The organism is Flavobacterium sp. RHBU_3 (genome assembly GCF_046613565.1).
Classification (GTDB): Bacteria; Bacteroidota; Bacteroidia; order Flavobacteriales; family Flavobacteriaceae; genus Flavobacterium.
This window is the reverse complement of sequence record NZ_JBKJHC010000016.1, coordinates 1-55,344: the sequence shown is the minus strand read 5'-3', so window position 1 is coordinate 55,344 and position 55,344 is coordinate 1. Positions and strand designations below refer to the sequence as shown.

General features: G+C 42.9%; 61 protein-coding genes and 2 tRNA genes (1 of these 63 only partly in view). 36 read left to right on the top strand and 27 right to left on the bottom strand.

What is annotated here, in order from left to right:
• A protein-coding gene (locus tag ACLI1A_RS18195) for an exosortase F system-associated membrane protein (RefSeq protein WP_411410121.1) crosses the window boundary here: on the bottom strand, positions 1–52 show its beginning. The gene continues 389 nt to the left of window position 1, outside the view; only the first 52 of its 441 coding nucleotides appear in the window; it begins with the start codon at positions 50–52; its stop codon lies off the left edge, out of view.
• Positions 30–575, bottom strand: coding sequence for an exosortase family protein XrtF (gene xrtF / locus ACLI1A_RS18190; RefSeq protein WP_411410120.1), 546 nt, complete (start codon positions 573–575; stop codon positions 30–32). The genes ACLI1A_RS18195 and xrtF overlap by 23 nt, the downstream gene beginning before the upstream one ends.
• An 80-nt stretch (positions 576–655) precedes the next feature.
• Here xrtF and ACLI1A_RS18185 point away from each other — a divergent pair, with 80 nt between their 5' ends.
• The 3 genes from ACLI1A_RS18185 to ACLI1A_RS18175 all read left to right on the top strand — a co-directional run bounded on the left by ACLI1A_RS18185 (position 656) and on the right by ACLI1A_RS18175 (position 3,993).
• Positions 656–1,111, top strand: a complete 456-nt coding sequence (locus tag ACLI1A_RS18185; protein ID WP_411410119.1) for a GAF domain-containing protein — start codon at positions 656–658, stop codon at positions 1,109–1,111.
• Between the two features lie 161 nt (positions 1,112–1,272).
• Positions 1,273–1,542, top strand: coding sequence for a 30S ribosomal protein S15 (rpsO, locus tag ACLI1A_RS18180; protein ID WP_322624144.1), 270 nt, complete (start codon positions 1,273–1,275; stop codon positions 1,540–1,542).
• Between the two features lie 141 nt (positions 1,543–1,683).
• Positions 1,684–3,993, top strand: coding sequence for a polyribonucleotide nucleotidyltransferase (locus ACLI1A_RS18175; RefSeq protein WP_411410139.1), 2,310 nt, complete (start codon positions 1,684–1,686; stop codon positions 3,991–3,993).
• A gap of 124 nt (positions 3,994–4,117) precedes the next feature.
• Here ACLI1A_RS18175 and ACLI1A_RS18170 read toward each other — a convergent pair whose 3' ends face one another.
• A complete protein-coding gene (locus ACLI1A_RS18170) occupies positions 4,118–4,720 on the bottom strand; it encodes a CDP-alcohol phosphatidyltransferase family protein (RefSeq protein WP_411410118.1) in 603 nt (200 codons plus the stop codon).
• 21 nt (positions 4,721–4,741) lie between these two features.
• On the bottom strand, positions 4,742–5,590 hold the full coding sequence (locus ACLI1A_RS18165) for an LA_2272 family surface repeat-containing protein (protein ID WP_411410117.1): 849 nt from the start codon (positions 5,588–5,590) through the stop codon (positions 4,742–4,744).
• 101 nt (positions 5,591–5,691) lie between these two features.
• Between ACLI1A_RS18165 and ACLI1A_RS18160 the strand changes: the two genes are divergently transcribed.
• From ACLI1A_RS18160 to ACLI1A_RS18135, 6 genes are all read left to right on the top strand, one after another.
• Entirely contained in the window at positions 5,692–6,654 is a 963-nt protein-coding gene (locus ACLI1A_RS18160) for a hypothetical protein (RefSeq protein ID WP_411410116.1), read from the top strand.
• Between the two features lie 220 nt (positions 6,655–6,874).
• Positions 6,875–7,396 (top strand): RNA polymerase sigma factor, encoded by a 522-nt coding sequence (locus tag ACLI1A_RS18155; RefSeq protein WP_411410115.1) that lies wholly within the window; start codon positions 6,875–6,877, stop codon positions 7,394–7,396.
• Positions 7,386–9,065: a hypothetical protein gene (locus tag ACLI1A_RS18150; RefSeq protein ID WP_411410114.1), complete on the top strand. Its 1,680-nt coding sequence runs from the start codon at positions 7,386–7,388 to the stop codon at positions 9,063–9,065. Before ACLI1A_RS18155 ends, ACLI1A_RS18150 begins: the two co-directional genes overlap by 11 nt.
• 213 nt (positions 9,066–9,278) lie before the next feature.
• Positions 9,279–10,142: an RNA polymerase sigma factor RpoD/SigA gene (locus tag ACLI1A_RS18145; protein WP_020212501.1), complete on the top strand. Its 864-nt coding sequence runs from the start codon at positions 9,279–9,281 to the stop codon at positions 10,140–10,142.
• 233 nt (positions 10,143–10,375) lie between these two features.
• The gene (locus ACLI1A_RS18140; protein ID WP_411410113.1) at positions 10,376–10,882 is read left to right on the top strand and encodes a Panacea domain-containing protein; all 507 of its coding nucleotides are present in this window, start codon (positions 10,376–10,378) and stop codon (positions 10,880–10,882) included.
• On the top strand, positions 10,860–11,207 hold the full coding sequence (locus tag ACLI1A_RS18135) for a hypothetical protein (protein WP_411410112.1): 348 nt from the start codon (positions 10,860–10,862) through the stop codon (positions 11,205–11,207). Before ACLI1A_RS18140 ends, ACLI1A_RS18135 begins: the two co-directional genes overlap by 23 nt.
• A gap of 41 nt (positions 11,208–11,248) precedes the next feature.
• On the opposite strand, the gene ACLI1A_RS18130 is transcribed toward ACLI1A_RS18135, so the two are convergent.
• Complete coding sequence (locus tag ACLI1A_RS18130) at positions 11,249–12,325, bottom strand: DUF2891 domain-containing protein (protein ID WP_411410111.1); 1,077 nt, start codon at positions 12,323–12,325, stop codon at positions 11,249–11,251.
• A 222-nt stretch (positions 12,326–12,547) separates the two neighbouring features.
• On the opposite strand from ACLI1A_RS18130, the gene ACLI1A_RS18125 reads away from it, so the two are divergent.
• Positions 12,548–13,495: a hypothetical protein gene (locus ACLI1A_RS18125; protein ID WP_411410110.1), complete on the top strand. Its 948-nt coding sequence runs from the start codon at positions 12,548–12,550 to the stop codon at positions 13,493–13,495.
• 72 nt (positions 13,496–13,567) lie between these two features.
• Positions 13,568–13,807, top strand: coding sequence for a hypothetical protein (locus tag ACLI1A_RS18120; RefSeq protein WP_411410109.1), 240 nt, complete (start codon positions 13,568–13,570; stop codon positions 13,805–13,807).
• A 203-nt stretch (positions 13,808–14,010) separates the two neighbouring features.
• On the opposite strand, the gene recQ is transcribed toward ACLI1A_RS18120, so the two are convergent.
• The gene (gene recQ, locus ACLI1A_RS18115) at positions 14,011–16,206 is read right to left on the bottom strand and encodes a DNA helicase RecQ (RefSeq protein WP_411410108.1); all 2,196 of its coding nucleotides are present in this window, start codon (positions 16,204–16,206) and stop codon (positions 14,011–14,013) included.
• Between the two features lie 90 nt (positions 16,207–16,296).
• Between recQ and ACLI1A_RS18110 the strand changes: the two genes are divergently transcribed.
• The 6 genes from ACLI1A_RS18110 (at position 16,297) to ACLI1A_RS18085 (ending at position 20,852) form a co-directional block, all read left to right on the top strand.
• Positions 16,297–17,262: an SIS domain-containing protein gene (locus ACLI1A_RS18110; RefSeq protein ID WP_411410107.1), complete on the top strand. Its 966-nt coding sequence runs from the start codon at positions 16,297–16,299 to the stop codon at positions 17,260–17,262.
• Positions 17,263–17,271: 9 nt separating this feature from the next.
• Positions 17,272–18,090 carry a twin-arginine translocase subunit TatC gene (tatC, locus tag ACLI1A_RS18105; protein WP_411410106.1) on the top strand — a complete coding sequence of 273 codons (819 nt, stop codon included), beginning with the start codon at positions 17,272–17,274 and terminating at the stop codon, positions 18,088–18,090.
• Positions 18,090–18,443, top strand: a complete 354-nt coding sequence (locus tag ACLI1A_RS18100) for a carboxymuconolactone decarboxylase family protein (protein ID WP_411410105.1) — start codon at positions 18,090–18,092, stop codon at positions 18,441–18,443. Before tatC ends, ACLI1A_RS18100 begins: the two co-directional genes overlap by 1 nt.
• Positions 18,444–18,768: 325 nt before the next feature.
• Complete coding sequence (gene lptB / locus ACLI1A_RS18095) at positions 18,769–19,581, top strand: LPS export ABC transporter ATP-binding protein (protein ID WP_411410104.1); 813 nt, start codon at positions 18,769–18,771, stop codon at positions 19,579–19,581.
• Between the two features lie 381 nt (positions 19,582–19,962).
• Positions 19,963–20,235 (top strand): DUF6966 domain-containing protein, encoded by a 273-nt coding sequence (locus ACLI1A_RS18090; RefSeq protein ID WP_411410103.1) that lies wholly within the window; start codon positions 19,963–19,965, stop codon positions 20,233–20,235.
• Positions 20,236–20,267: 32 nt separating this feature from the next.
• Positions 20,268–20,852, top strand: a complete 585-nt coding sequence (locus ACLI1A_RS18085) for a hypothetical protein (RefSeq protein WP_411410102.1) — start codon at positions 20,268–20,270, stop codon at positions 20,850–20,852.
• 53 nt (positions 20,853–20,905) lie between these two features.
• Here the strand turns inward: ACLI1A_RS18085 and ACLI1A_RS18080 are convergent, their stop codons facing one another.
• The 6 genes from ACLI1A_RS18080 to ACLI1A_RS18055 all read right to left on the bottom strand — a co-directional run bounded on the left by ACLI1A_RS18080 (position 20,906) and on the right by ACLI1A_RS18055 (position 26,756).
• The gene (locus tag ACLI1A_RS18080) at positions 20,906–21,580 is read right to left on the bottom strand and encodes a barstar family protein (RefSeq protein ID WP_411410101.1); all 675 of its coding nucleotides are present in this window, start codon (positions 21,578–21,580) and stop codon (positions 20,906–20,908) included.
• Positions 21,581–21,780: 200 nt separating this feature from the next.
• A complete protein-coding gene (locus tag ACLI1A_RS18075; protein WP_411410100.1) occupies positions 21,781–23,289 on the bottom strand; it encodes a T9SS type A sorting domain-containing protein in 1,509 nt (502 codons plus the stop codon).
• A 150-nt stretch (positions 23,290–23,439) separates the two neighbouring features.
• Complete coding sequence (locus ACLI1A_RS18070; RefSeq protein ID WP_411410099.1) at positions 23,440–23,763, bottom strand: hypothetical protein; 324 nt, start codon at positions 23,761–23,763, stop codon at positions 23,440–23,442.
• Between the two features lie 91 nt (positions 23,764–23,854).
• Positions 23,855–24,358 carry a L,D-transpeptidase family protein gene (locus tag ACLI1A_RS18065; protein ID WP_411410098.1) on the bottom strand — a complete coding sequence of 168 codons (504 nt, stop codon included), beginning with the start codon at positions 24,356–24,358 and terminating at the stop codon, positions 23,855–23,857.
• A 331-nt stretch (positions 24,359–24,689) separates the two neighbouring features.
• A complete protein-coding gene (locus ACLI1A_RS18060) occupies positions 24,690–25,703 on the bottom strand; it encodes a 3-oxoacyl-ACP synthase III family protein (RefSeq protein ID WP_411410097.1) in 1,014 nt (337 codons plus the stop codon).
• Between the two features lie 90 nt (positions 25,704–25,793).
• Positions 25,794–26,756: an ABC transporter ATP-binding protein gene (locus ACLI1A_RS18055; protein ID WP_411410096.1), complete on the bottom strand. Its 963-nt coding sequence runs from the start codon at positions 26,754–26,756 to the stop codon at positions 25,794–25,796.
• A 247-nt stretch (positions 26,757–27,003) separates the two neighbouring features.
• Between ACLI1A_RS18055 and ACLI1A_RS18050 the strand changes: the two genes are divergently transcribed.
• Together ACLI1A_RS18050 and ACLI1A_RS18045 are read left to right on the top strand one after the other, a co-directional pair.
• Complete coding sequence (locus ACLI1A_RS18050) at positions 27,004–27,636, top strand: outer membrane beta-barrel protein (protein WP_411410095.1); 633 nt, start codon at positions 27,004–27,006, stop codon at positions 27,634–27,636.
• Between the two features lie 186 nt (positions 27,637–27,822).
• On the top strand, positions 27,823–28,422 hold the full coding sequence (locus ACLI1A_RS18045; RefSeq protein WP_411410094.1) for an outer membrane beta-barrel protein: 600 nt from the start codon (positions 27,823–27,825) through the stop codon (positions 28,420–28,422).
• Between the two features lie 79 nt (positions 28,423–28,501).
• Here ACLI1A_RS18045 and ACLI1A_RS18040 read toward each other — a convergent pair whose 3' ends face one another.
• A complete protein-coding gene (locus tag ACLI1A_RS18040; RefSeq protein ID WP_411410093.1) occupies positions 28,502–29,200 on the bottom strand; it encodes an OmpA family protein in 699 nt (232 codons plus the stop codon).
• A gap of 25 nt (positions 29,201–29,225) precedes the next feature.
• Positions 29,226–29,675 carry a lipocalin family protein gene (locus ACLI1A_RS18035; protein ID WP_411410092.1) on the bottom strand — a complete coding sequence of 150 codons (450 nt, stop codon included), beginning with the start codon at positions 29,673–29,675 and terminating at the stop codon, positions 29,226–29,228.
• A gap of 352 nt (positions 29,676–30,027) precedes the next feature.
• On the opposite strand from ACLI1A_RS18035, the gene htpG reads away from it, so the two are divergent.
• On the top strand, positions 30,028–31,914 hold the full coding sequence (gene htpG, locus ACLI1A_RS18030; RefSeq protein WP_411410091.1) for a molecular chaperone HtpG: 1,887 nt from the start codon (positions 30,028–30,030) through the stop codon (positions 31,912–31,914).
• Positions 31,915–32,073: 159 nt separating this feature from the next.
• A complete protein-coding gene (locus ACLI1A_RS18025; protein ID WP_411410090.1) occupies positions 32,074–32,289 on the top strand; it encodes a hypothetical protein in 216 nt (71 codons plus the stop codon).
• A 6-nt stretch (positions 32,290–32,295) separates the two neighbouring features.
• On the opposite strand, the gene ACLI1A_RS18020 is transcribed toward ACLI1A_RS18025, so the two are convergent.
• Entirely contained in the window at positions 32,296–33,384 is a 1,089-nt protein-coding gene (locus tag ACLI1A_RS18020; RefSeq protein ID WP_411410089.1) for a DUF6688 family protein, read from the bottom strand.
• 109 nt (positions 33,385–33,493) lie between these two features.
• Here ACLI1A_RS18020 and idi point away from each other — a divergent pair, with 109 nt between their 5' ends.
• The 10 genes from idi (at position 33,494) to ACLI1A_RS17970 (ending at position 41,816) form a co-directional block, all read left to right on the top strand.
• Positions 33,494–34,021 (top strand): isopentenyl-diphosphate Delta-isomerase, encoded by a 528-nt coding sequence (idi, locus tag ACLI1A_RS18015; RefSeq protein WP_411410138.1) that lies wholly within the window; start codon positions 33,494–33,496, stop codon positions 34,019–34,021.
• Positions 34,022–34,111: 90 nt separating this feature from the next.
• On the top strand, positions 34,112–34,522 hold the full coding sequence (locus ACLI1A_RS18010; RefSeq protein ID WP_411410088.1) for a 6-pyruvoyl trahydropterin synthase family protein: 411 nt from the start codon (positions 34,112–34,114) through the stop codon (positions 34,520–34,522).
• 12 nt (positions 34,523–34,534) lie between these two features.
• Positions 34,535–35,500 (top strand): type I phosphomannose isomerase catalytic subunit, encoded by a 966-nt coding sequence (locus ACLI1A_RS18005; RefSeq protein WP_411410087.1) that lies wholly within the window; start codon positions 34,535–34,537, stop codon positions 35,498–35,500.
• Between the two features lie 56 nt (positions 35,501–35,556).
• Positions 35,557–35,823 carry a hypothetical protein gene (locus tag ACLI1A_RS18000; RefSeq protein ID WP_411410086.1) on the top strand — a complete coding sequence of 89 codons (267 nt, stop codon included), beginning with the start codon at positions 35,557–35,559 and terminating at the stop codon, positions 35,821–35,823.
• 80 nt (positions 35,824–35,903) lie between these two features.
• Positions 35,904–35,977: transfer RNA gene (locus tag ACLI1A_RS17995), tRNA-Thr, on the top strand.
• A gap of 312 nt (positions 35,978–36,289) precedes the next feature.
• Entirely contained in the window at positions 36,290–36,817 is a 528-nt protein-coding gene (locus tag ACLI1A_RS17990) for a hypothetical protein (RefSeq protein ID WP_411410085.1), read from the top strand.
• 133 nt (positions 36,818–36,950) lie between these two features.
• On the top strand, positions 36,951–37,319 hold the full coding sequence (locus ACLI1A_RS17985; protein ID WP_411410084.1) for a BlaI/MecI/CopY family transcriptional regulator: 369 nt from the start codon (positions 36,951–36,953) through the stop codon (positions 37,317–37,319).
• On the top strand, positions 37,319–38,971 hold the full coding sequence (locus tag ACLI1A_RS17980) for a M56 family metallopeptidase (RefSeq protein WP_411410083.1): 1,653 nt from the start codon (positions 37,319–37,321) through the stop codon (positions 38,969–38,971). The genes ACLI1A_RS17985 and ACLI1A_RS17980 overlap by 1 nt, the downstream gene beginning before the upstream one ends.
• A 39-nt stretch (positions 38,972–39,010) precedes the next feature.
• On the top strand, positions 39,011–40,942 hold the full coding sequence (locus ACLI1A_RS17975) for a M56 family metallopeptidase (protein WP_411410082.1): 1,932 nt from the start codon (positions 39,011–39,013) through the stop codon (positions 40,940–40,942).
• A 322-nt stretch (positions 40,943–41,264) separates the two neighbouring features.
• Complete coding sequence (locus ACLI1A_RS17970; protein WP_411410081.1) at positions 41,265–41,816, top strand: hypothetical protein; 552 nt, start codon at positions 41,265–41,267, stop codon at positions 41,814–41,816.
• Positions 41,817–41,973: 157 nt separating this feature from the next.
• Here ACLI1A_RS17970 and ACLI1A_RS17965 read toward each other — a convergent pair whose 3' ends face one another.
• Complete coding sequence (locus ACLI1A_RS17965) at positions 41,974–42,546, bottom strand: hypothetical protein (protein WP_411410080.1); 573 nt, start codon at positions 42,544–42,546, stop codon at positions 41,974–41,976.
• Positions 42,547–42,701: 155 nt separating this feature from the next.
• On the opposite strand from ACLI1A_RS17965, the gene ACLI1A_RS17960 reads away from it, so the two are divergent.
• Complete coding sequence (locus ACLI1A_RS17960; protein ID WP_411410079.1) at positions 42,702–43,802, top strand: DUF4407 domain-containing protein; 1,101 nt, start codon at positions 42,702–42,704, stop codon at positions 43,800–43,802.
• 188 nt (positions 43,803–43,990) lie between these two features.
• Here the strand turns inward: ACLI1A_RS17960 and ACLI1A_RS17955 are convergent, their stop codons facing one another.
• The 4 genes from ACLI1A_RS17955 to ACLI1A_RS17940 are packed head-to-tail and all read right to left on the bottom strand — an operon-like array spanning position 43,991 to position 46,395.
• Complete coding sequence (locus tag ACLI1A_RS17955; protein ID WP_411410078.1) at positions 43,991–44,758, bottom strand: enoyl-CoA hydratase/isomerase family protein; 768 nt, start codon at positions 44,756–44,758, stop codon at positions 43,991–43,993.
• A 42-nt stretch (positions 44,759–44,800) separates the two neighbouring features.
• Complete coding sequence (locus tag ACLI1A_RS17950) at positions 44,801–45,166, bottom strand: MmcQ/YjbR family DNA-binding protein (protein WP_411410077.1); 366 nt, start codon at positions 45,164–45,166, stop codon at positions 44,801–44,803.
• A 44-nt stretch (positions 45,167–45,210) separates the two neighbouring features.
• Positions 45,211–45,564 carry a DUF4260 domain-containing protein gene (locus ACLI1A_RS17945; protein WP_411410076.1) on the bottom strand — a complete coding sequence of 118 codons (354 nt, stop codon included), beginning with the start codon at positions 45,562–45,564 and terminating at the stop codon, positions 45,211–45,213.
• A gap of 3 nt (positions 45,565–45,567) precedes the next feature.
• The gene (locus ACLI1A_RS17940; protein ID WP_411410075.1) at positions 45,568–46,395 is read right to left on the bottom strand and encodes a cyclase family protein; all 828 of its coding nucleotides are present in this window, start codon (positions 46,393–46,395) and stop codon (positions 45,568–45,570) included.
• Positions 46,396–46,478: 83 nt separating this feature from the next.
• On the opposite strand from ACLI1A_RS17940, the gene ACLI1A_RS17935 reads away from it, so the two are divergent.
• On the top strand, positions 46,479–47,375 hold the full coding sequence (locus ACLI1A_RS17935) for an acyltransferase family protein (protein ID WP_411410074.1): 897 nt from the start codon (positions 46,479–46,481) through the stop codon (positions 47,373–47,375).
• Here the strand turns inward: ACLI1A_RS17935 and hemW are convergent.
• The 3 genes from hemW to ruvC are packed head-to-tail and all read right to left on the bottom strand — an operon-like array spanning position 47,372 to position 49,436.
• Positions 47,372–48,499: a radical SAM family heme chaperone HemW gene (gene hemW / locus ACLI1A_RS17930; protein WP_411410073.1), complete on the bottom strand. Its 1,128-nt coding sequence runs from the start codon at positions 48,497–48,499 to the stop codon at positions 47,372–47,374. The two genes, ACLI1A_RS17935 and hemW, sit on opposite strands and share 4 nt — an antisense overlap.
• Before the next feature lie 41 nt (positions 48,500–48,540).
• Positions 48,541–48,867: a cupin domain-containing protein gene (locus ACLI1A_RS17925; RefSeq protein ID WP_411410072.1), complete on the bottom strand. Its 327-nt coding sequence runs from the start codon at positions 48,865–48,867 to the stop codon at positions 48,541–48,543.
• Positions 48,868–48,881: 14 nt separating this feature from the next.
• Positions 48,882–49,436, bottom strand: a complete 555-nt coding sequence (gene ruvC, locus ACLI1A_RS17920) for a crossover junction endodeoxyribonuclease RuvC (RefSeq protein ID WP_411410071.1) — start codon at positions 49,434–49,436, stop codon at positions 48,882–48,884.
• A gap of 23 nt (positions 49,437–49,459) precedes the next feature.
• Between ruvC and ACLI1A_RS17915 the strand changes: the two genes are divergently transcribed.
• On the top strand, positions 49,460–50,398 hold the full coding sequence (locus ACLI1A_RS17915; RefSeq protein WP_411410070.1) for a hypothetical protein: 939 nt from the start codon (positions 49,460–49,462) through the stop codon (positions 50,396–50,398).
• Positions 50,399–50,454: 56 nt separating this feature from the next.
• On the opposite strand, the gene ACLI1A_RS17910 is transcribed toward ACLI1A_RS17915, so the two are convergent.
• Positions 50,455–50,937, bottom strand: a complete 483-nt coding sequence (locus ACLI1A_RS17910) for a hypothetical protein (protein ID WP_411410069.1) — start codon at positions 50,935–50,937, stop codon at positions 50,455–50,457.
• 125 nt (positions 50,938–51,062) lie between these two features.
• Between ACLI1A_RS17910 and ACLI1A_RS17905 the strand changes: the two genes are divergently transcribed.
• The gene (locus ACLI1A_RS17905; protein WP_411410068.1) at positions 51,063–51,839 is read left to right on the top strand and encodes a hypothetical protein; all 777 of its coding nucleotides are present in this window, start codon (positions 51,063–51,065) and stop codon (positions 51,837–51,839) included.
• Between the two features lie 119 nt (positions 51,840–51,958).
• Here the strand turns inward: ACLI1A_RS17905 and ACLI1A_RS17900 are convergent, their stop codons facing one another.
• Positions 51,959–53,347 (bottom strand): dipeptidase, encoded by a 1,389-nt coding sequence (locus tag ACLI1A_RS17900; RefSeq protein ID WP_411410067.1) that lies wholly within the window; start codon positions 53,345–53,347, stop codon positions 51,959–51,961.
• Between the two features lie 144 nt (positions 53,348–53,491).
• On the opposite strand from ACLI1A_RS17900, the gene ACLI1A_RS17895 reads away from it, so the two are divergent.
• A tRNA-Leu gene (locus ACLI1A_RS17895) sits at positions 53,492–53,573 on the top strand.
• Between the two features lie 17 nt (positions 53,574–53,590).
• Here the strand turns inward: ACLI1A_RS17895 and ACLI1A_RS17890 are convergent.
• The gene (locus tag ACLI1A_RS17890) at positions 53,591–54,682 is read right to left on the bottom strand and encodes a hypothetical protein (protein ID WP_411410066.1); all 1,092 of its coding nucleotides are present in this window, start codon (positions 54,680–54,682) and stop codon (positions 53,591–53,593) included.
• Between the two features lie 224 nt (positions 54,683–54,906).
• Entirely contained in the window at positions 54,907–55,029 is a 123-nt protein-coding gene (locus ACLI1A_RS17885) for a hypothetical protein (RefSeq protein ID WP_411410065.1), read from the bottom strand.
• Positions 55,030–55,344: the final 315 nt, after the last annotated feature.

Sequence of the window (55,344 nt, the reverse complement as noted above, 5' to 3'; positions counted from 1 at the left end):
GTAAGGCTATACCTGCCCAGTTGAGCGGGCTAAGGGTTAGTTTTTTTTGCATTAGAATAAAATTTTGTTACCCATATTACCCATAAAAAAAACACTACTCCGTAGATAAACAGCGGAAAGACTATATCATGCAAGAAGTGCCAGTATTGGTGGTAGTGGTAGCCCGCCACACCCAGTAGGGTTATGCGTACTATGTTTAATATGTGTATAATAGCAATTCCGGCAACTGTAAAAAGCATTACCTGCTTAAAACGGGTATAAAATGCTACTACAAACGCTGCAAAAAGTATCATTACGCTTACGGCGTTGCAGCCTTCTATTATTTGCATTATTCGCTCGTTGTTTATATAAAATATCCAAGAGGGATTGGTAAGGTGGGGTGTCATGTATGTCTGTTCTCCCAGAAATTGTATGCCCCACAGGGTTTGGTGGGCTACGGCTGTGGTAATGCCGTCTGGAGTAGGGGTGGTGTACTGGCTTAAGTACAGCCAGTAAATGCCGGCCAGTGCCAGATAGCATCCTGCAAAACGCAGCAGGAACATAAAGAAGGCTTTGTTGTCTGAAATAAATTTCATCAGGTCAATTTTTAACAAAAATATACAAATCATCAGTGGTTTACTAAGTACCTTTGCATAAATTTTATGACACTGATACTATGACATTTGAAGAACTTCAGCCTAAGGTTAAAGATATACTACACCACGAAAACACGCTACGCGAAGATAAACTACTACAATTATGCCACTTACTGCGCGATAATATAGATTATTATGACTGGGTAGGCTTTTATTTCCGTAACGGCGATAAAGAAGAGCTTATACTGGGGCCTTATGCGGGCGAACCTACAGACCATACCGTAATTCCGTTTGGCAAGGGTATTTGCGGGCAGGTAGCCGTAAGCAACAAAAACTTTGTAGTGCCCGATGTTACTGCACAGGATAATTATATAGCCTGTAGCATTACCGTAAAAAGCGAAGTGGTAATTCCGCTGTTTGTAAACGGTGCTAACATAGGCCAGATAGATATAGACAGCCATGTACTGGATGCCTTTACGGAGGCAGACGAGCGCTTCCTGGAATTTGTAAACGAAGAGGTAGCGAAGCTGTTTTGATTTTGTTTCAGGTTTAAAGTTTCATGTTTGTCTTAATGTTCTGAACTTGAAACTTTAAACCTGAAACAAAATTAAACTTGTAGATATAGTTTTTTTATTTACCTTTGCACCCAAAATCGGGATAATCCCGGATACATAATAATCATTTTAATAATATTAGCATGTACTTAACTAAAGAAGTTAAAGCGGAAATTTTCGCTAAACATGGCCAAAGCGCTACTAACACCGGTAGCACTGAAGGGCAGATTGCTCTTTTTACATTCAGGATTAACCACCTTACAGGTCACCTTAAGAAGAACCGTCATGACTACAACACTGAGCGTTCTCTTGTGAAACTTGTAGGTAAAAGAAGGAGCCTTCTTGACTACCTGAAGAAGAAAGACATCAACAAATATCGTGAGATTCTGAAAGAACTTAACATCAGGAAATAATCGAATGAGAAGAGGTGCCGGCGCGCCTCTTTTTGTTTTATAGAAATTTTAGAAAAAGTTTTGGTTTTTCATTGGGTACTAAACAACTACGCAACAACAACACAACAACAACCCATTGTTTAATCAAAAGAAATGAAACGTATGATTCCAAACGTTATTAAGGAAACTATTGATTTAGGAGACGGTCGTACCATCTCTATCGAAACGGGTAAACTTGCAAAACAAGCAGATGGTTCTGTTGTTATACGCATGGGCGACGCTATGCTACTAGGTACAGTAGTAGCAGCTAAAACCGCTAATCCCGGAGTAGACTTTTTACCGCTTACGGTAGATTACCGCGAAAAGTTTGCAGCTGCAGGTCGTTTTCCGGGAGGTTTCTTCAAGCGCGAGGCCAGGCCAAGCGATGCTGAAGTACTTACCATGCGCCTTGTAGACAGGGTACTGCGCCCGCTTTTCCCGGACGACTACCACTGCGAAACACAGGTAATGATACAGCTGATGAGCCACGATGAAAATGTGATGCCTGATGCTCTTGCCGGTCTTGCCGCTTCGGCTGCCCTTGCTGTATCTGATATACCTTTCTACACACTTATTTCTGAAGTACGTGTAGGTCGTGTAAACGGCGAGTTTATCATTAACCCAAGTAAAGCCCAGCTTGCAGAGAGCGACATCGATATGATGATTGGTGCCAGCGCCGACTCTGTAGCCATGGTAGAGGGTGAAATGAAAGAAATATCTGAAGCCGAGATGGTGGAAGCTATTAAATTTGCCCACGAAGCCATTAAAGTTCAGATTGCCGTACAGGAAAAACTAAGGGCTGCTGTAGCCAAAGGTTTCCGTGAGTACGAGCCTGAAGCTAATGACGACGAGGTGAAAGCCAAAGTATACGAACTGAGCTATGACAAATATTTTGCTATAGCACAGGAAAGTTCTGCCAAGAGCGAGCGTTCTGAGAAATTCAGCGTAGTGAAGGAAGAAGTACTGGCTGCCTTTACAGAAGAAGAACTTGCCGAAAAAGGTGAGCTTGTCAGTAAATACCTTTACAAAGCACAAAAAGAAGCTGTGCGTAACGTAATCCTTGACCTGGGTATACGTCTTGACGGCCGTAAGACTACCGAAATACGCCCTATATGGTGTGAGGTAGATTACCTGCCATCTACACACGGTTCATCGGTATTTACCCGTGGCGAAACTCAGGCACTTGCTACTGTAACCCTGGGCACATCGCGTGAGGCAAATATCATCGACCTTCCGTCTGAACAAGGCGAAGAGCGTTTTTACCTGCACTATAACTTCCCTCCGTTCTCTACAGGTGAGGCTAAACCACTAAGGGGAACATCAAGGCGCGAAGTAGGCCATGGTAACCTTGCACAACGTGCACTTAAAAACATGATCTCTGAAGAGAACCCGTATACTGTACGTGTGGTATCTGAAGTACTTGAATCTAACGGTTCATCTTCTATGGCTACCGTATGTGCCGGTACACTTGCCCTTATGGATGCCGGTGTGAAGCTTAAAAAGCCGGTTTCGGGTATCGCTATGGGTCTTATCTCAGACGATGCTACAGGCCGTTGGGCTGTACTTAGCGACATCCTTGGTGACGAAGACCACCTGGGTGATATGGACTTTAAAGTAACCGGTACGGCTGATGGTATTACCGCTTGCCAGATGGATATTAAAATTGAAGGCCTTCGCTACGATATTATGGAGAAAGCCCTTGAACAGGCTAAAGAAGGACGCCTTCACATCCTTGGTAAACTGACTGAAGTTATTGCCGAGCCTCGTGAAACGGTTAAGCGTCATGCTCCTAAGATCATTATGACTACCATTCCGGGTGCATTTATTGGTGCGCTTATTGGTCCTGGTGGTAAGGTTATCCAGGAACTTCAAAAGGCTTCGGGTACAACCATCGTTATTAACGAGGTTAACGAGCAGGGTGAAGTGGAAATCCTTGGTACAAGCCCAGAAGGAATTGAAATGGTACTTAAGAAAATCGACTCTATCGTATTTAAGCCTGCTGTGGGCGAAACATACGAAGTGAAGGTTATAAAACTTCTTGATTTTGGTGCAGTGGTAGAATACACTGCTGCTCCGGGCAATGAAGTACTGCTACACGTAAGCGAGCTAGACTGGAAACGTACTGAAAACGTAACCGACATAGTAAACATGGGCGATGTATTTAATGTAAAATACATTGGTATCGATCCTAAGACCAAGAAGGAGAAAGTATCGCGCAAGGCGCTGCTTCCTAAACCTGAAGGGTACCAGGAGCGTCCTCCACGCGAAGACCGCGGACCACGCGATAACCGTGGCGACCGTAACGACCGTGGCCCACGCGATAACCGTGGCGGCAGGGATGACCGTAACTCTCGCGACCGTGGCCCACGCCAGGATCGCAGAGACGACCGTGCCCCTCGTGAAGACAAGGGCGACGCACCACAAGAATCTTAATCGTACTGAAATAGGTTAATTCTAATAGAAAACCTGCTACTGTAAAGTGGCAGGTTTTTTTATACCTGCGCCACAACGTTTTTTGTATTTAAAGTGAGCTGAAAGACTAGGTTATCCTTTTAGTTTACCCATTAAACAATTTATTTCGTTTAATATCCCTGCCCTGGCGCAGTTGCCACGCATGCCATGCGCTGGGTACATCGTGTGTCCATTTGGGTAGCAGGAAAATGATGAGGTATACATCGATATGCGAAATAATGCCAAATATCACCGCAAGCGCAAAAGGAATGCCTGCGTAGCCAAAACCTAAAATGGAAGTAAAGGCAGCAAACAGTGTTATGCCCCACAGCTTGCTGAGCAGTGCATGCGTACAGGTTTCCTTGCCGAACTTGGCAAAGCTGAACGCGTAGGTAAGGCCTTCCATTACAAAAAGGGTGATGATGGCGTAGCGGTTTTCGATGATAATTTCCGGGTTTAATAGCCATCCGCACCACCCGGCGCACAGCCAAAAAACTACATCAATCTGGCTGTCCAGGCGGCGTATAAATGTTGTAGAAGTGCCTTGTTTTCGGGCTATAATGCCGTCAAAAATATCAGAGAGTATACCCAGGAGCAATAGCCCTGCAAGTAGCTGTCGCAGCGATGCGCCAAAACTGTAGGTTAAATATATCATGAACGGCCCCAGCAGCAGCCGAAACAGTATTAAGAGGTACGGTATTTTTTTCATTTCGATTAAAATTAGGGTTGGTTAATTGTGGTGTGTTTGTTGGTTCATATTTCTTTTCGCTGATTGGTTTATCCATGTTGTTCTTTTCTTTTTGGGTTTAGGGGGCTTGTTGTTGAAATTCCAGTTTACAATGGGTAGAGAGCGTTTCTCGTTTATGTTCCAAAGGCCAATTTGTATGCCTTTAAGTTTTTTTGTGCGGTTTACAACACCTAACTGAAGCCCGCGGAACTCTTCGGGTTTTGACAAACAGCCATTGGCAACGGAAATCATAAAGCCGTCAAAATATTTGTATTCGTTGTACCAGAATGCGGCATGCACCCTTCTCCCTTTATATACCCCGGTCTGGAAACCGCCCACAAGCAATCCTTTACTGTAATATGAGCCGGTATTAAAAAATGACATCTGTATGCCGTTATTTTTATAAGAACTGTTTGAAATTCCTGCAAGAGATATGCCATTTGTATTTTTTAATGACTGCACCGTGGCAGAAACAGTAATGCCGTTAAGGTTTGCAAAGGCATTGGTACCGCAGCTCAGGTTAATGCCGTTAATAACCTCGTTGGGTACTTTTTTATTAAAATCAGCAAATGCAGTTTCTTGGTTGGGATAATTTACATGTTTAATTGGAAAAATGAGGGTGAAAAACAACAGTGACTGCGATATGGGTTCTATGCGCAGCCCGTTAGAGTGTACGCTTACAGTATCGCTGTCCATATAAGTGTCAGATCCTATGCCGGTAGATATTCCGTATATATCGCTGTTGCCGGTAGTGTAAAGCCCAAAGGGAATGCGCAGTTTATGTTTTTGTGCTAAAGCGGTTGCCGGTGCTAACACAAGTAGCAGTAGTACTAAAATTCGTTTTGTTTTCATAATAATAAGGTTTTTGATATACCCAAACTTATTGCTATTAATACAAGTGGTTCTGTGTAAAACAATTATATTTACAGTGCATTTTGCGAAAATCACAAATCATGACCAACCAAGAGTTATTGCTGAAACAAATACGCAAGCGGCAGGCACCCGATGCATCGCTTATAGATGCCATAGCTACCGTACTACAGGTGTCGTATGATGCGGCGCACCGCAGGGTATCGCTAAAAAGCCGTTTTAGTATAGATGAAACCATTACCCTGTGTACGCACTTCGGTATTAGTATGGACAGCCTTTTCAGGAATGATGAGGTGGTGCTAACCCGTAAAACCGCCGAAATACGTACACCCGACGACATGGCGCGTTACCTTAAAGAGTCGGCGCAAAACATAGGTATGTTTGCTACTATGAATGGTGCCAGGATGTTTTATTCGGCTAAGGACATACCGCTGTTCCATATGGTAGGCGGTACATTGCTTAGTAAGTTTAAAATATATGTGTGGCTAAACCTGCTTTCGGGCGAGGGGCTGCACAGCCGCTTTGAAGATTTTACCGTATCAGTGCCGTTACTGGAGCACGGCGAAGCCCTGCGCAAAGTATACAACAGCCTTGAAGTACACGAAATATGGAACGATACCACTATAAACAGTACGTTGCAGCAGCTGTATTATTTTTATAAGTCGGGTTTGCTAAGCCTTAACAGTGCTGCGTTATTGTGTGCTGATTTGGCACAAGTACTTACCGATGCCGAAACCCGTTGCTGTAAAGAGGGTAGTAGGTACCACTTGTATTATAACGAGTTGCTGATACTAAATAACAATGTGCTGATAACCGCTCCGCAAAAACAGTCGTTGTTTGTGCCTTATACCTTACTGGGATATTTTATTACAGACGATGCTGCTACGTGCAGTAATACCGAGCGGTTTTTTGGACAGCAGATAAAGAACTCCATGCTGCTGAACAGTAGTGGCGCACGCGACAGGAAGGTGTTTTTTAACCGGGGGCACCAAAAGATAGAAAGCTATCTGCAACGCATGCGTACGGAGAGCGAAACGGGGTTTTAAGAAAAAAAGAAAAATATTTTCTGCTTTTTAACGCAACCTTTTTACAACTGTGCATACTAAAGGATATAAACGCAGGCAAACAAGCTAAATCAAAACCACACACTTTGTTTTAGTAAAAAAAATGCTATGAAAAAGAATTGCTGGTTGTGTAGAACTTAAATTAATTTTATGATTTAAAAAGTTACCGGATTTGAACCTCGATAAAATAATTAAGGGTTGTATGAAAGGAAAGGTTGCTGCACAACAAGAGTTGTATGTGGCCTACCGGGCTACGCTTTTTTCGCTGAGCCTTAAGTACTGCCGCAATATTGAGGAAGCCGAGGATAACTTACACAATGCGTTTATAGAAATTTTTACGGGCATAAACCGCTACCAGGGTAGTGGTTCTTTTGAAGGCTGGATGAAGCGTATAACCATAAATAAGGCTATAGAAAGTTATAAAAAGATGATTACCCTGGTGCCTGTAAAAGACAACCTGCCGCAGGAAATTACGGTAACGGATGAAGAAATGAATGTTCCTGCCGAATACATACTGCAACTGGTGCAGGCGCTGCCCGATCAGTATCGTTTGGCATTTTGCCTGTACGAGCTGGATGATTATTCGCATAAGGAAATTGCAGCCATGCTGGGCATTAGCGAAGGTACCAGTAAGAGCAACCTGCACAGGGCAAAGGCGTTGCTAAAACAGAAGTTAGAAAAAAAAAATAGTGTATATCCAACCTACGTAAGCAATGGAGGGTAATAGTAAAGACATTGGGCGTGCTATAAGGGCTAAGTTGGAAGGGTATGAAAAAACACCTTCTGATGCCACGTGGGATAAAATCAGGGCTGATCTTGCCCTGAGCCGCAGCCAACAAAAACGCTATTTTGCGTATTGGCTAAAACGTACTGCGCCTATAGTGCTTATAGTGCTGCTTGCTGGCGGGGTATGGTTGTACAATGCTTACAGCGAAAACAAAAAACCAAAATCTTCGGGTAGCCCTGCCGTAGCCGGAGAGGTGATAAATGGTAGCACTACCCGTGAAAATAATACGGAAACCGCGGTAGAAGATAATGGCCTTGCTAAGGATGAGCAAAGTGTTGTGGGGTCGGGAGACGGCCTTACAAACAATAAAAACGACGATGCCATAAGCGGTAAGGAAACCGTTACTTCAGTTAATAAAAAAGCAAACAGTCTTTTGGGTAAAGCTGATAAAAAAACAGCTTCGGGCGGTACAGGTGGCTATGCTAAAAGCAGTGTGGCAACAGCTTCGGGAAGTGTAAATAAAGCAACCGGCAAAACATTGCGCACAAGCAGTGCAAAAGAAAAATACGGCATAACCGGCACCTATGTTACCGGTTATGCTGCAAGAAACGGCGTTACTGCCAAGCCTGTATTTAGTAACGGTGATAGTAATGATGCTGTAGCCAATGCCCGTACTGCGGGTAAAAAATCGGGTAAGAAAAAGGCGCAGGGCAAAACAGCAGGTTCAAAATCTAAAATTGTAAAAGCTACCGAAGAAACCGGTGAAGGTATAACCGAAGAAGTTGAAAACAGTGCTGCAACCCGTAAGGAGATAGCTGCACAAAACAGCCAGTACAATTACCGTAATAACAGGGCTAACCCCATTGTGGCATATATATGCGATACTGATAGTGCCTGTGTGGTAAAAACACATAAAGACAGCATACCGAAACAAAATAAAAGCAAGAGTAAAGATAACCAGAACGGTACGGCGGTAAACCTTGACTACAAAGAGTTTTATGCCTTTGCATACGCGGCACCGGCTGAGTTTATGTTTAAGGATGGACAAAGCCTGATAGATGCAAGGTTTAACAGTAATGCGGCAGATACTAAACTATCTCTAGGGTATGGTGCTTATATAGGATACCGTTTTTCGGCAAAAGCCAGCCTGCGTGCCGGGGTGCTGTTTGCTAAAATTGAACAGGAAACCAAAAACGCAACGGCAACAAGCGGAGGCGGGGTGGCAGATGACTTTACCGGAGTAGACTATAACAATGGGGTGTCTAACCAAACGTTAGCAGATGCTTTTGGCGACAGTAGTTTTAATCTTACACAAAAAACATCATTGCTGGAAATACCGTTGGAGTTTGAATACCGCCTTACGTCGGGCAGGTTTGGGCTTAGTGCCCTTGTGGGTACCAGTGCTATAAGTGTGGGTACTAATACGCTAACGGCACAAGGCAGTACACTTAGCATGAATGTAGGCAGTGTAAGGATGAATGATAATATTAGTTTTAGTGCCGGGGCTGGCTTACAGCTGTATTATGCCATAACGCCGGCATTACAGATAAATGCCGAACCGTACTTTAAATATTACATAAACACCTTTAATAAGGAACCAAACAAGACAAATCCTTTTAGTGTTGCCGTTAGGGCAGGACTGCAATATAATTTTGACCTAAAATAATTTTAGTTTTTACCTAAGCTAAGCTAGTTTTCTCCAGGAAACGCCGCACCAGGTACAGGGTGCGGTGTTTTCATTTTTTATAACTACCTCATTTTTAGGTGTAAAATTTAATAATTTGTTAAAAATAAAATTATTTTACCCAACCTTGTAACCTTTTTGATACTCTATACGTATAACTACTGAATATTAAATTTTAACTCAGGAGTTTTATACATGAGACAGTTAAAAATTACAAAGCAGGTTACCAACAGGGAAACTGCATCTTTAGACAAATACCTCCAGGAGATTGGTAAAGTGGATTTGATCACTGCGGATGAGGAGGTAGAACTGGCACAGCGCATAAAAGCAGGTGACCAGCGCGCCCTTGAAAAACTGACTAAAGCTAACCTTCGTTTTGTGGTATCGGTTGCAAAACAATACCAAAACCAGGGTCTTACACTACCCGACCTTATTAACGAAGGTAACCTTGGCCTTATAAAAGCTGCACAGCGTTTTGACGAAACCCGTGGTTTCAAATTTATCTCTTACGCTGTATGGTGGATTCGCCAGTCTATACTTCAGGCTCTTGCCGAACAATCACGTATTGTAAGGCTTCCGCTGAACAAGATTGGTTCTATTAACAAAATCAACAAGATGTATGCCCTGCTTGAGCAGAGCAACGAACGTGCCCCAAGCGCCGAGGAAATAGCCAAAGAGCTGGATATGACCGTAAACGACGTTAAGGAAAGCATGAAAAACAGCGGACGCCACCTGTCAATGGATGCACCGCTTGTGGAAGGTGAAGACTCTAACCTGTATGACGTACTTCGCTCTGGCGAGTCGCCAAACCCGGACAGGGAGCTTATCCACGAGTCGCTTCGTACCGAGATAGAGCGGGCCCTTGAAACACTTACCCCTCGTGAGGCTGACGTAGTAAGGCTTTATTTTGGCCTTGGCGACCAGCACCCTATGACCCTTGAGGAAATAGGCGAAACCTTTGACCTTACCCGTGAGCGCGTGCGCCAAATCAAGGAAAAGGCTATCAGGAGGCTAAAGCATACATCGCGCAGCAAAATACTTAAAACCTATTTGGGCTAATTGCTTCATAACGAAAAATCTACAAAAAGGGTTTTCGTAATTAGAAATTAATTTGTATTTTGCAGCCCGAAATGGCTTAAAAACATATTTTTTTAGATATAAAAGTACCAACAGTTCAATAACTGTTCGTTTTTTGATTGATGATTGAACTCCGGCTGATTACCGGAGTTTTTTATTTTTACAGGCATACTAAAGTTTAGTATATTTGTGTAAACCACAGAAAGGAAAGTGCAATGGAAAGTGTAAATGCGGTAGCTAATGAGTTTTTAAAACTTGCAGAACAAACAGGTAAGCAGTTAACTAATCTGCAGTTGGCTAAGTTGTGCTATATAGCGCAGGGCTTTTCATTGGCTATACTAAACCAAAAAGCATTTCCTGATGCTATAGAAGCCTGGAAATTTGGCCCTGTAGTGCCCTCGCTGTACCATGAGTTTAAGCACTTTCAGTCGGAACCGATAACCTCAAAATCTATTGTTGCCAAAAGCGATACCGAATTTGTAACCCCGGAGGTTAAAGACGAAAACATAAAGAAAGTAGTGGCCGTTGTTTGGAACGTGTATAGGGATGTGTCGGGAGGAAGCCTTGTGTCGCTTACGCACCAGGGCAATACACCATGGTCGCTATCATACGAACCGAACCGCAATAAAGTGATAAGCGACGACCTTATAAAAAGATACTACACCAAGTTTGTAGGTAACCTTGAACAAAAATATATCGATGCAAGGAACAGAACAGCTTAATTCGTTATTAAGGGATACGGGCGATGCTCCTCTTAATGAGGCTGAATTAGATGTGGTAGTGAGGCAAAGCACACTACAGGGTGAGGAAATAGCCGACCGCCAGCAAGACCGCAAAGAGCGCAAAAAATACGCGTTGCTGGTGTTTGTATTCCTCGTGTTTTTTACGCTTATAATATTAGGTATTATAGCCTTTCAGGGGTTTAATAACTTTACCTGTTTTTACCTGTCCGACACCGTACTGGTAACGCTTATTACCACATCGCTGGCTACGGTGGTGGGTATTTTCCTTATTGTAATGCGTTATCTGTTTAAACAAGCTGGTTAATTTCAGCGAGTTTAAATCTAAACTCTTAAATCTTAAATGGATTACTCTCCTTTCTCCTCAAACGCGTGCAGCGCAAAACTCGCCAGCCAGTGTTCGCCTTCGTAGTTGCCGTCTACAATAGCAGGCAGCGAATAGGTAAGGTGTGCGTCGGCCAGGGCTTTTAGGTGTCCCAGTTGTTTTGGGTATTGTTTTGCCAGGCGGTACAGGTTCCAGGCGCGGCTAAAGTTCAGTCCGTCCAGGTGTACCAGCAGCCCGTCGGTGCGGTCACTTACCTTTCCGGGTTCCCAGTTGTAGTTTTTATCAAACAGTTTTGGCGCAAAACCTTTCAGCCATTTCAGGAAATCTCTTTTAGACAGTACGCGTTGCATAAGCCCTATCTCCTCCATGCAGGGCGAAAGGAAATCAGTGCCGCTGGGTTCCCACGCAAACGGGCAGTCGATATCGTTTTGAAACAATCGAAGTGAGTGCTGTTCTATGCAGTCTTGTAGTGCTTTGTTTTTTGAGTGTTCGGCATAATCCCACGCAAACGAAAGTCCGAAAGCCGTATTAGTATGCGTACCCACACGCAGCGGATAAACCAACTTTGGCATAAATTCTATATAGCGGTCGCATACCAGCTTAGTAAGTGGCAGCAGGTTTTGGCTCAGTTTTTTTGCAAAGGGTTCGTTGTAAGTGTCCAGTTCCTGCTGTAGTTTTAGCAGCCATGTCCAGCCGTAGGTACGTTCAAACGATTTTTCATGCCTCTTGCTCATATAGGCTACTTCCTGTGCTATGTTCTCCCTGCTGAGGTTAATGTTCAGTTTATTGATGATTTCCTCGCGGTTTTCCAGGTTAGGGAAATGCTTTAGTAAATACACCAGGCTCCAGTGGCCGTGTACGCTGGAATGCCAGTCGAAACAACCGTAAAATGCCGGGTGCAGTTTTTTAGGGCTGCCTATCTCTGTAGAGTCCATTAACAATTGCCCCAGCTTGTTTGGGTATTCCTGTTGCAGGCATTTCATGGGTAGGTGAGCCAGCCCGTTTGCACGCTCAGGGGTGAGTTGTTGTGCAAAAGACAGGGTGGTACAAAATAGCAGGATAGTAGTAAGATGCTTCATAAAGGTTTTGTTGTTCTTCAAAAATAAGTTTTTTTGCTGAAAACAGCGATTTTTAGGAGGCAAATGATTTTATAATCACTGCAAAATACGGTAGTGTTTACAGTGGGAGTAATTGAGGTGATGTACTGTAACTAATGATCTTTTTTATAAAAAGTTTATTTGTGTATTAAGTTGTATTTTAACTATTTTTGCCAACACTCTGTTGAAAAACAGTGGTAACCAACAATTATTAAACACTTCGTTATGACAAAAAAACTTAGGTTGATGCTGTTTCTGGCATTAAACATCGGATTGATTTATGGTATGGTTTCGTGTTCGGGAGATGAAGGCGATTCGTGCGGACAGGTTAAAGTAATGAACTATAGTGTTGATTCTACAATAATATATATAGATATATTAAGTAACAGCAATGCTAATTCTACCAGGGTAGAATATGGGCCTGCCGGTTTTACACAGGGTACAGGAACCAGTTTTGTAACCTCGAACAGTAATATTGTAATAGATAACCTGAACCCAAGTACTACGTATGACGTATATTTTACGGGTGTTTGTGATACCGAGCATACCAGTAAGGTAACCCCTTTAAAAAGTGTTACAACGGCACAAAAAATATGCACCGGTACTGTAACTGCCGATTTTTCGCAGTTTTACAGTCCTACCAGTATGGATGTGTATATGTATTACAATAACTCGTCGCCCAGTTATTATATAGTGGAGTATGGTGTTGCAGGTTTTGCATTAGGTAGCGGTACCAAGGTGCAAACCGGTACTTCTTCGCCTTATCTTACTATAGACAACCTTCAACCGTCTACTGCTTATGATTTTTATATAAAAGCGGTATGCTGGGAAGGTGCTCCAAACGATACCAGTGAAAATGTAAAGTATACAAAAACTACCATAGTAGGTTGTCCTAAGCCTACTAACCTGGGATATACTACCCTGTCCGGGTCTTGCAATAGCGGAAACGGAGCTACACGCCACATGACCTGGGCCGACCCGTATAATGCTAATAACTATACTGTGTGTATTGTGGAGCAAGGCGGAACGCCAAGCATAGCGGGTACTACATTTGATACTTCTAATAAAAGTATTACCATTTCTAACATGTACTGCCTTTGGGATGCGTTTTACGTAAGGGCAAACTGTGGTGGTGGCACAACGAGCGAATGGGCCGGTCCGTATTATTTCTAAAAAGGATATTGCCTTAAGAGGTGTTGCCGCCCGAAGTTTGTAACTTTACGGCATTAAACTTTATAACAAGGAATGTCACGTAACATAAAACTGATTTGGGATTTTCGTGGACCTGCTGCTGCACGTACGGCAGAGCACCACGAAATACACCTTAAGGAATATATAACCATAGAAAAACTGCCTGTAAACATTACCGGCTATGAGGTAATTAACGATATGTATGCCACCGCATGGATGGTGGTAACCGATGAGTACATGATAGCCGTACGCGATGCCTTAAAACCGCATAGGGGAGAGGTTTATGGTTTGTAGTTGATGGTTGTCGGTTGATGGTTGTCAGTTGTTAGAAACTTCACTCGGTTGCTGATAATAATAATTACAAATAAAACTATTCCTGAAACGTAAATACAAAAAAGTACCCCAATAGAGTAATCTATTGGGGTATGTATTTTAAATGGCCTGCCTAATGTATGAGTGATGTTGCTAACAACTGACAACCATCAACCATCAACCAATTAATTCGCTACTTCGCTTATAAACTTAATGCGCATCAGGCGTAGCTCTTCGGTGTCATAGTCGCCGTCAAATTCCTTAAGAGCATCCTTAATACTGTCTGTTTCGCTTTCCATGTAGTAGTCGTGGATTTCTTCCTGTTGGTCTTCGTCTAGTATGTCGTCTACCCAGTAGCTTATGTTCAGCTTGGTGCCGCTGTAAACTATCTGTTCCATTTCCTTAAGCAGGGCGTCCATATCCAGGCCTTTTGCCTTGGCTATGTCGTTTAGCGAAAGCTTACGGTCTATATTCTGAATAATGTACAGTTTCAGGCTGCTGTTTGCCCCGGTGGTTTTTACCACAAGGTCGTCAGGGCGGGTAATGTCGTTATCTGCTACGTAGCGGGCTATAAGCTCTACAAAGTCTTTACCGTACTTTTTAGCCTTGCCTTCGCCCACGCCGTGTACGCTGCTTAATTCCTCTATGTTTATAGGGTATTTTAGCGCCATGTCTTCCAGCGATGGATCCTGGAATACCACAAACGGCGGAACGCCCAGTTTTTTGGCTACTTTTTTGCGCAGGTCTTTCAGCATGGCGGTAAGCGCCTCATCGGCTACGCCGCCACCTTTAGATGCCGTAACCGTAGTATCGTCGTCGCTTTCGGCATAAACGTGGTCTTCGGTCATCATAAACGAAACCGGGTTGCTTATAAACGCTTCGCCTTTTGGGGTAAGCTTAAGTATACCGTAGGTTTCTATATCCTTATCCAGCAAATCGTCTACCAGTACCTGGCGGATAAGCGCTGTCCAGTGCTTTTCGTCAAAATCCTTACCGGCACTAAAAAACGGCTGGGCATCGGTTTTGTGCGCTTTTATTACTGCGTTTATTTTTCCCGTAAGGGTAAAGATGATTTCTTTTGATTTATACAGTTGCTTGGTGTCGCGTACTACCTGCAGCAGGGTAACCACCTGGTCTTTGGCTTCGGTTTTCTTCTTAGGGTTACGGGTGTTGTCGTCCATATCGGCGCCGTCTCCGTTTATCTCGTCAAATTCCTCGCCAAAATAGTGCAGTATAAACTTGCGTCGGCTCATAGAAGTTTCGGCGTATGCCACCACTTCCTGTAATAGCGCGTAGCCTATTTCCTGTTCGGCTACAGGCTTACCGCTCATAAACTTCTCAAGCTTTTCTATATCCTTGTAGCTGTAGTACGCCAGGCAGTGGCCTTCGCCGCCATCGCGGCCGGCACGTCCGGTTTCCTGGTAATAGCTTTCAAGAGATTTTGGTATGTCGTGGTGAATTACAAAACGCACATCGGGTTTGTCTATCCCCATACCGAAGGCTATGGTAGCCACCACCACATCTACATCTTCCATAAGGAACATATCCTGGTGGCGGGCACGCGTTTTGGCATCGAGGCCGGCGTGGTATGGCACGGCGCTTATGCCGTTTACCTGTAGCACCTGCGCTATTTCCTCTACCTTTTTACGGCTTAGGCAGTAGATAACCCCGCTTTTGCCTTTGTGCTGGCGTATGAAGCGGATAATATCGCTTTCCACTGTTTTTTGCTTCGGGCGTACTTCGTAATAAAGGTTTGGCCTGTTAAACGATGCCTTAAAGGTATTGGCATCGGGCATGTCCAGGTTTTTCAGTATGTCTTCCTGTACCTTAGGCGTGGCAGTGGCGGTAAGGCCAATGATAGGCACATCGCCCAGGTTGCGGATTATGTTTCGCAAATTACGGTACTCCGGACGGAAATCATGCCCCCATTCTGATATACAGTGTGCTTCGTCTATGGCTACAAACGATAGCGGTACACTCTGTAAAAACTGGGTGTATTCTTCCTTGGTAAGTGATTCCGGGGCTACATACAGCAGTTTTGTTATGCCGTCTGTAATGTCTTGCTTTACCTGGTTTATTTCGGTCTTGGTAAGAGAGGAGTTAAGTACGTGGGCTATGCCGGGTTCAGACGAAAGTCCGCGTATGGCATCTACCTGGTTTTTCATGAGGGCGATAAGGGGCGATACCACAATAGCGGTACCTGCCAATACAAGCGCCGGGAGCTGATAGCATAATGATTTGCCCCCGCCTGTAGGCATAATTACAAAAGTGTTATGGCCTGATATTATACTGCGCACCACATCTTCCTGCAGGCCCTTGAACGTGTCAAAACCAAAATATTTTTTTAACTCTTTATGTAAGTCAATTTCGGTCGATTTCATTATATGATAATAGTAATTTACATAAATTTGCAGAGAATAAAGATACAAAAATCTTTTATAACAGCAACTTACTTTAAATATTTCGCTCGATTGATTGATACCGAAACAATACTGGCGCTTGCCAGGCAAACCATACTTTCTGAAAGTGAGAGCATTGCTGCCCTTACAAATTACATTGACAACGATTTTACCGAAGCTGTAAACCGTATTTACAGCAGTACCGGCCGCACCGTAATAACCGGTATAGGCAAGAGTGCGCTTATAGCTGCCAAGATAGTAGCTACGCTAAACAGTACCGGAACGCCGTCTTTATTCCTGCACGCAGCCGAAGCCATACACGGCGACCTGGGTATGGTGCAGCCCGGCGATGTGGTAATATGCATAAGCAACAGCGGCAACAGCCCCGAGATTAAGGCGCTGGTTCCGTTGTTAAAACGTGGCGGCAATACGCTTATAGGCATGACCGGTAATAAAAATTCGGTGCTGGCTAAGGAATCCGATTTGGTACTGCACTCGTATGTAGACAAAGAGGCCTGCCCGCTAAACCTGGCGCCTATGAACAGCACTACGGCACAGCTGGTGCTGGGCGATGCCCTGGCGGCCTGCCTTATGGAGCTGCGCGGTTTTACACCTGAGGATTTTGCAAAATACCATCCGGGCGGTGCGCTGGGCAAAAAGCTGTTACTTCGTGTGTCCGACCTGTTGGATGTTAGCCGCAGGCCTGTGGTACTGCCTACTGATAGCGTGAAGGTAGCCATACACGAAATTTCGAACAAAAGGCTGGGTGTTACTGCGGTGCTGGAAGATAACAAAGTTATTGGTGTAATTACCGATGGCGACGTGCGCCGCATGCTAAACGACCGCGACAACATAGCAGGCGTTACCGCAGCCGATATTATGACGAAGAATCCTAAATCGATAACCTCTCACGATATGGTGATAGATGCCTTTAATATTATGGAAAACCATGCCATTACCCAGCTTGTGGTAGTAGATAATGGCGAGTACAAAGGCATACTGCACCTGCACGATATTTTAAAAGAAGGAGTTGTATAAAACCATTTTATGGCAAAAAAGAACAAAGAAGGCGGCGAAATGTCGTTCCTGGATCATCTGGAAGAACTAAGGTGGCTGTTAGTACGCAGCTGCGCTGCCATAGCCATTGGGGCTGTTATTGCATTTACATTCAGCCGTGAAATATTTGACGATATTATATTCGCGCCACTTAAAGGTAATTTTATTACCTACCGCGCTTTTTGCGAAATGGCTAACCGCTACGACCTGGACAAAAGCTTTTGCGTACAGGAAATACCGCTGATTATACAAAGCCGTACCATGGACGGGCAGTTTAGCACCGATATATGGACCTCTATAGTAGCCGGACTTATTATAGCGTTCCCTTTTATATTGTGGGAATTGTGGAAATTCATCCGCCCGGCGTTGTATGAAAAAGAACGCAAAGGTGCTGTGTCCTTTATTACCGCTACCTCAGTACTGTTCTTTTTGGGTGTGCTGTTTGGGTACTACCTTATTATGCCGCTGTCTATCAACTTTTTGGCAAATTACAAGATTAGCGAAATAGTACACAATAACATCGACCTCGACTCGTATCTTAGCGTGGTGAAAACCACCGTTATATCATGCGGGCTTGCCTTTGAAATGCCTATAATAATTTTCTTTTTGGCTAAACTGGGGTTAGTTACGGCATCATATTTGCGCAAGTACAGGCGCTATGCTATAGTTATTATACTATTTGTAGCGGCTATAGTAACCCCACCCGATGTGGTGAGCCAGCTTACGGTAACCATACCATTAATGATATTGTACGAGGCAAGTATACTTATTGCGGCACGTACTAACAAAACACCTAAAACTGTGGAATAATGGCAGACTTAGTACAAGAATTTAACGACTACCGCCAAAAGATGAACGAAAAGCTTTTGGCCGATGATAATAAGGTTATAAAACGTATCTTCAATCTGGATACCAATGCCTATATGGAAGGCGCCCTTGACGTAAAAACCAAGGAGCTGCTGGGGCTTGTGGCAAGTGCCGTACTGCGCTGCGACGACTGTGTAAAGTACCACCTGGAAACCAGCTATAAAGAGGGCCTTACCAAGGCTGAGGTTATGGAGGCGTTAAGCATAGCTACACTGGTAGGCGGTACCATAGTAATACCGCACCTGCGCCGTGCCTACGAGTTTTGGGAAGCGCTGGAAGATAGTGCATCCGTTTAGTTAATGTAACAGTGTTTTTAATGTAACAGTGTATCAATTGTTTAATGTATCAATGCCTAAGTGCATCAATTGTTACATTGATTCATCGGTAAATTGCTACATTAATTCATTAGTAAATCGTTACATTGATTCATCGGTAAATTGTTACATTGATTCATCAGAAAATCGTTACATTGATTCATCGGTAAATTGTTACATTGATTCATCAGAAAATCGTTACATTGATTCATCGGTAAATCGTTACATTGATTCATCAGAAAATCGTTATATTGATTCATCGGTAAATTGTTACATTATAAAATTGCTACATTAAACAATTAAAGTAATGAAGTTAAGGGCAGAAAATTTAATAAAAACATATAAAGGCCGTAGTGTGGTAAAAGGCATTTCGGTAGAGGTAAACCAGGGCGAAATTGTGGGGCTGCTGGGGCCAAACGGTGCCGGTAAAACTACCTCGTTTTACATGATTGTGGGGCTTGTAAAGCCAAACAGCGGTAAGATTTTCCTGGACCAGACCGAGATTACCGATTTCCCGATGTACAAGCGTGCACAGCACGGCATAGGCTACCTGGCACAGGAAGCATCGGTTTTTCGTAAGCTGAGCATAGAAGACAACATACTAAGCGTACTACAGCTTACCACCCTGACCAAAAAGGAGCAGGAGGCCAAGATGGAGGCGCTTATAGAGGAGTTTTCGCTGGGACACATCCGTACAAACCGCGGCGACCTGCTGAGCGGTGGCGAACGCCGCCGTACTGAGATAGCCCGTGCACTGGCTACCGATCCTAAGTTTATATTACTCGATGAGCCGTTTGCGGGGGTAGACCCCGTAGCGGTAGAGGACATTCAGCGTATTGTAGCCCAGCTGAAAGACCGCAACATAGGCATATTGATTACCGACCACAACGTACAGGAAACCCTGGCTATTACCGATAAAACCTACCTGATGTTTGAGGGTGGTATCCTTAAGGCAGGTGTGCCCGAAGACCTGGCAAGCGACGAAATGGTGCGTAAGGTATACCTGGGGCAAAACTTTGAGTTGCGCCGCAAAAAGATCGACTTTTATGCACCCAAGCCCGGCAAGCAACAGGAAGCTGAGGTGGTTACCGAAACTGCTACCGACAGCACAGAGGAATAACCTGAAAATTTTATATATTAGCAAACGCACCTTACGGGTGCGTTTTGTGTTTATTGTTTGCGCGATTAATAAGTAGCGTGTTTTCAATTTTAAAAACTGGAATGTTATGTATAATATTAAATATGAGATTCAACTCCAGGATTCTGAAATGGTTTATCTGTACGGGAAAGACTTTAGTAGTGACACAGTAACTTTTAATAGATACCATCATAAAATGTTAACTCAGCTGTATCATGCGGTATTAGAGACTGGATTCCCTGTTAAAGTGACTGATAAGGAGGATAACTCTGTGCAAATAATTGATTCCCAAAAGGAGTTTGATGTATGGATCACTACAACCCAGTGTTTTAGTATAGAAAACAGGAATAAATAAATAATTACATGGGTATAAAGGAGCATTGCGAAGCTATTTATCACTTGCTTGTGCAGGTGGGCGAAACCGGCTGGGCAGTCAGGTTCGACGATTTTATAGCCCAACTTGAAACCGGTGAAAACAAGGCTGTTTACCGAAACATACTGTCTGTGTACGGTGGGGCGGGGTCGTTTGCAGACCTGGTTCTTTATAAAGACGGAGCGCTGTGCATGGAGGAGAACGACGAACTGAATCGTCTTAGAAACGGACTTTACAGTGCAATAGGCTCCCTTTGGGATTAAAGTATTACCCACATATAAATAACCTAATCAATATGCTAAATCAACCATCACTTACTACACAAATCATTATTAACGGCGAGCCTCATGAGTTAAAAATATACGGCACCGTAGACAAGTCGTCTGATTTCCATTACTATACTTTTGCCCTGAAAGACCAAAACAGGATTGTTATTTCTAAGTTAGACGGAAATCAGTGGAAGTTAACCAATAGTTTTAGCGAACACAATGATGATATAGCAGCAATACTGGGCAAAATAGTAGAAAGCTATGACCATGTGCGTAACATGGAATATGTTGTTAAAACCTTGCAGCCCCGGCTGCAACTTGCAAAGGAAAGCACCAATTTGTTAAGGGAGCGCGAAATATTATTAGAGATAAGCGATACGCTGATAAGTGAGTTCCCCGGCGGATTGCGGGCCGAACCGCTTTACAGTTTTGCCCTTGATGTAATAAATGAACTTATGGGGCTGCAAATAGGTCTGGGTTCGTCTAAGGCCTATGAACTAACTGATTTGTACCGTGAACCCCTGTTATGCCAAAGGCAACTGATTAAAATGGTGGTGCCGGCTGACGATAAAATGCAAAAAATGATGACCCGTTTTATGTCGGGTGGGTAATAGGTTGCCGGTTTTGATTGCCTCTTACTTTTGTTGTGTTCCTTTTTTAGGGTTTATAGCATATTTACGTTGAAATGCGTTTTAAGGTTGTCCATTAAATAGGTTAAATGCTGTGCGGTAAAAAGTGTTGCCAAGTTTTTGTGGTTAACCAGGTTTACAGTGCAGTTTTGCAGGGTTAGGTGTTTCAGGCAGTCATAAAATGCATCGAGGTTGCTTCCTATATACGCTTTAGGCCCCATGAGCGATTCGGCGAGCTGTGTGTAAAACATAAACTTAGTGTGCATAGTATTGCAGTCTAACGTAATGTTTTTATCACAAAGCGTTTGTTCGCTAATGCCATTCAGCCTAAGGCAGGCTAAATTATAGCTGTACTGGCACTTCAGGTATTGCATTAGGTGCACTGGTTCGTCGTTAAAAAAAAGCACATCAATTACTGATTGGTCATACTGGCTGTAATCAGGTACTTCAATAATATCTGCAAAAACGCACACACAAAACGTACTTTTTATAAACAATGGCTGGGTAATGTGCCACTGTTCCGTATGGTAAAGGTTTTGTTCAGTGCCGTTATCAAGGTGAATTTCAGCCAGTATAATACTGCCTTGTTCTACCATCATTTCTTCAGCAGCTTCAAAATGATAGAGGTAATGTTCTCCCCGGCTGTCAGAGAAAATATAAGCGGCTTGCCCCAATAAGTGGCCTTCTAAAGAAATTTTAATGGGAATCATGTGGTTGGTTTATTCAGGTTTTAAACGATAAAGAATTGAAATCGGCAACAAATGCCTACAGTCTCTCATCTCTCATCTATTATCTATTATCTCAGCGCCTGCCGCAATGTAAAATCCATTCCGTTCAGCGTAGTCTATTGGCGAGAAAAAGTTGTAAATAAAGCTAACACAAAAGTAGGTGATAGCCCTGAGTGTTGTTGCTATTGTTTTAAAAATTTCATTTTCTGCCTGTTGTTGCCTGTTGTTATTTCGGTAAAATACATTCCGGGAGGCAAATGGCTTGTGCTGATTTTCGAGGTGTTTTGTGCGGTAAGTACTTCTTTTCCGTCTATGGTAACAACTTTTATGTTTTGTATAGGTTCCGAAAAAAACAATATGTCGGCGGCAGGATTTGGGTAGGCTGTAATGTTCATTTTTTCAGGTATATCTATTCCCGATACAACTTCTCCCAGTTGTACTACCCAAAAGTCTTCATTGCCTAGGTTTCCTCCCACATCGCCATCACCCGAACGGCTGTTGCCTACAATAATATATTCGTTGTTGGCTGTTTCGCGCAGGCCTTTTACATAATCAAGATTGCTGCCTCCCATGCTTTTTTGCCACTCTAATGTTCCGCTGCTGCTTAGCTTTACTACCCAGTAGTCGGTATTGCCTTGATTTACGGTAAGGTCGCCGTCAGCCGACATGGCATAGCCACCTAAGAGATAGCCGCCGTCTTGTGTAGTTATTACATCATAAGTTGTTTCATTGTTTGTGCCTCCCATGCTTTTTTGCCACTCTATGGTGCCTGTAGCATTGGTTTTTACTACCCACATATCGGCTGCCCCGTGGTTTCCGGTAACATCGCCGTCATTTGAAAAAACAAAGCCCGACAGCAGATAGCCACCATCGGAAGCCAGGGTCATTACAAGGCCATAGTCTATACTGGTGCCTCCATACGTTTTTTGCCACATCTTATCGCCATTGGCATTCAGTTTTATAAGCCAGTAATCGTTCATGCCATGGTTTCCGGTAACATCGCCGTTGGTAGATTCTGTAACTCCGGCTACAACATAACCTCCGTCGCTGGTAGGCTGTATGGCCATGCAGATATCATTTAGCGTGCCTCCAAACTTTTTTTGCCAGGTTGTATTTCCTTCGCTGTCAAGTTTCAGCACCCAAAAGTCTGACATGCCGTGGCCTGCTACTGCATCGCCGTCGTTAGAGGTGCTTTCGCCTGCTACTATATAGCCCCCATCGGGTGTGGGGTGTACGCCGTGAGCCACATCATAGCCGGTGCCACCCAGTATTTTTTGCCATTCAGCATTCCCCTCACTGTCTGTTTTTACAATCAGGAAATCATATCCGTACGAACTGTTTGGGCTGTTGTGCGACCCGGCTATAATGTAGCCTCCGTCTGAGGTAAGTGCTATATCGTTTGGCATTTCAGAGTTTACGTTGCCTATGGTTTTTTGCCAAAGTATGGTGCCTGAATCATCTGTTTTAAGCAACCATAAATCCTGCATGCCCACTACTGGCTGGGTAACATCCCCGTCAACAGAGTCGGTGTATCCGGCTATAATGTGGCCGCCTCCGGGCAGATTTTCTACAGCACTAAGGCCGTCGTTTCCGGAGCCTCCGTAAGTCTTTTTCCAGCTGATTTCAGGGGCTTGTGCGTGCAGTGCAGCCCATGTAAGCGCAAGGCTAAGGGTTAGAGAAATTTTGTTCATGAGTAGGTGCTTAGCGTTTGGTTATTTTGCCTTAAAAGCTAATTAAAGTTACGTAAAATCTCTGTAAAACAGCAGGGTAGGGGTAAAATTTCTGTTGTTCGGGCAGGCGTCTATTATCTCAGTGTCTGTTGCAATCAGTGTCTGTCGCAATCAGTAATTATTCCGTTCAGCGTAGTCTATCAGCTTTAATGCAAGGTCTATTTCGTTTATAAAATCGTCGCCTTTATCCGCTTCCTTAACGGCATTAAGAAAATACTGAAACCCAAACATTACATAAAACTCAGATCCGTTGTAGTAGTGTTCTGCCTTGCCTGCGGTTTCTTCAATTTTAAAAAACTCCACCTTGCCGTTGATACCAAAGGGTTTTTGCATATAAATTTCAATTTCGGCAAAACGGTTAATGCCCTGTGCCTTGCAAAAATCTTCGTAGCTGTTGCCTTCGGTAAAGTAGTGTATGAGTTCGGGGAGTGTCATTAATTTTTTATTTTCTGTTTAGCCACGAATTTCGCTAATTAACACTAATTAATTGGTGGTAATTCGTGAAATTCGTGGCAGGTAAGGATATTTACTGCAAAATCTCTATTTCGGCACCGTCCTTTACAGCAATAAACAGCTCATCAATTTCGGCATTGGTTACCGCTATACAACCGTGTGTCCAGTCGTGCCACCGCTGAAACTTGCCTATATAACCACGCCCGTTTTTTATGCCGTGTATCTTAATATCGCCGCCGGGGCTTTTTTCGTATTTGGCAGCATGGGCGCGGTCGGCATCGTTAGGGTAGCTTACGCCCAGGTTTTTGTGGTAGCCGCTATTGGCATTACGGGCGTTTATGGTATAGGTGCCTTCGGGGGTGCAGCCGTCGCCTTCAAACTGTTTGTGCCCCGACGGGTTAAACCCCAAAGATACGGTATAGGTTTTTATTAGCGCGCCATTGCTGTAGGCTTCCATTTTGCGTTTGCTTTTAAGTACCACCAGGCGGTCTATAACCGTACCGGGCGGCAGCATTTTTTCGGGGTAAAAATAGTACACCGTCAGTGCGATGATGACTAAGGTGAAAAAGTACAACATACGTTTTGGTTTCATGGTCGTTGCTAACTGAAAAATGAAAGTACAAAATTAATCGATACGAAAAGGGGGCTGAAAGCGGTTGTTCAGTAAAATGGAGGGAATAAAAAAGACTGCAGAGGGTTGTGTTTTGTAGTTGCTGCAGTGTTGACACTGGTAGCGGAAATGTTTACACTTTGTTTACGCTTTGTAAACTCATTGTATACGCTTTGTACACGCTTTTTTGCGGCAAAAAAAGCTGTGCTAAAAAAATATATAAGAAAAATCCTTCTTTAGTGTAAACCAAAGAAGGACCCGACTTGTAACTTTAAACTTTAAACCTTAAACAAAGAAATTACCATTTTATAATCGCACTGCCCCAGGTAAATCCGCTACCAAAAGCTGCCAGCACCACAGTGTCACCTTCCTTAATTTTACCCTGTTCCCAGGCTTCGGTAAGCGCAATAGGCACAGATGCCGCAGTGGTATTTCCGTATTTCATAATGTTATTAAATACTTGGTCGTCAGTTAGTTTAAACTTATGCTGAATGAATTGACTGATGCGTAGGTTGGCCTGGTGCGGTATCAGCATATCTATATCTGAAACCTGTAAGTTGTTGGTTGTCAATCCTTCCATGATTACTTCGGCAAAACGTTGTACTGCGTTTTTAAACACAAACTGCCCATTCATATACGGGTAGTACGATACGTCTTCCGGGTCGTTCTCGGCAAGGATGTCAGTCACCCAGCGCTTGCCCATTCCGGGAGCTATAAGGCTCAGTTCCTCAGCATGTTGCCCTTCGCTGTGCAGGTGGGTAGACAGTATGCCTTTGGTCAGGTCTTCCTCACGTGTAAGCACGGCAGCACCGGCTCCATCGCCAAAAATAACCGATACGTTTCGGCCCCTTGTGGTCATGTCTAACCCTGTGCTATGTAGTTCAGAACCAATGATTAGTATGTTTTTGTACATGCCGGTTTTAATGAACTGGTCGGCAACCGAAATGGCATATATAAACCCCGAACACTGGTTACGGATATCCAGCGCCCCCACGGTACGGGTAAGGCCTAAATCCCTTTGTACCAGTACACCCGGTCCCGGAAAATAATAGTCAGGACTTAGCGTGGCAAAGATGATGAAATCAATATCGTCTTTGCTTATACCGGCACGTTCTATGGCTACCTGTGCGGCTTTTACGCCCATGGTTGTGGTAGTGTCGCCATCGCCTTTAACTACGTGGCGGCGCTCCTGTATGCCGGTACGCTCCTGTATCCAGGCATCGTTGGTGTCCATTAATTTAGAGAGGTCGTCGTTTGTTACTACGTTTGATGGTACGTAGTACCCGAGGCCTGATATCTTAGAGTGGTACATTTTTAGTATTTTATAAAATGCGACGTAAAACTATTTTGTTTTTTGTGTAAAAACCAAATTTACAATATTTTTCTAACAAATGCGTATTTTTCAGCTACCAAAGGCGTTACGGTCTACCGCCAGGGTTACTTCGGTTTCGGCAGGTATTTCCTTTTGGTTTTCAAAGAAGATAACCTGCCTACCCAGCGCTCCTTTAACCAGGTAGCGGTTGCCTTTAAAATAGCACTGTTTTACGGTTACTTTAAGTGGGCCGCTTTCGGCTACAATAAGCTGGTGCGGGTATATAAGTACGGTTTCTTCAGTGTTTTTTGTAAGGGTAAGCAGTTCCAGTTTTATCTCGTTTACCTCACCAAAAAGCGATGCTGTATACTTGTTTGTGGCATTAAAATAGATGTCCCTGCTGGGGGCTTTGTCTATAAGCCTGCCGTCTTTTATTACTATGGTTTCATCGGCAAAAGACAGGGCATCGGTACTGTCGTGGGTGGCTACAATTACGGTAATGCCTTTCTTTTTCAGGTAGGCAAACAGGTTTCGGCGCAGGGCATTTTTTCTGAAGTTATCTATATGGCTAAAGGGTTCGTCCAGCAGCAGTACTTCGGGTTCCAGAGCCAGTACCTTGGCCAGGGCTATGCGTTGCTGTTGCCCGCCGCTAAGGTATTGTACTTTAGTGTCTGCAAAGGCTTCCATTTCCACAATTTGCAGTAACTCCATTATGCGGTTTTGTTTTTCCTCTACATAGATGTTACTCAGGAAGCTTCCTACATTTTCTGCTGCTGTGGTGTAGGGCATAAGGTCAAAATCCTGTGCCAGGTATTTCATATAAGGCATACCGGGTATCAGGTTGAATTTTGGGCCTGTTACTACTTCGCCTTTATAGGTAATTTCACCCCCGTTCAGGTCATAGAGGCCGTATACAAGTTTTAGCAAAGTACTTTTGCCACAGCCACTTTCGCCTATTACGGCTATGTTTTGGCCTGTCTTTGCATTAAAGCTTATGTTGTGTATTATTGTGGTTTCGGTATACCCGAAAGTTATGTTTTTTACTGCCAGCATACGACTCGTTAAATTACCATGCAAAAATATTCAATAAGAATTTACGGAAATTAATTTTATTAAAAAAATAGGGTTTCCAATCACTTAACTGTTAATCGTTAAAAAAAAGGCACATAATATTTAAAAAATGGCAATATTTCTCTTGTCTGATAGGTAATTAATGTTTAAAAAACTGCAAACGAGCTTTTTATATGTTAATTTTCAAAAAAAGTTAATATATTTGCAAAGTTCCTAAAAAAATTAACCAATGAATAAAATTACATTACTTGTAGTAGCTATGCTAGTTACCGCGTCTGCATATTGTCAGCGCAGGCAATTTTCGATTGAGGGGGGGTATGGGCTTGGAATATCTGGAAAGCCTATTAGTACTGAATTTGGCCATTTTGAAGGTGGTGTAAGGTACATGTGGAATGAATCATGGGGGGTAAAACTGGATGCCGGTTTTGATAAGTACCGCTATGATGCCACACCTACACTGGAAACCGGTACAAACTACACCAGGGTTTCGGTTCAGGCTGTTTACAACCTGGGGCGTTTTTTAGACTGGGCTGAGTATGTTGATAATCTTAACATCCTTGCTCATGGTGGTGTCGGTTATTCTCAGATTAAGCCTATAAACATGCCTGAAGGTGACCAAACCGACAGTATGTCAAACGTTGTGCTTGGTCTTACTCCGCAACTGTACCTTGGTGAGCGTGTTTCTCTTTATGCTGACTGGACTTATGTTATGAACTACTCTCAGCACAGGGATTATGATGGACAATTTCATGAACCTAGCACGGACAAGGGAGCTAAAAGGTTTATAGGTGGTACTTCTACAATATCGGTAGGGATTATCGTTTATCTTGGACGTTACGCATCAGACAACGACTGGAGGTAATATTAAAAATATTTCATAGAATTAAGGCTGCTTTTGCGGCCTTTTTTTATGCCCGAAATTAAGTGTATTTTAACAGGGCTTGTAAGCTATTATTGTCAAATCCGGCGTTATAGCAATAAAAGTACCTATGCCTTACTATTACATGAGCTTTATATAAACAGGCCGCACGGCCGTAAAAACTTATGTATGAAAAAGAAGATGAGCCTAATCGCATTGTTTATGTGCGGTGCCGCATTTGCGCAGGAAAAAAACCATTTCAGCCAATATTCTGTTGAAGCCGGTTACGGATTTAATTACAGTCGGGGCCCTGTGCTTAGCGGCTTTAACCACTTTGATGTAGGTGTGCGGTATATGTATAACGAATACTGGGGTGCAAAGGCAGACTATGGCTATGATATGTTTAAATCAGGCGTAGGTGAAAATACTACCCTGAACAGATTGTCATTACAGGCGGTGTACAATGTAGGCAGGGCATTTAGGGTAAGCGATGTGGCAGCCTATACCTTTAATATGCTGGTGCATGCCGGTGGGGGAGCTACAATACTGAAAACGGAAGAAGGCGCTACTGATAAAGGCGGACATTTTATAATAGGAGGTACGGCACAGTTTTACTTGTCGCCAAATGTGGCTATTACAGGAGACCTTTCGGGAGTGCTAAACTTCAAGCAGAACTATGCTTTTAACGGTAATGGGCGTTATGACTATTTTACGGGGAAATATGCCACACTAAGTGTAGGGCTTACATGGTATTTCGGGCGGAATGGCTCCACTTCAGACTGGAGGTAATTTTAAGTAATAAATATCCGGATATAAAAAATGGCTGCTCTCATATGAGGCAGCCATTTGTATTATATATGGACTGAAATTATTGTTTTGCAGCCTGTTTTTCCGCGTCCTGTACCATTTTTTCGTTTGCAGTAATGGCAAACTCCACACGGCGGTTTTGCGCCCTTCCTTCAGGGGTGTCGTTAGTGGCAATAGGATCTGCCTCGCCCTTGCCGTCTGTGGTAAAACGCGATGCCGCAAGTCCTTTAGAGCCCATGTAGGCTACAACAGATGCAGCACGCTCTTTACTTAGTTTCAGGTTGTATTCGTCGCTGCCACTACTGTCTGTGTATCCAAAGATTTGAATGTTAGTGTCAGGGTATTCATTAAATACCGGTATCAGTTTGTCCAGGTTGGCTTTAGCCTTGGCAGTAAGTGTACTTTTGTTTAGGTCAAAGTTTACCGAGTTTTCACCCAGTGTAAGTTTTATACCTTCACCTACACGTTCTACCTGAGCTCCCGGTAGTGCTGTTTCTATTTTCTGGGCCTGTTTGTCCATGTGGTTTCCTATAAGGCCACCGGCTACGCCACCTACAGCACCGCCTATAATGGCACCCAGTGCGGTATTGCCTCCTTTGCCTATGTTGTTACCCAGGATACCGCCTATTACAGCACCACCCACAGCGCCTGCCGCTGCACCACGCTGGGTATTGTTAGTGTTTTTTACAGCCTCGCAAGAGGTAAAGCTAAAACTCGCAGCAAAAATTGCCGTAAGTAAATATATTTTCAGATTTTTCATAGTAACGTTATTTAGTGTTCAGGGATTATATTTTGCTAAAGTTGTAGGTAACGGCTACAGTTTTGCCGCCTACAGTAACATTATCTACCAGCTGGAATGAGTTTTCAGTCTGGTTTTGCATTTTCAGGAAGTAACCTTCGCTAACGCGTTTAGCTTTTTGTCCTTCGGTAATTTTAAGGGTAAAATCGCCGGTTTTGGTTACTGTCCATACAATAGGGCTGCTAAATGATGGGCAGCCGCCTTTGGCTACGGTCATGGTGCCTTTGTTGTTGTTAGATATAAAGTTCCAGCTGCTGCCTACAAAGCATTGCGAGTCGGCCACATCAAACGATGTTACTTTAATGTACTCGCTTCCCGGATAGGTAACACTGGTTATTGTCCAGTTACCTTTAAGGCCTGATTGCGATTTTTGGTCGAGCGAGCCGCATGCTGCAAACAGCACCAGCATAAGGCATAATGAAAGAATCTTTTTCATAATGAGTCAGTTTTACATTTAGTTGCCGGCCTTCAATACCGGTCGAAATTTCAGTATAAAGGTAGTGTGCTATGCCGCAAAGATGCAAGTGTCTTCGTGTTTTTTTAACAGGAATTGCGCTAAGAAATTGTAAAATAAAATAACCTGTTGTGTAAAAGCATATTGAATTTAAACCAAAATCCTCATTCTGTAGGAGCTTTTAATCATGGATTAAATTTTTCTTAAAAAATCCCGGCTTTAACAATTGTCTTAGGTGTAAATGGGGTTTAATGTCAATTTGTCACTTTGTGTGGTTTGGTATTTATTTTGAATGAAACGATTCCGAAAACAATTAAACATAACAATAAGATATATGGCAACAGGAAAAATCAATGTTTCGGTAGAGAACATCTTCCCGTTAATCAAGAAGTTTTTATACAGTGACCACGAAATCTTCCTTCGTGAGCTTGTTAGTAACGCTACAGATGCTACGCTTAAGCTAAAGCACCTTACCAGTATAGGTGAGGCGAAAGTAGAATATGGCAACCCGAAAATTGAAGTACAGGTTGACAAAGAAAACAAGCAGATCCGCATCGTCGACCAGGGTCTGGGTATGACGGGTGAGGAAGTAGAAAAATACATTAACCAGGTGGCTTTTTCGGGAGCCGAGGAGTTTCTTGAAAAATATAAGGACTCTGCCAAAGATTCAGGTATCATAGGCCACTTCGGTCTTGGTTTCTACTCGGCCTTTATGGTGGCAGAAAAAGTAGAAATTATTACCAAGTCTTATAAAGACGAACCTGCGGTACACTGGGTATGCGACGGCAGCCCTGAGTTTACCCTGGCCCCGGCTGAAAAAACCGACCGCGGTACCGAGATTATCTTGCATGTAGCAGAAGATTCGCTGGAGTTCCTTGAGGAATTTAAAATCCGCGAACTGCTTACTAAGTACAATAAGTTTATGCCGGTGCCTATTAAATTTGGTACTAAAACAGAAACGCTTCCTAAACCGGAAGATGCAGGCGATGACTATGTGGCCGAAACCATTGAGGTAGATAACATCATCAATAATCCAAACCCGGCATGGACCAAGCAGCCTGCCGAGTTGACGGATGAAGATTATAAAAACTTCTACCGCGAACTGTACCCTATGCAGTTTGAGGAGCCGTTGTTTAACATTCACCTGAATGTAGATTATCCGTTTAACCTAACAGGTATCCTGTACTTCCCGAAACTTTCGGCCGACCTACAGGTACAGAAAGATAAAATACAGCTGTACCAAAACCAGGTGTTTGTTACCGATAATGTAGAGGGTATAGTACCGGAGTTCCTTACCATGCTGCGCGGTGTTATAGACAGCCCGGACATTCCGCTAAACGTGTCGCGCTCATACCTGCAGGCCGACGGTGCTGTAAAAAAGATAAGCAACTACATTACCCGTAAGGTAGCTGATAAGCTGAAATCGCTGTTTAATGAAAACCGTGAGGATTTCGAGCAAAAATGGAACGACATTAAAATAGTGCTGGAGTACGGTATGCTTAGCGAGCCGAAGTTCTATGAAAAAGCCGGTGCGTTTGTGCTGTACCCTACGGTTGACGATACATACTTTACACTGGATGAGCTGAAGGAAAAACTGGCTGCCACACAAACCGATAAAGACGGTAAGCTGGTTGTGCTGTACGCTTCAGATAAAGATGCGCAGCACAGCTATATTGCTGCTGCTAAAGATAAAGGGTACGAAGTGCTGCTGCTGGATAGCCCTATCGTTTCGCACCTTATACAAAAACTGGAGGCTGATAACGAGAATCTTACTTTTGCCCGTGTGGATGCCGACCATATAGACAGGCTGATACAAAAAGACGAGGAGCAGATTTCGAAGCTTAGCGAAGACGAAAAAACCAAGTTGAAAGACGCGGTAGAAACGGTAGTGCCTAAGGCTACTTACACTGTACAGCTTGAGGCTATGGACAGCGCGTCGGCTCCATTCATTATCACCCAGCCAGAGTTTATGCGCCGTATGAAGGACATGAGCAAAAGCGGAGGCGGCGGTATGTTTGGTATGGGTAACTTCCCGGATATGTACAACCTGGTGGTAAATACTAATAGTAACCTGGCAGGCAGCATCCTTGCAACCGAAGACGCAGCACAACGCGAAGGCCTTATTAAGCAGGCGCTGGACTTAGCTAAACTGAGCCAAAACCTGCTAAAAGGTGAGGAGCTTACAGCGTTTGTAAAACGTAGCTTTGAACTGATAAAATAAGACGGCAAGATGTGAGATAATAGATGATAGACGCTCACTCAATGATACAAACCTGTGGCTGAAAAGCTACAGGTTTTTTGTTTATGGTGCATAGGGTTGGTACTTACATTGTTAGAATGTTATTCAATAGTTTTTTCTATCTTTGATAAAAAATAGGCTATGGCGGTTATAACCCTAAATAATTCATCTTTAAAAAAGTACCTTGATTTGTTCAGGAACTTTGATGTTTCTTCTAAAAGGAAACTTATTGAAGGACTTACCCAAGCTGTAGAGGAGCCTGAAAAAGACAACCACAATAAGGTTGCTGCTTTTTTTGGCGCATGGGAAGACGAGAGGGATTCTGATGAAATTATAAGAGATATTAAATCTGCCTAACATTTTCTATTTCCTTTTCAGCAAATCCCTATCTTCCGGTTTCAGGTACTGCATTGCAATGCGATTTTCGGGTTTGGTATCAAAGGTGTACAGTGCAAGCAGAAACAGCCATTCGGCTGGTTTCATTATAATATACACTACATCAGAAACGTATTTATTGTTGAAAATGCCGTAATGTCTGTGAATCATATTGCCAACTTTGTTGTAGTTATGCCTTATAATTCGGTGCATATTAGGTAGCTTTTCCTGCAATAATTCCTCAAAAGCATTAGACACCAGCAGCTGCCTGTTACAAATTATTGGGTTGCCATGCCGTATTCCCAAACGCTCGGGTTTTACTATCTGCATATGTCCGTTTGCTGCTACACTGCACAGGTAATGACCACCGCACTGTACGTTGTCGCATTCATGGTTGAGCTGTGAGAAACCGTGCTTGTATGTATCCGTAAAGGCACGTATAAACGAATCGGGCTTTTGCCCGAACAGCAGAAGGAATGCAATCAGCATAACCATAATGGGCAGGCATAGCACCATCAGTAACGGGAATTTTATAAACACAGGGGCATAAAGCACCTTTAGGCTTATACGCCCGAAAGTACCATAATCATTAGGGTTTGGCGCGGCTATTTCCCGCATAATAAACAGGTGGTTTCGTATAAGCATGTTTAGCAACAAGACTATTATCGGGAAGTTACCAATGGTAGCAAGGATTATTTCATCTGTTTGTATGCCTACAAAAACGTTGAATACAATGCCGATGAACAGGAAACAATTGGCCAGCACCTCTAATAAGGGTGAAGACAAACTTGTCCTGAACAAGCTGTAATAATACGAAGCTGAGTAGGCAACCATAAGCACCAGGACGGATAACACATGATTTGGGGAAAAGGCAGCAGATTCATCGCAGCAGTTGTTTTCGGTAGCCCAACCGATGTACAGGAAAGGGTATATTACTATTGTCACAAAATACGATAACAAAAGTCCGACGCCTTTTTCCGGGAAATGTCCTTTTACTACAAAATACCAAAACTCATATAAGGTAATTATTAGGGGTATAAAGACAATTATGGCAATTATGATAAATACAGGTTCCATATTACGCGGGTTGGTTAACCTCAAAATTAATTTTTAAATCGCTACTAACAAAAAGTTAAGCCGCCTATTTCTGCCAAAGATTTCTTATTTTTGGTGGCTAATGGAAGTTATGACCGAAGAACACGTAATACTGGTAAACGAGCAGGACGAGCCGATAGGCCTGATGGAGAAAATGGAAGCGCATGAAAAAGCATTGTTGCACAGGGCTTTTTCGGTTTTTGTGCTGAATGGCAAAAACGAAATTATGCTGCAACAGCGCGCTGCCCATAAGTACCATTCGCCCCTGTTGTGGACCAATACTACCTGTAGCCACCAGCGCCAGGGTGAAACCAACATACAGGCCGGTACACGCCGCCTTATGGAAGAAATGGGTTTTACCACAGATCTTAAGGAGCTGTTTTCGTTCATATACAAAGCTCCGTTTGATAACGGCCTTACCGAACATGAATTTGACCATGTACTGATAGGCTACTACGAAGGCGAACCCGTACTGAACCCCGATGAGGCCGAAAGCTGGAAATGGATGGCTATAGAGGACGTTAAAGCCGATATGGCTAAAAATCCTGAGCAGTATACCGTATGGTTCCGTATTATATTTGACGAATTTTACCATTTTCTGGAAGAGCATACTCTATAAAGTTGTTGGTTTTTGGTTGTTAGTTGTTGGCATAACGCCATTTTTAAGACTTATAACCAACAACCAACAACCATCAACTAAAAACCAAAAATGAAAGTAACCGTAAGCCGCAGCGCCCACTTTAACGCCGCGCACCGCCTGTACCGAAAGGACTGGGACGATGCGCAAAACTTCCGTATTTTCGGCAAGTGCAGCAATCCTAACTTTCACGGGCATAACTATGAGCTTATAGTAAGCGTTACGGGCGAAATAGACCCCGAAACCGGCTTTGTTATAGACATGAAGGTGCTGAAGGATATTATAGTGCAGGAGGTGGAAGAACCCTTTGACCATAAAAACCTGAATACCGAGGTGGCCGATTTTGCTAACCTAAACCCCACGGCCGAAAACATAGCTGTGGTAATATGGAATCGCATAAGGCCGCGCATTGCTGCCGATAAAACGCTGGAAGTAACCCTGTACGAAACACCAAGAAACTTTGTAACCTATAAAGGAGAATAATCAAAAAACATTATGGAACTGAATTACCCGCTTATTTTTACCCCAATATTGCAGGACAGGATTTGGGGCGGAACAAAACTGAGAGACGATTTAGGTAAAGAAATACCTACCCCTACAACCGGCGAAAGCTGGGAACTGTCGGCAGTGCCGGGCAATGTAAGTGTGGTAAAAAACGGTGCCTATGCAGGTAAGCCACTAACCGAACTGCTGGAGCAGTTTCCGGATGAGGTGCTGGGTACAGCGGTGCACGCCCGTTTCGGAAAGCAGTTTCCGTTGCTGTTTAAATTTCTTGATGCCCGCGAAGACCTGAGTATACAGGTGCACCCTAACGATGCCCTGGCTAAGGAGCGCCACAACTCTTTCGGGAAAACCGAAATGTGGTATGTAATGCAGGCCGACCCGGGGTCGCGTATTATTGTGGGTTTTAACCATAAATCAAGTGCTGAGGAATACCTGCAAAAACTGGAAAGCAAACAGCTTATAGACATCCTTAACCAGGTGCCTGCCAAAAAAGGCGATGTGTACTTCCTAGAAACCGGTACCATACACGCTATAGGCGGCGGTATTGTTATTGCCGAAATTCAGCAGACCAGCGATATTACCTACCGTATTTACGACTGGGACAGGGTAGATGCTAACGGTAACGGCCGCGAACTACATGTAGAACTGGCGCTCGATGCCATGAACTACGATCTTACCGATACCGAAAAGCAATACACTAAAGAGGAGAATAAGAGCAACAACATGGTAGACTGCCCTTATTTTACTACAAACTACGTTCCGCTAAACGGAAGCGTGGGTGTAAGCCGTACAGGCGATAGCTTTACTGTTTATATTTGTACTGAGGGTGAATATACCTTCGATATAGAAGGTGAAACCTACAGCTTTAAAAAGGGCGATACGGTACTTGTGCCGGCAGCGGTAAAAGCTTTTGCGCTAACAGGCACCGCTACGCTGCTTGAAATATATATTTCTTAACAGGATTTAAGTACAGATGTTGTACTTTTGCAACGTATAAATTAAAACAGACAGACATGGCAAGTGTAAAAAACCTAAAAAAAGACATCAACTTTGTACTTGGCGATATTATTGAAGCGGTATACATTACAGAGCTTGCAAAAGGCGGAAAAGCCAGCGATGCATCTGAAGCTATTGTAACCGAGGCTATTGCAGTATTTGATGACCTTATGAAGGATGTAAACGCTAAAAACGTTGAAAATAAAAAGGCACATTTTAAGCAAATCAACCAGAAACTGGAAGAATCTGCTACTCAGCTTATTGGCAAACTAAACGCGCTGTAAGCAAAAAAAGTCATTAAAAAGTGCAAAAATTGTTTTGGAAATTAAAAAACCACGCCTATATTTGCACCCGTAAATGAGTCGCCGGTGTAGCTCAGCTGGCTAGAGCAGCTGATTTGTAATCAGCAGGTCGTGGGTTCGAGTCCCTCCATCGGCTCTTAAAAAAACCACCTTTTTCAAGGTGGTTTTTTGTTTTTATCTACTTTTGTGAATTAGTCATAAGTCTATTTAATAAGGATCAATACTAAAACCTGTGGGATTTGTATTTTAAGCGTATAAGTTAGTCAGCCTGAATAGGAAGAATTCTATAGACCTAACGCCCCTGAATTTACTTCTGAAGCTTTTGTCTTTTTAATATTGTATGTAAGGTAAGTGGCTAAATTTGGTTAAATTTGAGTAAAGCCTTTACAATAATAAACCAATCAATTCCCGTTGCGCTATGCAAAACATCCTGGTTTTACTTTTTACAATGCCCATCCTGTTTGGTTTTGGTACTAACGATAAGTTGTGCAGTCGTGATGCTGTTGAATATAAGATCGTAGAGTTTGACTTTGCTAAGTTTGTCAAGGAGTTAAAAAAGAATCCCAACTTTAACCCTGAAGGCAGGTATACGTTGATAAAGGTTCATCAAAAAGTTAGGGCGTTAGATTTAATTGAATTCCAGTATGAGGATGGTACCTGTATAAAGAAGTACGTTTGTGTTTTAGACGGTAATACCGCTAAATATGTTGTTGAGGTATTTAGTGAGTGCGACGCAGAGCTATCGTATTCTCTGTATGAAAGGCTTTATGACTATCACCTGGGTGAAGATCTGAAATTAACTGTGCATAAAAGTGTTAAACGCGCCACTAATAAGGGTGTGATTGATGAGCGGGGTTATCTTAAAAATGGCCTTACACTTGATGATGAAGCTGTAAAGCCAAAGACCGATACTACTGTTATAACCTACGACCTGAATAAGCTGTCGGCTTTAAAAAAAATATCCTTCAATCAATAAATGATTTTGTTATACCGTTCCGGTTGTCTGCTTAAACCATCCCGGGAAATATAAAACGTTAAAATTTAGGGGAGTACTTTTTTATTTCGATTTTTATTCTACATTTGTAGAAACAGTTCTAAAATTGTAGAATATGCAACTGACCAAAACCGAAGAACAATTAATGCAGTTTTTATGGAAACAGGAAAAGGCTTTTATGAAAGACCTTATTGATGCTTTTCCTGATCCTAAGCCTGCTGCTACCACTGTGGCTACGCTACTGAAGCGTATGACCGAAAAAGGCTTTGTAGGGTACAAGGAATACGGCAAGAGCCGTGAGTACTTTCCGATGGTTAACAAATCCGATTACTTTTCTAAACAGGTAAACGGAATGATAAAAAGCTTCTTTAATAACTCTGCCGCGCAGTTTGCCTCTTTCTTTACCAAAGAAACCAACTTGAGCGACGCCGAGCTTGAAGAACTCCGCGCTATTATAGACAAAGAACTCGAAAACCGAAAGTAATGGGAGCCTATATCCTAAAATCAGCGGTGTTCCTGGCAGTATTGCTTTGGGCATACTACCTGCTGCTTTCACGCGAAAAAATGTATCGTTTTAACCGCTTTTATTTGTTAAGCAGCCTTGTGCTTTCGTTGGTGCTGCCGCTTGTAGTAATTCCCATTTATGTACAAGCCGAAGAGCAGCCCGTAGTGCAGGTGCCGGTTGAAACAATGCAAATGGTTACCACACTGCCTGCAACAGTAGCCGCGCCGGAGGTACAGCAAACCCACTACTGGGCGTATGCTGCCTTGGCAGGGTATATCTTGGTAGTAACAGTGCTTGCTATACGTTTTGCTTTAAACATACTGCGATTTTACAGGGTTAAAAAAAACAATACGGTATTGGCATACAACGGTGCAACACTTGTATTGCTTAAAGAAGATATGCTACCGCATACGTTTATGGGCAATATTTTTATGGGTGAAAATGAATACAGCCGCCTTATAGAACCGGAGCTCCTTACACACGAACTGGCCCATGTGCGCCAACGGCATACACTGGATGTGCTGTTTATAGAGTTGCTAAAAACCGTATTTTGGTTTAACCCGCTGCTGTATATGTACAAGAAGGCCATACAAACCAACCACGAGTTCCTGGCCGATGAAGCCGTAATACACCAACATCTTAACATACCCACCTATCAATTATTGCTGCTGGACAAGGCTACACCGCCTTTGGCCTTCGCCCTGGCCAGCAGTATAAACTTTAGTACAACCAAAAAACGTTTTGCCATGATGACAAAAACCACCACACGTTTTAAAGCAGCGTTGTTGCAGGCTGCCACACTACCTATAACGGCTGCACTAGTTTTACTGTTCTCTATAAAAGTAGAAGCACAAAGAGCCGCAGAGCCGGAAATAAAATCTATTAAAGTAAATAAGTTTTCTCCTTCACAATTAGATTCTGTACAGAAGGTAAACCCCGGCTTACTCGATAAGAATTTAAAAGAAGGTGAATCTTATACTAAGTTTGAAACCACATCTAAGGATGAAAAAGGAAATAATGTTGCTGAAACCAAATATGTAAAAATTTCCCAAAAACCGATTGAACAAGACAATAGTAATCCGCTAAAGGATATTAAACCTGATCAGATTAAGAGTATTAACATTTTGTCGTTAAAGCAAGCTGAATTTGATTCGCTTGTTGCTGCTAATCCGGTAAAATATAAAGGTAAGGACTTGTATGATGTAATGCGTACCAATGTGGACTATGAGGATAATGGAACTCTAAAAGCATTGCATTATTATTCTGTACGCCCACCGCAACCCGAAATAGTGTCTGAAGTTACAGAAGCGGAGTATCCCGGAGGAATTCAGGTTTTATACAACAATATTATGAAAAGCATGAAACTGCCTGAGTTTAATGAGAAAGGAGAAAGTAAAATAGCCAGGTACATACTGTCTTTTGATATTGATAAAAAAGGCAGGGTTAGAAATATATCAGCCAAAGTACATCCGAATCCGGGTAGCAGCTTTAGTCCGGAGGTAGATGCCGATGTTATATCGCAGTTAAAGAAAATTATGGGTAAATCGCCCAAATGGGAACCCGCCCGTCAGGATGGCAAGCGTATAGCGTCACATAAAGATATACCATTCACAATAAACATTAAGGCGTAATATCCCGATAGCCTGACAAACCATTCAAAACCAATTTTTATGATAGTGTTCCTTTTAAAATCAGTACTTATACTTGCTGTATTGTTTACACTATACAAAGTATTGTTAGAGCGCGAAAAAATGCACCGTTTTAACAGGTTTTACCTGCTGGGGGCATTGGTGGTTTCATTTGCGTTGCCCGTTATAACCATTCCGGTATATATAGAAACGGAAGCTCTTGCGCCAAAACCCGTGCCTGTAGCATTAGAAACAACACAAACGGTGCAGTCCTATTCGGTGCAGCCACAGTTACAGCAAACCATTGAGCCGCAAACACACAAGCCACCGGTTAAGCATATTGCACGGCAAACCAATTACCTTCCGTATGTGTTATGGGGTGTGTATGGTATTATAACCTTGCTGCTTGTAGTTCGTTTTGTACTTAATATATCCCGTTTCTATGATAGAGCAAGGCGAAATAAACAAGAAATGTTAAACGGAGCTACGCTGGTATTGCTGCCCGATTGTCCGCTGCCGTATACGTTTATGAACTTCATTTTTGTAAACCAAAGCCAATACGAAGGCCAAACCATAGAAGCAGAACTCTTTACCCATGAGCTTGCCCATGTGCAGCAAAAACACACCCTTGATGTACTTTTTATCGAAGCTTTAAAAACCGTATTTTGGTTTAACCCGCTGCTGTATATGTACAAGAAGGCCATACAAACCAACCACGAGTTCCTGGCCGATGAAGCCGTAATACACAAACATCTTAACATACCCACCTATCAATTATTGCTGCTGGACAAGGCTACACCGCCTTTGGCTTTTGCCCTGGCCAGCAGTATAAACTTTAGTACAACCAAAAAACGTTTTGCCATGATGACCAAAACCACATCTAAAACCAAAGCACTGCTGCTTAGGGCGGCAGTAGCACCCGTAGCTACAGGATTAGTGTACCTGTTTAGCATACAAACCGTGGCGTACTCTAAAGCGCCTAACGGAACCTTTAATCCTGTAATAACCCATGAGCCCAAAGCAGAAAAGCTGCTGCCTGAGGTGGTGGCTGTTGCTGAAAAAGCCGACTCGGTTATTGCCGAAGCCACAACACTACAGCCTGCTGATACTGTTGCAGGCGATGCCCGCCGTAACGAATATTTTAAAGGCGTGCGCATTGTTATAGATGATAAGCCACGTGGTGTATCTATAAATGCACCTTACGAAAAAGTGAGTGAAGAACACAAAAGGTATTACCTGAACAATGTGCCAAAAAAGTTTGATTCTGATCCTATTTCTCAAAAAGATTATGACTTTTATTTTAACAGAGAGGAATGTATATTTTATCTAAATGAACAAAAAGTAACAAGGGAAGAAATGCTTAAATATAAGCGGGAAGATTTTGTTTACTCAGCGTATAAAATGTATGGAACACATACGCCGGGTGAAAAAGAGATGCAAAACTTTTACGTGTTTTTATTTACACGCCCGTATTTTGAGAAGAAGATGAAGCATTTAAACGATCATTATCCAAATAAGCAGTATACTATTGTAGTAACAGCAAAGCCGGGTAGTAAACAGGCGGAAATTGACGAAGACAACAAAAAAGATGCTTCAGGCAAAAGGGCTTACGAGAGGGACGCAGATGCACAACAGGCTAAATTTGTAGGGCCTACCTATGATTTTATAAAAGAAAAAGTAGAAAGCGCTAAGGTTGTAGAACTACAATTTCCAGGAGGCAAGGAAGCGTTTGAAAAGTACATTTACGACAATCTTAAACTATCTGAAGAAATCAAAAGTAAAGAAATATGGGTATTCTACTCAGTAAATACAGATGGTTCTTTAACTGATGTGGAGGCGCGTGGAACAGATAAAGAAACAGCAGAAGAGATTTTGCGTGTTTTTACCGCGTCGCCCCGCTGGATTCCTCAGCAAAAAGATGGAAAACCACGAATTTATTCAACATCAATAACCCTTTTCCGACAAAAGAAATAACCACCATAAAATTAATTTGAGTTACCGTTTAGTTATCTTTAGATATCCGCTGCCGAAAGGAGCGGATATTTTTTTATTTGAAAAATACCTAATAGTAGGTATTTTAAAAGTGTTGTCTATCAGTTACTTTTGATTGTTTTTATTTAAGTTTTAATTCAGCCAACCATTAAAAAAAATAATTTCAGCAAGAGTATCGGTTCCCAAATCCTTTCTGTGTTCGGTTCTACCCCGATTTTTAAACAAGTCCGGCCAAAAGGCTTGTTTATTTAGGCAGGTAGTTTTGTTAGCCCTACTACAAATAGTAATCAATTAATCAGTATACATGAAGAGTACATTAGCAGCAATGTTGCTGTGCCTGTTTGGCATGGCGGCATACGGACAGGAATTTAAAGTAGGAACCCAGGTAATAAGTGCCGATGTAGGCCTGGGCAGCGGCCTGGATACGTACAGTGGTTCCAGCGGTGGCATAGGTATAAGCGCTAATTACGAAAGAGGTTTTTGGGAGGCAGGTCCCGGTACGGTAAGCCTTGCCGGATACCTGGGGCGTGTAAGCTACAGCTATTCGGGGCCCGGTTACGACCAAAAGTGGAACTATACCATTGTAGGTATACGCGGCGCATGGCATTATACCGAGTTAGACGTAGAAAATCTTGATGTGTATGCCGGTGTGCTTGCAAGCTACAACATCCTCGACTATAAATATACCGACGGTACTGGCGGTATTTACGGGGTAGATTCGTATGGCAGTTACCCGGGTGTTACGCCTTTTGCCGGAGGGCGTTACTATTTTACCAAAAATTTTGCTGCCAATGCCGAAGTGGGTTACGGGGTTGCTATACTGCAACTGGGCGTAAGCTATAAGTTTAATGATTAAGAATAACTTTTAATATAGAGTCCCCATGAAAAAAATCATGATGATTAGGTATAAGCTCCTGTCTTTTATGATTCAGACAATATAGCTTATAATCAATAATTATATTGGCTTATTTTTTTAGTAACGTTATATCCGCTTCCGTAAGGGGCGGATATTTTTATTTGGAAAATATTCTGAATGATGGATTAAGTAAAACATAAGCTATCGGGAATAAGATTGCCCACGAGGAAATAATAACAAGCAACATCCCTAAAGTAAGCCTCCAATTTAATTTATGCTCTTTTATCTTAATGGATAAGTGCGCAGCCGGTATGTTTTTTGTAAAAAGGGAGGTTAGTAATAAGTTTGTTGTTTTTGCTTCCAATTTTTCAAGGTCACGAAATGTAATGGTATGGTAACCTGCTTGGGTTATAATAAAATAATAAGCCGTAACACCAATCCCTCTTTTATAGAGAAATGTGGGGCTGAAAATTCCATATGTATAAATTTCCATTCTTTTATTGTCTTCAGAAGTCACCCTAAAGTGTAGATCGTCAATCTTTGCAGCCCCTACAATGGTAACGCTATAGGCTCCGCTTTTCTCAAAATTGATTTTCCGGGGTTCTATATCAAGTGGAAAATCTGCAATTTCTTTTACGTTTGTATACTGCCGGTACAGCCTTATTCCCGTAATTAAAAGTATTATTCCTATGACAAATAAAAGCACAAGTAAAAATAAGGTTGGTTGCATTTTCTTTGGTTTTGGGTACTAATATAGGGTAAATATATTCAGCTCGTTTTTTTCTTTTTAACACAATTCATATCAGTGGGTTATACCATTCGTTGTTAAATTCACGTTATCTTTGCAGCATCATCTATCATCAAAAACAAAAAACGTTCAGTATTATGTTGAAGAAATTTTTTATCATCTGCTCCGGCGCAGACGAAAAGATCATTGGTACCTGCTCTAACGGCGAGCAGAACAAATATGCGGGCATAGGCGCCACCGTATTTTTTACCGCACTCCTGGCATGGATAGCATCGGCCTATGCGCTGTATACGGTTTTCGATAACGTGTATACCGCGGCATTCTTCGGGTTTGTGTGGGGCTTACTTATTTTTAACCTGGACAGGTTTATCGTTTCCACCATCCGCAAGCGCGATAAATTCCGTCAGGAGCTGCTACAGGCCACACCGCGTATCGTATTGGCCATCATCATCGCCATAGTAATTTCCAAGCCGCTTGAGATTAAGATTTTCGAGAAGGAAATCAACGCCCAGCTTCTTAAGGAGAAAAACGACATGGCTATTGCCAATAAAAAGCAGGTAAGTACTTTCTACAAAACCGACCTGGATAAAAACAAAGCCCAGACCGATAGCCTGCGTGCCGAAATAGCCCATAAGGAAAAGGAAGTGGCAGGTTTGTACAACTCGTACATTACCGAAGCCGAGGGTACTGCCGGAACCAAGAAAATGGGTAAAGGGCCTATTTATAAAGAGAAACGTGAAAGCCACGATGCTGCCAAGCAACAACTGGACAGCCTGCGCAAACGTAACGAGGCAAAAATAGCCGAGAACGAAAAAGCCGGTAAGGTACTTCAGGCGGATTTGGATAAAAAAGTTACCGAAACCCAACCGGTTATTGATGGTTTTGACGGACTTATGGCGCGTATTAATGCGCTGAATAAACTGCCGTTTTTGCCGTCCCTGTTTATCATGCTGCTGTTCCTGGCTATAGAAACATCACCTATTATTGCTAAGCTGCTTTCGCCAAAAGGGGAATACGACTTTAAGCTGGAAGATGCCGAAGCAGCTATGCGAACCAACCTGGCTATGGATACCCACCAACGCGAACTGCTGCAATCTACTGATGCCGGTATTTATGACGATGTGTATGCTGATATCCGTAACGACCGCGAACTGTACGACTATAAAAAGCAAAAAGCGCTCGATATGCTGCGTACGCACACCGACCGCTTTAGCGAAAAACAGAAAAGTGTAATGTAGTTTTTTTAGTTGTTGGTTGTTAGTTGTCGGTTGTTGGGAGCTACACTCACTATTTCTTAATAAGTACTTGTTATATCCTATGAAGTTGCCGGTTGTTGAGAACTTACATTCATTAATTAATACTTTTTCAGAGTGTAATTGGTTTAGAGTGATGTTTCTAACAACCAACAACCAACAACCATCAACCATCAACCATTTTTAAACTTAAGTAGCGCTTCCTTAGTAAAATCACTCAGTACCAGCGACCCGCTCATTTGTGCGCGTTCGGAAAGGAGTGTGTCCCAGTTTTCGGTATCCTGCCAGGCTATCTGTTTCAGCAGGCGCATGGCTTCCGGGTTATAGTTGGCAAGTTTTTCGGCAAGTGTATTCGTTGCGGTGTTGAGTTCTGCTAGGGTTTCAAAAACTTCGGCAAACATACCCTTTTCCTTAGCCCACTCTGCGCTGTAAAATTCGGTAGCGTTCATGCTCATTTGCATAAATGCTGAAGTACCTATTTTGCGCTCTACCGCCGGGCTAATGACAAACGGCCCTATGCCTATGGTCAATTCACTTAGCTTTACTGATGCTGTTGTAGTTGCCAGCGTATAATCAGCAGCACAGGCAAGTCCAACACCACCGCCTACGGCTTTCCCCTGAATCTGGGCTATGATAAGCTTAGGTGACTTTCGCATGGCATTAATTACATTGGCAAACCCCGAAAAGAATGCCTTACCATCCTCCTCGTTGGTTATAGACAGCAACTCGTCAAACGAAGCCCCTGCGCAGAATGCTTTTTCGCCTGCACTTTTCAGGATAATTACGTTTACATCCGGGTTTTCGCCCTGGGTGGTTATTTCAGCGGCAAGACGCGCCAGTTGTACGCCCGGCATAGAGTTGCCCTGCGGATGAAAAAACGTTACGGCTGCAATACCGTTTTGTATTTCGGAGGTTACAAATGCGTCCGTGTTTGTTTGCATAAAATGAGGTTATTTGGGTTATAGTAGTTTGGTATAACGTAGTTAGTTACCCGATATTTCTGCCTGTAATTTCTTGGTCAGGCTTTTAAATACCAGTTCGTACGAATGGGTTATCATTTCGCGCAATAGCTTTGCCGGTACATCGCTGTTCACCATAACCGTGTTCCAGTGTACCTTGCTCATGTGGTAGCCGGGTTTTATGCCATCATATTCCGCACGCAGTTCCTCGGCACGGTCAGGGTCGCACTTCAGATTGATGGTAGCATTGCCATTTTCCCATTGCGAAAGCGACGACAGCGCAAACATCTTTCCGCCCACCTTAAACACCAGTGTGTCTTCATCAAACGGAAAATGCTCGGTAACGCCGGGCTTGCTAAGGCAATAGTCGTATAAATCGGTTATGGTCATAAAGTCGAAAGTTTTAAAGTCGTAAAGTGAAAAGTTAGTTCAGGTTATTTCTTCCCAATTTCCCCAAGATGTGTAAACTTAAAACCGCTTTCATATTTCAGGCCGTAGCCAAACATCCTATCCATGCTGCTGTGGGCAAAGAGCATTACCCCGGTCAACTGTACATTGGCGTTTGCCATGTTGCAACCCAAAAGGTATACGGCCACAGCAATACCCCTGTGATGAAACAGGTTGTATGCCCATGCGCCTGCACGATTCCCGGCAAGGTAGCCTATCATTGAAAAATCAGGTACAAGGATAAGTACTAAAAACCACCACCACGCAAAAGGCAACAGGCTAAACCCGTAAATACCCAAGGCAAATAGTGCTGCTTCTTCAAGTTGGATAAGTTGCTTCATTTTTTAACCGATTATTTGGGAAATGGTTGACATAATGTCGGCCGTTACCTGTCCTAATTCAAAATCTTTTCTAAGGTTATACAATACCGGCTTACTCGGACTGGCGTCGTTATCAAAACTGGCTATTTGCAGGTTCAGCAGGTAGGTGCCGTCCTGTACTGCATCAGGAACAAAAACAAGTTCTGTAATCGTAGCGTTATGGCGCGCATCAGCGTTGAGGTTGTGCGTGTCTTTTACGTTCCAAAATGCCTTGTGGGCCAAGAGTGCACCACCATCTTCCTCACGGTCTACACTGGGCAGATCGATGAGTAAGTGATTTATACCCGCTTCACGGATAAGCTTAGCAGCTGCTTCCTCTAAGTACGGAGGATTGCTGTGGCTGTAGTTTTTGTGTTTTTTTTCTTCGGTATTTGGCAGGGTTCGTATTATAAGCGCTTCGGGTGTTTTGCCGTTAAGGGCTGTTTCTACCTGCGCTTTGGTTATCACCAAATCACCATCCTTGTCTTCGGGCGTAACCGAAATCAGCTCCGCTATAAAAAAGAAAGTCTTTAGCGTATCATTGATGCTGAAAAAATCACGGGTTATGTGCCCCAAACATTCGGTGTGTGTGCCGTGCGCGTGCGGGTTAAAGGCTATGTTGTTAAAGTTGGTACTCGAACCTTTGGCGACAGCCCCAATCCAGTCGCCCATGGTAACCGGGTTTATTTCCGGTTGGTCCAGGTACCACGCTATGGGGTTTTTACCATCGGCGGTAATGGGTAATGATAGGTCTATGGGGGCAGAAAAATCTACTTTGTAGGTTTTGTTGTGGTGTTCTATTGTACCGAACATTTGTTTGCTGTTTTATACAAAATAACAAAAACCGTTTGTAATTACTCCTGAAAATTGGTTATCATTGTCGCAAAATTGCAACAATGGCCAAATCTGAAGGCACAAACTACCCAATAGAATTAATGCGTATAGTAGGGGTTATCCTTATCACCTTTACACATACCCGTCATAATTTTGTGTCCGGGGCTCCTTATTTCATCCTGGAAGTGATGCCAAAATACGGTACGTTGTTGCTTTCGGTTATATCGGGCTACTTGTACTACAACTATCACAGCAATCCTGATTTGCTGAACAAAAAGGTTAAAAGCCTGCTGATACCGTATCTGATAGCCAACCTTGCTGTAATTATCCCGGTATTGCTTATTAATGCACTGGGGTACAATTACCTTAACAGGCTTACTTATGATGCTACCCTGATAACTAACGGACTGCTCTCGGTTAACGACGTTCCCATAAACCCGCCCACCTACTTTATACGCGACCTGTTTGTGATTTTCTGCTTTTTAGCGCTTTTGCAAAAGGATTACAGGGGGCTGCTGTTTATAATTCCGTTGGCCATCTTTGGGCAGGTACTTATACGGTACAATATAGCCCTGTTGTTTTTAGCCGGTTTCCTAATCCGGAAGTTTGAAATTTATGCTGTTCCGCTGTGGATTAAGCTGGCTGTAACCATTCCGGCAGTAGTGCTCAGTATCTGTTTTTTTGAATTTGACACGTATAAGTTCGTAGTTGCCATTTCCATTTTCCTGGTGCTGGTAAACCTACAGTTCAACTTTGTAAAAACAGGAGGTTATACATATTTTCTACACCTGTACCATTCGCCGCTTATTGTTTTTATAGCTCCTTTAATCGGGCTGTTTCACCCCAATGCCTATGTGTATGTAACCGCACAAATACTGCTTGCCATAATTATCTGTTACCTGGCGTATTTTATCCTTGTAAAGAAATGCAACCTAAGGATAATTACCGGTAACCGTTAGTTTACAAAAAACAAATCGCTGGCTATACCGTCGGCAAGGAACTTTCCGGCGCGGGTGGTGGTAAGGGTGTTGTTTTCAAACGAAAGCAATCCCTGTGCTACAAACGCCGTTGCTTCCTGTAGCAGGTAGTCAGAATATGCGGTGCCAAAATCATCCTTAACCCTTTTCACATCTACACCCCAAATGGTACGCAGTCCCGTCATTACATATTCGTTATAACGGTCAGTAGGGGTGAGCTCCTCGGTTTCCAGGGCAAGTTTTTCTTTTGTAAGCGCTTTTAGATAGAGTGAATTATTTGCTATATTCCAGCTGCGGTGTGTGCCGTTGTAGCTGTGCGCCGATGGGCCTATGCCTATGTACTTTTTACCCAGCCAGTATGCGGTATTGTTTTTACTGAAATATCCCGGCTTACCAAAGTTAGACAGCTCGTAATGCACAAAACCTTCCTGTTGCAGTCGGTCGGCTAATAGTAAAAACTGTTCGTGGGCGGCTTCATCGCTGGGTGCGGCTATAATCCCTTTTTTTACCAATGTATGCAGTGCAGTTTTTGGCTCGACAGTCAGCGCATAGCTGGATATATGCGGAATGCCAAACGATAATGCCTTTTCTACATTTTGCATCCAGCGGGTGTTGTCCATGCCGGGGATGCCGTAAATCAGGTCGAGAGTAATATTATCAAAATGCTTAACGGCTTCGGTAAGGCAGGCTTCGGCCTGTGTGGCATTGTGGGCGCGGTTCATCATTTGCAGGTCTTCCTCAAAGAACGATTGCACGCCAATGCTAAGGCGGTTAATGTGGTAATTCGGTAATTCGGTAATTCGTGCGGGTGTTAAATCATCAGGGTTGGCTTCAAGGGTAATTTCTGCGTTGTCAATCACCGTGTGGTTTTGGTATACGGTATCAATCAGCAGTTGAATTTCTTCATTGGTTAATACCGATGGAGTACCGCCGCCAAAGTAGATGGTTTCTATAACCTCATTGTCCAGTTCATCCTTTCGCAATACAATTTCGCGGGCTATAGCCTGCACCATTTCTTCCCGCTTTTTCATGGAAGTAGAAAAATGGAAATCGCAGTAATGGCATGCCTGCCTGCAAAATGGTATGTGGATGTATATGCCCGCCATCAGATTTTTTGTTGGGGTAAAGGTACAACCTTTAGGGCAGCTTATAAAAAGTCTTCGCGGTGCGGATTAAAAACGTCGATTAAAACACCGGCTTCCAGGCATACCACGCCGTGTACCAGTTTTGGCTGCACAAAAAAGGTGTCACCGGCTTTTAGCACCTGTTTATTACCATCTATAACAACCTCAAACATCCCCGATGCCACATAGCATGCCTGCGTATGCGGATGGCTGTGCGGTGTGCCTACAGCGCCTTTTTCAAAGGCTACCTTAACCATCATCAGGCCGTTGTTATGCCCAGTTATCTGGCGGGTAATGCCTTCGCCTGCGGGTTGCCACGCGTTGTTGTCGCTTATAAAAAATGGTTTCATAATGGTTTTGTTTTTTACTTTACCCTATCTGGATTTTGCTTTAAAAATGCATCCCAGCCGCTGTAGCTTTTTCCGGTTACAGTAGTCTTGCCCGTGTTAAAGTGGTGGCATACTGCAGCGGCAAGTCCGTCGGTGCTGTCCAGGTTTTTAGGAAGTTCTTTTAAGCCCAAGAGCTGTTGCAGCATTTTGGCTACCTGCTCCTTACTGGCGTTACCGTTTCCGGTAATGGCCATTTTTATTTTCTTGGGTTCGTATTCGGTAACCGGTATCTGGCGCGAAAGCCCTGCTGCCATAGCCACACCCTGTGCCCTGCCCAACTTTAGCATACTCTGCACGTTTTTACCAAAGAACGGTGCCTCAATGGCTATTTCGTCGGGGTTGTGGGTTTCTATAAGCTCTATGGTGCGCTCAAAAATGAGCTTCAGTTTCAGGTAATGGTCGTCGTATTTGCTCAGGTTAAGTTCATTCAGCTGAATAAACTGCATGTTTTTATTCACCACTTTTATAAGCCCAAAGCCCATAATGGTGGTGCCGGGGTCGATGCCTAATATAATACGTTCGCTTGCCAAGGTAATTTTGTTACTTTTGCGGGATGAAAGCCCTGCCCCACAAAACTAAGCAATTCTTTGTTTTTATTGCCAAAATATTGGTAGTGGGCGGTGCGTTTTATTTTATCTACAACCGCCTTTCAGACGGCAATCAGTTTGATCCTGCCCGGTTATCCGAAGCTTTAAGCAGGCCGGGGTCGGCAATAACCATTGCCGCCATTCTTTTCCTTACGGTTATGAACCGCTTTTTAGAGGTGCTGAAATGGCAGGCACTTTCGGGTACACTGCGGCCTATATCATTAGGTAAATCAGCGGCGCAGGTGCTGGCAGCGGTTACCGCGGCGATATTTACACCAAACGGGCTGGGGGAATATGCCGCCAAGGCTTTTTACTACAAAAAAGAAGAGGCAGGACAGGTGGTGTTCCTTAACCTGATATGTAACGGTGTACAGATGATTATAGCCATACTGGCCGGGCTAACAGGCCTCGTGGTGTTTAATGTAATGTATAGCGTAATCCCGAATAGTTTGTTGTTACTGATACTTGCCGGTATAGCAGTAGTGGTAGCCCTTGTTTTTGCTTCGCGAAAAATTACCATAAAAGGTTATTCCATACAGCGGCTTATAGAAAAAATACAGGAATTGCCAAAAGGTGTGCATCGTAAAAATATGCTTTATGCCGTGCTGCGCTATTCGTGCATAGTATTGCAGCACTATTTATTGTTTGTGCTTTTTGATGTTACGGTACCGGCTTACATTATGCTGCCGGCCATAGCGGGGATATACTTTTTAGGATCGTCGTTGCCTAACTTTACTTTTATCGACTTTGCCGTGCGCGGAAGCGTGGCCGTATTTTTCTTCGGGAAAATAGGTGTAGACGAATGGATAGTGGTGCTTGCCGCTACCCTGCAATGGATGCTGAATATAGTACTGCCGGTAGTAGCGGGTAGCTATTTTGTGCTGACGTTTAAGAGAGAAAGATGATTTTATATATCTTGCAAAGCTTTGTGTATCTGCGCCTTTGCGAGAAAAATATTTATTTACTCCCCCGAGTCTAAAACAATAGGAATTACAAACTGGCTTTTTACCGGGATACCTTCTTTTTGTGCGGGTTCTATTTTAGGGAAATCAGCAAGACGTGCCCTTATAATGCTGTCAAATTTACTGCGGTTGTAGCCCGTAGTATCAGCCGGGAACTGCGGCTCAAATTCCACACGCGAATCAGGGTATACCGTAACCTTCATGTTTATGGTGTCCATACAGGGGTATAGCATGGCTATGGTATCGGCACCCAGGCGTTCCTGCACCAGTTGTGCCATAGTAGAAAAAAAACACTCTTTTTTCAGCTCTTTGTCGGTTATGGCATCGCAACCTATGAGCGACGGATAACTGCTTACTTCCTTCCAGTTGATTTCCTTCAGCCGTTGTTGCAGCAGTTCTTCCTCATTTGGTACCTGCTTTTCAAAATACTTGCAGGAGCACAAAATGAGCATGAAAGGCAATAAAAAGACTGATTTTTTCATGAAGTGGCAACCGTGTTTTTATAACATTAGCCAAAAATAAGGAAAATTTATTTAGTGCCTGCGGTTATTTTCCGATGCAAAATTTCCGTACCTTGAGCCGAGACAATCTTAATCAACCCGAAACTATGAAGATTTTTTATTCCCTTCTTCTTGCCGGTACAGCTGTAATGGCCCAGCAGAACCCAAATGATGTAGCCTTAGCCGAAAATCCGGTACAACAGCACGACATGGTGCAACAGGTTACTGTTGCCAAAAAGCGTACGGAACACACTGTAAAACCGGTAATGCACCAGGACAATAACAGGCTATACATGTCGGCTATAAATATGCAATATGCATTTTTGGTGCAACCCGATGAGGATAATATTTACCTGAGTACGCTTACACTACCGCTTATGAAGGCTGCCTTTGAATCGGAAGGACACCCGGGAGTGTTTGAAAAGGTGGGTTTTAATACCCTTGTAAAAATAGAACTACTGGAAAACCAAAACAATGTTCCCGGTAGTAAAATAGAAGGCTTTGAGCAGCTTGCTATAGTAACCAATGAAGCTGATGCCAAAGAATTTTCCATAAAGCTGGACAAGGAAATAGCCCTGTCACACAACGGAGCTTTTGTACAGCTTACTATTGTGGGGAAAAGTGATGCTGAAGGGGTACTTGCAAAATATGAGCCTACTACCGAAACGTATAAAGATGCAAACGGTAATGATCGTTTTTATTTGGATTATTGCCAACCAAATTTTCCGTTAACCTCAAGGTCTAAGGGAACACTAACGTACGTGAAAAACCCAAACCGCAAGGTGATGGAATGGGAAGCGATTAACGAACCATCGCTGCACGCAATAAAAAAATACCCTGATTTTAATATCGGGTTTGGCTATACGGTTGTAAGCTATAAATAGTCTTTGTTTTCAAAATATAAAAGCCTTAAAACAACTGTAGTAAAGTGTTTTAAGGCTTTTTTGTTTTTAGGATTTTAACAGGGAGTTACAGTTTAGGGTGTGTTTCCGTCAACCAACAACTATTTTGAAAGCTCCGTAAAATGCTTATAGAACAACGGAATGGTTTCAATCCCTTTAAGGTAGTTGAAAATGCCGTAATGCTCGTTTGGCGAGTGAATGGCATCACTATCCAGACCGAAGCCCATCATTATGGTTTTGCTTTTCAGTTCTTTTTCAAACAGCGCTACAATAGGAATAGAGCCTCCTGAACGCACTGGGATTGGCTTAACGCCAAAGCTTTCTTCGTATGCCTTAGCGGCTGCCTGGTAGCCAATGCTGTCTATAGGGGTTACATACGCTTGGCCGCCGTGGTGTGGAGTAACTTTAACCCTAACACCTTTTGGTGCTATAGCTGTAAAATGTTTGGTAAACAGCTCGGTGATTTCGTTCCAGTCCTGTGCCGGAACCAGGCGCATTGATATTTTGGCGTAGGCCTTGCTGGCAATAACCGTTTTGGCACCTTCGCCGGTGTAGCCACCCCAAATACCGTTTACATCTAGCGTAGGACGGATGGAGTTACGCTCGTTGGTAGTGTATGTAGCTTCGCCATATACATCTTCAATGTCCAGTGCTTTTTTGTAGGCATCTAGGCTGAAGGGGGCTTTTGCCATTTCGTCGCGCTCTTCACGGCTTAGTTCTTCTACCTTGTCGTAGAAGCCCGGTATGGTAATGTGGTTGTTTTCGTCGTGCAGGCTGGCAATCATCTTTGCCAGTATGTTAATAGGGTTGGCCACAGCACCACCGTACAGACCCGAGTGCAGGTCGCGGTTAGGGCCTGTAACCTCTACCTCTACATAGCTAAGGCCACGCAGGCCGGTAGTAATGCTCGGCTGCTCGTTGCTTATCATCCCGGTATCTGAAATAAGGATAACATCGTTTTTAAGCTTGTCCTGGTTGCGCTCCACAAACCACGCAAGGCTTGGTGAACCCACTTCTTCCTCACCCTCTATCATAAACTTAACGTTGCACGGCAGGTTGTTGTTTTGTACCATGTACTCCAGCGCTTTTACGTGCATGTACATTTGGCCTTTGTCGTCGCAGGCACCACGGGCAAAGATGGCTCCCTCAGGGTGCAACTCGGTTTTTTTAATTACCGGTTCAAACGGGGGAGAGGTCCATAGCTCAATAGGATCAGCAGGCTGCACATCGTAGTGGCCGTATACCAGTACGGTAGGCAGGGCAGGGTCTATGGTTTTTTCGCCATATACAATAGGGTAGCCGGGTGTTTCGCAAAGTTCCACTTTGTCGCATCCGGCAGCTTTAAGGCTGGCAAGTACCGCATCGGCGGTGTTAATTACATCCTGGCTGTAGGCGCTGTCTGCGCTTACAGAAGGTATTTTAAGCAGTTCAATCAGTTCGTTTATAAATCGGTCTTTGTTTTGGCCGACATAATTTTTTATGTTATCCATTTATTATGAGAGATATACGATTTTAAGTCAAAAGTACTGAAAAAATAATAATTATTTTTTGGTCATTTTACTTGCAAGTATGGAAAACCGCCGTATATTTGCACCCGTAATAATGAAACAAACACTGCTTATTATTACTGCCCTGCGGGTGTGGTGAAATTGGTAGACACGCCAGACTTAGGATCTGGTGCCTCACGGTGTGAAGGTTCGAGTCCTTTCACCCGCACAAAAGCCTCTGAGAAATCAGAGGCTTTTTTTATTCCTGAAATCGGGTACTCGTCTTATTTCTCTGTCATTAGGTTCGGTAAAGTGTAGCATACAATTGTATTCTATTAGTAGCGGCAACACTTCAAGCGAAATGCTTTTATCTTTTAGTATTTGTTTGGTTTTGTATATGTCTACGTCTTCTTCCTTTGCTAATATGCTTTCTCTGTAATAAACAAAGCTGCTAAATTGCCTGTAATGAAAAATATCTTCCAGTGTATGTACTTCGGGTTTCCCTTTTATTGTGGACGGTATTTTAGATAAGTGTTCTCTTAATGATTCGTAGTATACACAAAACAGGTCTTCATACCGTTGTGTAGTTTCATTAAATACTACGGGAATTATGCCTGTAATACGTATATCGCTGCATAGTCTTTTAACATCAAAATACCAGACTTCCATGATTTTGTAGCCTGCAATTTTTGTGTCTATTAGCTTGTTTAAAGCTTCTTCTCTTAAAACCTTTTCCTTAAACGGGAAATCCGTATATATTTCAGGTTTTTCACTTGTTTTAATGTAATTGCCTATGGTGTGCTCCAGCACATTTTTGTCAAAAAATATTGCATTTACCGGGTTGGGTTCTATAAAACGAAACATCTTTATGCTGGCAAAAATATTCCACCCACTGATAAAATATGGATAACTTATCACATTCGCGCTGTCGCGGACTTCAGTATGCGCTTCGTAGCCGTAATGGGTACGCACTAATAGGGGATCTAATTTTTTATTTTCTTCTTTTAAAAAACTATCTAACGAGTCTAAACTTATTGCTTCCTGTGGAAAGGGGCTATTCTTATAGCGGGAAAGGTAATTTCGACGATATACGCTATCATTAAAGCGTTGCTGCAAAAAGTCTGCATGGCTAAGGCGTTTTATGGGTTTGCCTTCGGAGTTATTAAAACGCTTTATTTTGAAATTATATGCTCCGTTACCGGAAAATTTATATTTTACCCGCATGCACCCCAGAGTATCCCAAATTGTCCAGATGCCATACTTTTGATTGTCTTTAAAGCTGCCGGTTATTAGCTTTCGGCCTTTTTTATCCCGACAGATAAAATTGCCATGTAGCATACCTCTTGCGGTATCTACTTTAAATAGTCGACTGTCATTAGCGTAACTATCATAATGACCTTTAATTTGGGCAAAGGCAGGATGTGTGAGAAGTATGCAAAATAATATCAAGAAGCTTTTGTTGAAAGGATTCATTTATTCACAGTTGGTTAAAAACCAAATATAAACAATATGCCATTTGCAAAAACAGCCTGGTAAAAATAACCCGTAAGCGGGGTGTGGCGTTACGCTGTATGCCGTTTGCGTACACCTATAGCCAGGTTTGCTATAAACAGCAATTGTGCTGCTGTAGCTACCGTAATAAGCCAAAAGAAAATAATAATGAAAGCCGGTGAAAAATGTCTCATGGATATTTAGTCTTGCAGGACAAATCAATTTTTAAATAGTATGAATTCTTTTTTGAAAAATCTCTTTCAAAATATATTAACCTTAAACAGTCTTTAGTGCTGTCGTGAAAATAAATTTTTTCAGGGTCATTCACAAAATCATTGATTAATTCTTTGTCTTTTTCCTTTAACTCAGATACTATTTTCTGTTTAATGTTTTTTATATCTGATGGGAAATTAACAGTGCACATGAATCGATACAATTTAGATTTATAAATACTACTGATGCGTTAAGAGTAGCAAAAGTTTTAATAATCTTAATAAATACAGTAGATA

Coding starts and splice junctions, on each gene's coding strand:
- xrtF (WP_411410120.1), bottom strand. CDS start 575: ATGAAATTTATTTCAGACAACAAAGCCTTCTTTATGTTCCTGCTGCGT.
- ACLI1A_RS18185 (WP_411410119.1), top strand. CDS start 656: ATGACATTTGAAGAACTTCAGCCTAAGGTTAAAGATATACTACACCAC.
- rpsO (WP_322624144.1), top strand. CDS start 1,273: ATGTACTTAACTAAAGAAGTTAAAGCGGAAATTTTCGCTAAACATGGC.
- ACLI1A_RS18175 (WP_411410139.1), top strand. CDS start 1,684: ATGATTCCAAACGTTATTAAGGAAACTATTGATTTAGGAGACGGTCGT.
- ACLI1A_RS18170 (WP_411410118.1), bottom strand. CDS start 4,720: ATGAAAAAAATACCGTACCTCTTAATACTGTTTCGGCTGCTGCTGGGG.
- ACLI1A_RS18165 (WP_411410117.1), bottom strand. CDS start 5,590: ATGAAAACAAAACGAATTTTAGTACTACTGCTACTTGTGTTAGCACCG.
- ACLI1A_RS18160 (WP_411410116.1), top strand. CDS start 5,692: ATGACCAACCAAGAGTTATTGCTGAAACAAATACGCAAGCGGCAGGCA.
- ACLI1A_RS18155 (WP_411410115.1), top strand. CDS start 6,875: ATGAAAGGAAAGGTTGCTGCACAACAAGAGTTGTATGTGGCCTACCGG.
- ACLI1A_RS18150 (WP_411410114.1), top strand. CDS start 7,386: ATGGAGGGTAATAGTAAAGACATTGGGCGTGCTATAAGGGCTAAGTTG.
- ACLI1A_RS18145 (WP_020212501.1), top strand. CDS start 9,279: ATGAGACAGTTAAAAATTACAAAGCAGGTTACCAACAGGGAAACTGCA.
- ACLI1A_RS18140 (WP_411410113.1), top strand. CDS start 10,376: ATGGAAAGTGTAAATGCGGTAGCTAATGAGTTTTTAAAACTTGCAGAA.
- ACLI1A_RS18135 (WP_411410112.1), top strand. CDS start 10,860: ATGCAAGGAACAGAACAGCTTAATTCGTTATTAAGGGATACGGGCGAT.
- ACLI1A_RS18125 (WP_411410110.1), top strand. CDS start 12,548: ATGACAAAAAAACTTAGGTTGATGCTGTTTCTGGCATTAAACATCGGA.
- ACLI1A_RS18120 (WP_411410109.1), top strand. CDS start 13,568: ATGTCACGTAACATAAAACTGATTTGGGATTTTCGTGGACCTGCTGCT.
- recQ (WP_411410108.1), bottom strand. CDS start 16,206: ATGAAATCGACCGAAATTGACTTACATAAAGAGTTAAAAAAATATTTT.
- tatC (WP_411410106.1), top strand. CDS start 17,272: ATGGCAAAAAAGAACAAAGAAGGCGGCGAAATGTCGTTCCTGGATCAT.
- ACLI1A_RS18100 (WP_411410105.1), top strand. CDS start 18,090: ATGGCAGACTTAGTACAAGAATTTAACGACTACCGCCAAAAGATGAAC.
- lptB (WP_411410104.1), top strand. CDS start 18,769: ATGAAGTTAAGGGCAGAAAATTTAATAAAAACATATAAAGGCCGTAGT.
- ACLI1A_RS18090 (WP_411410103.1), top strand. CDS start 19,963: ATGGGTATAAAGGAGCATTGCGAAGCTATTTATCACTTGCTTGTGCAG.
- ACLI1A_RS18085 (WP_411410102.1), top strand. CDS start 20,268: ATGCTAAATCAACCATCACTTACTACACAAATCATTATTAACGGCGAG.
- ACLI1A_RS18080 (WP_411410101.1), bottom strand. CDS start 21,580: ATGATTCCCATTAAAATTTCTTTAGAAGGCCACTTATTGGGGCAAGCC.
- ACLI1A_RS18075 (WP_411410100.1), bottom strand. CDS start 23,289: ATGAACAAAATTTCTCTAACCCTTAGCCTTGCGCTTACATGGGCTGCA.
- ACLI1A_RS18070 (WP_411410099.1), bottom strand. CDS start 23,763: ATGACACTCCCCGAACTCATACACTACTTTACCGAAGGCAACAGCTAC.
- ACLI1A_RS18065 (WP_411410098.1), bottom strand. CDS start 24,358: ATGTTGTACTTTTTCACCTTAGTCATCATCGCACTGACGGTGTACTAT.
- ACLI1A_RS18060 (WP_411410097.1), bottom strand. CDS start 25,703: ATGTACCACTCTAAGATATCAGGCCTCGGGTACTACGTACCATCAAAC.
- ACLI1A_RS18055 (WP_411410096.1), bottom strand. CDS start 26,756: ATGCTGGCAGTAAAAAACATAACTTTCGGGTATACCGAAACCACAATA.
- ACLI1A_RS18050 (WP_411410095.1), top strand. CDS start 27,004: ATGAATAAAATTACATTACTTGTAGTAGCTATGCTAGTTACCGCGTCT.
- ACLI1A_RS18045 (WP_411410094.1), top strand. CDS start 27,823: ATGAAAAAGAAGATGAGCCTAATCGCATTGTTTATGTGCGGTGCCGCA.
- ACLI1A_RS18040 (WP_411410093.1), bottom strand. CDS start 29,200: ATGAAAAATCTGAAAATATATTTACTTACGGCAATTTTTGCTGCGAGT.
- ACLI1A_RS18035 (WP_411410092.1), bottom strand. CDS start 29,675: ATGAAAAAGATTCTTTCATTATGCCTTATGCTGGTGCTGTTTGCAGCA.
- htpG (WP_411410091.1), top strand. CDS start 30,028: ATGGCAACAGGAAAAATCAATGTTTCGGTAGAGAACATCTTCCCGTTA.
- ACLI1A_RS18025 (WP_411410090.1), top strand. CDS start 32,074: ATGGCGGTTATAACCCTAAATAATTCATCTTTAAAAAAGTACCTTGAT.
- ACLI1A_RS18020 (WP_411410089.1), bottom strand. CDS start 33,384: ATGGAACCTGTATTTATCATAATTGCCATAATTGTCTTTATACCCCTA.
- idi (WP_411410138.1), top strand. CDS start 33,494: ATGACCGAAGAACACGTAATACTGGTAAACGAGCAGGACGAGCCGATA.
- ACLI1A_RS18010 (WP_411410088.1), top strand. CDS start 34,112: ATGAAAGTAACCGTAAGCCGCAGCGCCCACTTTAACGCCGCGCACCGC.
- ACLI1A_RS18005 (WP_411410087.1), top strand. CDS start 34,535: ATGGAACTGAATTACCCGCTTATTTTTACCCCAATATTGCAGGACAGG.
- ACLI1A_RS18000 (WP_411410086.1), top strand. CDS start 35,557: ATGGCAAGTGTAAAAAACCTAAAAAAAGACATCAACTTTGTACTTGGC.
- ACLI1A_RS17990 (WP_411410085.1), top strand. CDS start 36,290: ATGCCCATCCTGTTTGGTTTTGGTACTAACGATAAGTTGTGCAGTCGT.
- ACLI1A_RS17985 (WP_411410084.1), top strand. CDS start 36,951: ATGCAACTGACCAAAACCGAAGAACAATTAATGCAGTTTTTATGGAAA.
- ACLI1A_RS17980 (WP_411410083.1), top strand. CDS start 37,319: ATGGGAGCCTATATCCTAAAATCAGCGGTGTTCCTGGCAGTATTGCTT.
- ACLI1A_RS17975 (WP_411410082.1), top strand. CDS start 39,011: ATGATAGTGTTCCTTTTAAAATCAGTACTTATACTTGCTGTATTGTTT.
- ACLI1A_RS17970 (WP_411410081.1), top strand. CDS start 41,265: ATGAAGAGTACATTAGCAGCAATGTTGCTGTGCCTGTTTGGCATGGCG.
- ACLI1A_RS17965 (WP_411410080.1), bottom strand. CDS start 42,546: ATGCAACCAACCTTATTTTTACTTGTGCTTTTATTTGTCATAGGAATA.
- ACLI1A_RS17960 (WP_411410079.1), top strand. CDS start 42,702: ATGTTGAAGAAATTTTTTATCATCTGCTCCGGCGCAGACGAAAAGATC.
- ACLI1A_RS17955 (WP_411410078.1), bottom strand. CDS start 44,758: ATGCAAACAAACACGGACGCATTTGTAACCTCCGAAATACAAAACGGT.
- ACLI1A_RS17950 (WP_411410077.1), bottom strand. CDS start 45,166: ATGACCATAACCGATTTATACGACTATTGCCTTAGCAAGCCCGGCGTT.
- ACLI1A_RS17945 (WP_411410076.1), bottom strand. CDS start 45,564: ATGAAGCAACTTATCCAACTTGAAGAAGCAGCACTATTTGCCTTGGGT.
- ACLI1A_RS17940 (WP_411410075.1), bottom strand. CDS start 46,395: ATGTTCGGTACAATAGAACACCACAACAAAACCTACAAAGTAGATTTT.
- ACLI1A_RS17935 (WP_411410074.1), top strand. CDS start 46,479: ATGGCCAAATCTGAAGGCACAAACTACCCAATAGAATTAATGCGTATA.
- hemW (WP_411410073.1), bottom strand. CDS start 48,499: ATGGCGGGCATATACATCCACATACCATTTTGCAGGCAGGCATGCCAT.
- ACLI1A_RS17925 (WP_411410072.1), bottom strand. CDS start 48,867: ATGAAACCATTTTTTATAAGCGACAACAACGCGTGGCAACCCGCAGGC.
- ACLI1A_RS17915 (WP_411410070.1), top strand. CDS start 49,460: ATGAAAGCCCTGCCCCACAAAACTAAGCAATTCTTTGTTTTTATTGCC.
- ACLI1A_RS17910 (WP_411410069.1), bottom strand. CDS start 50,937: ATGAAAAAATCAGTCTTTTTATTGCCTTTCATGCTCATTTTGTGCTCC.
- ACLI1A_RS17905 (WP_411410068.1), top strand. CDS start 51,063: ATGAAGATTTTTTATTCCCTTCTTCTTGCCGGTACAGCTGTAATGGCC.
- ACLI1A_RS17900 (WP_411410067.1), bottom strand. CDS start 53,347: ATGGATAACATAAAAAATTATGTCGGCCAAAACAAAGACCGATTTATA.
- ACLI1A_RS17890 (WP_411410066.1), bottom strand. CDS start 54,682: ATGCTACATGGCAATTTTATCTGTCGGGATAAAAAAGGCCGAAAGCTA.
- ACLI1A_RS17885 (WP_411410065.1), bottom strand. CDS start 55,029: ATGAGACATTTTTCACCGGCTTTCATTATTATTTTCTTTTGGCTTATT.